44 protein-coding genes and 1 pseudogene (2 of these 45 only partly in view) are annotated in these 57,671 nt (G+C 64.4%); 26 read left to right on the top strand and 19 right to left on the bottom strand.

Annotated features, from left to right (window positions below):
* From GJV37_RS12245 to GJV37_RS12265, 5 genes are all read left to right on the top strand, one after another.
* A protein-coding gene (locus GJV37_RS12245; RefSeq protein WP_193452566.1) for an acyl-CoA dehydrogenase family protein crosses the window boundary here: on the top strand, positions 1-691 show its 3' portion. It extends 470 nt beyond the left edge of the window; only the last 691 of its 1,161 coding nucleotides appear in the window; its start codon lies beyond the left edge, outside the window; its stop codon occupies positions 689-691.
* A gap of 19 nt (positions 692-710) precedes the next feature.
* Positions 711-2,060 carry an MmgE/PrpD family protein gene (locus tag GJV37_RS12250; RefSeq protein WP_193452567.1) on the top strand — a complete coding sequence of 450 codons (1,350 nt, stop codon included), beginning with the start codon at positions 711-713 and terminating at the stop codon, positions 2,058-2,060.
* Positions 2,061-2,139: 79 nt separating this feature from the next.
* Complete coding sequence (locus GJV37_RS12255; RefSeq protein WP_024762545.1) at positions 2,140-3,330, top strand: CaiB/BaiF CoA transferase family protein; 1,191 nt, start codon at positions 2,140-2,142, stop codon at positions 3,328-3,330.
* Positions 3,331-3,344: 14 nt separating this feature from the next.
* Positions 3,345-4,178 (top strand): HpcH/HpaI aldolase/citrate lyase family protein, encoded by an 834-nt coding sequence (locus GJV37_RS12260; RefSeq protein ID WP_193452568.1) that lies wholly within the window; start codon positions 3,345-3,347, stop codon positions 4,176-4,178.
* Positions 4,179-4,367: 189 nt separating this feature from the next.
* A complete protein-coding gene (locus tag GJV37_RS12265) occupies positions 4,368-6,095 on the top strand; it encodes a SulP family inorganic anion transporter (RefSeq protein ID WP_193452569.1) in 1,728 nt (575 codons plus the stop codon).
* A 72-nt stretch (positions 6,096-6,167) separates the two neighbouring features.
* Here the strand turns inward: GJV37_RS12265 and GJV37_RS12270 are convergent, their stop codons facing one another.
* Positions 6,168-6,908, bottom strand: coding sequence for a hypothetical protein (locus GJV37_RS12270; protein ID WP_193452570.1), 741 nt, complete (start codon positions 6,906-6,908; stop codon positions 6,168-6,170).
* A gap of 140 nt (positions 6,909-7,048) precedes the next feature.
* On the opposite strand from GJV37_RS12270, the gene katE reads away from it, so the two are divergent.
* The 3 genes from katE to ligD all read left to right on the top strand — a co-directional run bounded on the left by katE (position 7,049) and on the right by ligD (position 12,355).
* Positions 7,049-9,271, top strand: coding sequence for a catalase HPII (gene katE / locus GJV37_RS12275; RefSeq protein ID WP_193452637.1), 2,223 nt, complete (start codon positions 7,049-7,051; stop codon positions 9,269-9,271).
* A 120-nt stretch (positions 9,272-9,391) separates the two neighbouring features.
* Entirely contained in the window at positions 9,392-9,823 is a 432-nt protein-coding gene (locus GJV37_RS12280) for a phosphotransferase system, HPr-related protein (protein ID WP_193452571.1), read from the top strand.
* Between the two features lie 3 nt (positions 9,824-9,826).
* Positions 9,827-12,355 carry a DNA ligase D gene (gene ligD / locus GJV37_RS12285; protein WP_193452572.1) on the top strand — a complete coding sequence of 843 codons (2,529 nt, stop codon included), beginning with the start codon at positions 9,827-9,829 and terminating at the stop codon, positions 12,353-12,355.
* 25 nt (positions 12,356-12,380) lie between these two features.
* Here ligD and GJV37_RS12290 read toward each other — a convergent pair whose 3' ends face one another.
* Complete coding sequence (locus GJV37_RS12290; RefSeq protein WP_054910690.1) at positions 12,381-12,758, bottom strand: Rho termination factor N-terminal domain-containing protein; 378 nt, start codon at positions 12,756-12,758, stop codon at positions 12,381-12,383.
* 204 nt (positions 12,759-12,962) lie between these two features.
* Between GJV37_RS12290 and GJV37_RS12295 the strand changes: the two genes are divergently transcribed.
* Complete coding sequence (locus GJV37_RS12295; protein ID WP_193452573.1) at positions 12,963-15,422, top strand: glycogen/starch/alpha-glucan phosphorylase; 2,460 nt, start codon at positions 12,963-12,965, stop codon at positions 15,420-15,422.
* A 4-nt stretch (positions 15,423-15,426) separates the two neighbouring features.
* On the opposite strand, the gene GJV37_RS12300 is transcribed toward GJV37_RS12295, so the two are convergent.
* Positions 15,427-15,831, bottom strand: coding sequence for a hypothetical protein (locus tag GJV37_RS12300; protein WP_193452574.1), 405 nt, complete (start codon positions 15,829-15,831; stop codon positions 15,427-15,429).
* 181 nt (positions 15,832-16,012) lie between these two features.
* Here GJV37_RS12300 and GJV37_RS12305 point away from each other — a divergent pair, with 181 nt between their 5' ends.
* From GJV37_RS12305 to glgB, 6 genes are all read left to right on the top strand, one after another.
* Positions 16,013-16,531, top strand: coding sequence for an MgtC/SapB family protein (locus GJV37_RS12305; protein ID WP_024762551.1), 519 nt, complete (start codon positions 16,013-16,015; stop codon positions 16,529-16,531).
* Positions 16,521-16,787, top strand: a complete 267-nt coding sequence (locus GJV37_RS12310) for a hypothetical protein (RefSeq protein WP_024762552.1) — start codon at positions 16,521-16,523, stop codon at positions 16,785-16,787. The genes GJV37_RS12305 and GJV37_RS12310 overlap by 11 nt, the downstream gene beginning before the upstream one ends.
* Positions 16,775-17,656, top strand: coding sequence for a non-homologous end joining protein Ku (gene ku, locus GJV37_RS12315; protein WP_024762553.1), 882 nt, complete (start codon positions 16,775-16,777; stop codon positions 17,654-17,656). The genes GJV37_RS12310 and ku overlap by 13 nt, the downstream gene beginning before the upstream one ends.
* Positions 17,657-17,775: 119 nt before the next feature.
* On the top strand, positions 17,776-19,758 hold the full coding sequence (locus tag GJV37_RS12320; RefSeq protein ID WP_193452575.1) for an alpha-1,4-glucan--maltose-1-phosphate maltosyltransferase: 1,983 nt from the start codon (positions 17,776-17,778) through the stop codon (positions 19,756-19,758).
* A 17-nt stretch (positions 19,759-19,775) separates the two neighbouring features.
* Positions 19,776-23,123, top strand: a complete 3,348-nt coding sequence (gene treS, locus GJV37_RS12325; protein WP_193452576.1) for a maltose alpha-D-glucosyltransferase — start codon at positions 19,776-19,778, stop codon at positions 23,121-23,123.
* Complete coding sequence (glgB, locus tag GJV37_RS12330) at positions 23,120-25,294, top strand: 1,4-alpha-glucan branching protein GlgB (protein WP_089285765.1); 2,175 nt, start codon at positions 23,120-23,122, stop codon at positions 25,292-25,294. The genes treS and glgB overlap by 4 nt, the downstream gene beginning before the upstream one ends.
* Positions 25,295-25,452: 158 nt before the next feature.
* Here the strand turns inward: glgB and GJV37_RS12335 are convergent, their stop codons facing one another.
* From GJV37_RS12335 to GJV37_RS12400, 14 genes are all read right to left on the bottom strand, one after another.
* Positions 25,453-26,418 carry a lysylphosphatidylglycerol synthase domain-containing protein gene (locus GJV37_RS12335; protein ID WP_024762556.1) on the bottom strand — a complete coding sequence of 322 codons (966 nt, stop codon included), beginning with the start codon at positions 26,416-26,418 and terminating at the stop codon, positions 25,453-25,455.
* A complete protein-coding gene (gene clsB / locus GJV37_RS12340; RefSeq protein WP_024762557.1) occupies positions 26,415-27,614 on the bottom strand; it encodes a cardiolipin synthase ClsB in 1,200 nt (399 codons plus the stop codon). The genes GJV37_RS12335 and clsB overlap by 4 nt, the downstream gene beginning before the upstream one ends.
* The gene (locus tag GJV37_RS12345; RefSeq protein WP_024762558.1) at positions 27,611-28,393 is read right to left on the bottom strand and encodes an endonuclease/exonuclease/phosphatase family protein; all 783 of its coding nucleotides are present in this window, start codon (positions 28,391-28,393) and stop codon (positions 27,611-27,613) included. Before GJV37_RS12345 ends, clsB begins: the two co-directional genes overlap by 4 nt.
* A complete protein-coding gene (locus tag GJV37_RS12350; protein ID WP_065085288.1) occupies positions 28,390-29,307 on the bottom strand; it encodes a DUF72 domain-containing protein in 918 nt (305 codons plus the stop codon). Before GJV37_RS12350 ends, GJV37_RS12345 begins: the two co-directional genes overlap by 4 nt.
* Positions 29,308-29,463: 156 nt before the next feature.
* On the bottom strand, positions 29,464-31,593 hold the full coding sequence (glgX, locus tag GJV37_RS12355; RefSeq protein ID WP_024762560.1) for a glycogen debranching protein GlgX: 2,130 nt from the start codon (positions 31,591-31,593) through the stop codon (positions 29,464-29,466).
* A 15-nt stretch (positions 31,594-31,608) separates the two neighbouring features.
* The gene (locus GJV37_RS12360; RefSeq protein ID WP_089285766.1) at positions 31,609-32,061 is read right to left on the bottom strand and encodes a DUF2934 domain-containing protein; all 453 of its coding nucleotides are present in this window, start codon (positions 32,059-32,061) and stop codon (positions 31,609-31,611) included.
* Complete coding sequence (gene treY / locus GJV37_RS12365; protein ID WP_193452577.1) at positions 32,058-34,784, bottom strand: malto-oligosyltrehalose synthase; 2,727 nt, start codon at positions 34,782-34,784, stop codon at positions 32,058-32,060. The genes GJV37_RS12360 and treY overlap by 4 nt, the downstream gene beginning before the upstream one ends.
* Positions 34,777-36,819 (bottom strand): 4-alpha-glucanotransferase, encoded by a 2,043-nt coding sequence (gene malQ / locus GJV37_RS12370; protein ID WP_170858706.1) that lies wholly within the window; start codon positions 36,817-36,819, stop codon positions 34,777-34,779. The genes treY and malQ overlap by 8 nt, the downstream gene beginning before the upstream one ends.
* Positions 36,819-38,579, bottom strand: coding sequence for a malto-oligosyltrehalose trehalohydrolase (gene treZ / locus GJV37_RS12375; protein WP_193452578.1), 1,761 nt, complete (start codon positions 38,577-38,579; stop codon positions 36,819-36,821). The genes malQ and treZ overlap by 1 nt, the downstream gene beginning before the upstream one ends.
* Positions 38,576-40,102: a glycogen synthase GlgA gene (gene glgA, locus GJV37_RS12380; RefSeq protein WP_169887487.1), complete on the bottom strand. Its 1,527-nt coding sequence runs from the start codon at positions 40,100-40,102 to the stop codon at positions 38,576-38,578. The genes treZ and glgA overlap by 4 nt, the downstream gene beginning before the upstream one ends.
* A 491-nt stretch (positions 40,103-40,593) precedes the next feature.
* The gene (locus tag GJV37_RS12385) at positions 40,594-41,247 is read right to left on the bottom strand and encodes a glycosyltransferase family 2 protein (RefSeq protein ID WP_084357878.1); all 654 of its coding nucleotides are present in this window, start codon (positions 41,245-41,247) and stop codon (positions 40,594-40,596) included.
* Positions 41,244-41,834, bottom strand: a complete 591-nt coding sequence (locus GJV37_RS12390) for a methyltransferase domain-containing protein (protein ID WP_246228302.1) — start codon at positions 41,832-41,834, stop codon at positions 41,244-41,246. Before GJV37_RS12390 ends, GJV37_RS12385 begins: the two co-directional genes overlap by 4 nt.
* The gene (locus GJV37_RS12395) at positions 41,831-42,577 is read right to left on the bottom strand and encodes a PIG-L deacetylase family protein (RefSeq protein ID WP_193452579.1); all 747 of its coding nucleotides are present in this window, start codon (positions 42,575-42,577) and stop codon (positions 41,831-41,833) included. Before GJV37_RS12395 ends, GJV37_RS12390 begins: the two co-directional genes overlap by 4 nt.
* Positions 42,574-43,593 carry an acyl-CoA dehydrogenase family protein gene (locus GJV37_RS12400; protein WP_170858709.1) on the bottom strand — a complete coding sequence of 340 codons (1,020 nt, stop codon included), beginning with the start codon at positions 43,591-43,593 and terminating at the stop codon, positions 42,574-42,576. The genes GJV37_RS12395 and GJV37_RS12400 overlap by 4 nt, the downstream gene beginning before the upstream one ends.
* 441 nt (positions 43,594-44,034) lie before the next feature.
* Here GJV37_RS12400 and GJV37_RS12405 point away from each other — a divergent pair, with 441 nt between their 5' ends.
* Together GJV37_RS12405 and GJV37_RS12410 are read left to right on the top strand one after the other, a co-directional pair.
* Entirely contained in the window at positions 44,035-44,472 is a 438-nt protein-coding gene (locus GJV37_RS12405) for a PRC-barrel domain-containing protein (RefSeq protein WP_193452580.1), read from the top strand.
* A gap of 259 nt (positions 44,473-44,731) precedes the next feature.
* Positions 44,732-45,202 (top strand): low affinity iron permease family protein, encoded by a 471-nt coding sequence (locus tag GJV37_RS12410; RefSeq protein ID WP_246228332.1) that lies wholly within the window; start codon positions 44,732-44,734, stop codon positions 45,200-45,202.
* A gap of 323 nt (positions 45,203-45,525) precedes the next feature.
* Here GJV37_RS12410 and GJV37_RS12415 read toward each other — a convergent pair.
* Positions 45,526-46,125, bottom strand: a pseudogene (locus GJV37_RS12415) (IS5 family transposase); the annotation flags it as partial.
* A 269-nt stretch (positions 46,126-46,394) separates the two neighbouring features.
* Here GJV37_RS12415 and GJV37_RS12420 point away from each other — a divergent pair.
* From GJV37_RS12420 to GJV37_RS12430, 3 genes are all read left to right on the top strand, one after another.
* Positions 46,395-47,579, top strand: a complete 1,185-nt coding sequence (locus GJV37_RS12420) for a hypothetical protein (RefSeq protein WP_246228304.1) — start codon at positions 46,395-46,397, stop codon at positions 47,577-47,579.
* Positions 47,576-49,741: a hypothetical protein gene (locus tag GJV37_RS12425; RefSeq protein WP_193452582.1), complete on the top strand. Its 2,166-nt coding sequence runs from the start codon at positions 47,576-47,578 to the stop codon at positions 49,739-49,741. The genes GJV37_RS12420 and GJV37_RS12425 overlap by 4 nt, the downstream gene beginning before the upstream one ends.
* Positions 49,742-49,869: 128 nt before the next feature.
* A complete protein-coding gene (locus tag GJV37_RS12430; RefSeq protein ID WP_193452583.1) occupies positions 49,870-50,106 on the top strand; it encodes a transposase in 237 nt (78 codons plus the stop codon).
* 228 nt (positions 50,107-50,334) lie between these two features.
* Here GJV37_RS12430 and GJV37_RS12435 read toward each other — a convergent pair whose 3' ends face one another.
* Positions 50,335-50,760, bottom strand: a complete 426-nt coding sequence (locus GJV37_RS12435) for a hypothetical protein (RefSeq protein ID WP_193452584.1) — start codon at positions 50,758-50,760, stop codon at positions 50,335-50,337.
* A gap of 87 nt (positions 50,761-50,847) precedes the next feature.
* Between GJV37_RS12435 and GJV37_RS12440 the strand changes: the two genes are divergently transcribed.
* From GJV37_RS12440 to GJV37_RS12465, 6 genes are all read left to right on the top strand, one after another.
* On the top strand, positions 50,848-51,141 hold the full coding sequence (locus GJV37_RS12440) for a helix-turn-helix domain-containing protein (protein ID WP_193452585.1): 294 nt from the start codon (positions 50,848-50,850) through the stop codon (positions 51,139-51,141).
* Between the two features lie 549 nt (positions 51,142-51,690).
* Positions 51,691-52,926, top strand: a complete 1,236-nt coding sequence (locus tag GJV37_RS12445) for a Druantia anti-phage system protein DruA (RefSeq protein ID WP_193452586.1) — start codon at positions 51,691-51,693, stop codon at positions 52,924-52,926.
* Positions 52,927-52,944: 18 nt separating this feature from the next.
* On the top strand, positions 52,945-54,606 hold the full coding sequence (locus GJV37_RS12450; protein ID WP_193452587.1) for a competence protein CoiA family protein: 1,662 nt from the start codon (positions 52,945-52,947) through the stop codon (positions 54,604-54,606).
* Positions 54,603-56,495: a hypothetical protein gene (locus GJV37_RS12455; RefSeq protein WP_193452588.1), complete on the top strand. Its 1,893-nt coding sequence runs from the start codon at positions 54,603-54,605 to the stop codon at positions 56,493-56,495. Before GJV37_RS12450 ends, GJV37_RS12455 begins: the two co-directional genes overlap by 4 nt.
* 158 nt (positions 56,496-56,653) lie before the next feature.
* Positions 56,654-57,529, top strand: a complete 876-nt coding sequence (locus GJV37_RS12460) for a hypothetical protein (protein WP_193452589.1) — start codon at positions 56,654-56,656, stop codon at positions 57,527-57,529.
* Positions 57,530-57,543: 14 nt separating this feature from the next.
* A protein-coding gene (locus GJV37_RS12465; RefSeq protein ID WP_246228306.1) for a DEAD/DEAH box helicase crosses the window boundary here: on the top strand, positions 57,544-57,671 show its 5' end (the start). It continues 5,380 nt past the right edge of the window; only the first 128 of its 5,508 coding nucleotides appear in the window; its start codon is at positions 57,544-57,546; the stop codon falls past the right edge of the window.

Consider the following 57,671-nt stretch of genomic DNA (forward strand, 5'->3'; position numbering starts at 1 on the left):
CGTCCAGCATTCCGACCTGATGATCCTGCTGGCCCGCACCACGCCGCTGGCCGAGGTGAAGAAGAAGTCCGAAGGCATGTCGATCTTTATCGTCGACCTGCGCGAGGCGATCGGCAACGGTCTGACCGTGCAGCCGATCGCCAACATGGTCAACCACGAGACCAACGAGCTGTTCTTCGACAACCTGGAAATCCCCGCCGGCAACCTGATCGGCGAGGAGGGCAAGGGCTTCAAGTACATCCTCGACGGCCTCAATGCCGAGCGCACGCTGATTGCCGCCGAGTGCATCGGCGATGGCCGCTGGTTCACCGAGAAGTCCGCGCAGTACGCCCGTGACCGCGTGGTGTTCGGCCGCCCGATCGGGCAGAACCAGGGCGTGCAGTTCCCCATCGCCGAGGCGCACATCGAGATCGAGGCCGCCGACCTGATGCGCTGGCGCGCCTGCGAGGAGTACGACAACGGCAAGAACGCCGGCGCCGCCGCCAACATGGCCAAGTACCTGGCGGCCAAGGCCAGCTGGGAGGCCGCCAACGCCTGCCTGCAGACCCACGGCGGTTTCGGCTTCGCCAACGAGTACGACGTCGAGCGCAAGTTCCGCGAGACGCGCCTGTACCAGGTGGCGCCGATCTCCACCAACCTGATCCTGTCCTACGTGGCCGAGCACCTGCTCGAACTGCCGCGCTCCTTCTGACGAACCGGGACGACAAGCGATGAACAATACCCACGCCCTGGCCGAATTCCTTGCCGGCCTGCGTTACGAAGACCTGCCCGCGGCAGTGGTCGAGTACACCGAAGAACTGTTCCTCGACTGGCTCGGCTCGGCCCTGGCCAGCCAGAACCGCCATCCGATCCCGCTGTTCCAGCGCTATGCCCGGCGCATGGGCCCGGCGAGCGGGAAGAGCCGCGTACTGGCGGACGGCAGCTCGACTTCCGCCTACTTCGCCGCGCTGGTCAACGGCGCCAGTTCGCACCTGGTGGAACAGGACGACCTGCACAACAGCTCCGTGCTGCACCCGGCCACCGTGGTCTTCCCGGCGGCCCTGGCGGCCGCGCAGGAACTGGGCAAGTCCGGCCGCGAGCTGATCCTCGCCAGCGTCGCCGGCTACGAGGCGGGCATCCGCATCGGCGAGTTCCTCGGCCGCTCGCACTACCGCATCTTCCACACCACCGCCACGGTCGGCACCCTGGCCGCCGCGGTGGCGGTGGGCAAGCTGCTGGGGCTGGACAGTCGCCAGTTCGTCAACTGCCTGGGCAGCGCCGGTACCCAGGCCGCCGGCCTCTGGGAATTCCTGCGCGACGCTGCCGATTCCAAGCAGCTGCACACCGCGAAGGCGGCTGCCGACGGCCTGCTCGCCGCCTACCTGACGGCCGATGGCCTGACCGGCGCGCAGAACATCCTCGAAGGCGAGCAGGGCATGGCGGCCGGCATGTCCAGCGACGCCGACCCGAGCCGTCTGGTGGACGGCCTGGGCACCCGCTGGGCACTGTGCGAGACCTCCTACAAGTTCCACGCCTCCTGCCGCCATACCCATCCGGCCGCCGACGCGCTGCTCGGCCTGATGCAGCGCGAAGGGCTGGCGCACGGCGATATCGCCAAGGTCACCACCCGCGTGCACCAGGGCGCCATCGATGTGCTCGGCCGTGTGCTGGTGCCGCAGACGGTGCACCAGGCGAAGTTCTCCATGGGCACCGTGCTGGGCCTGATCGCCGTGCACGGCAAGGCCGGGCTGGTGGAGTTCGAGGAGTTTTCCCTGAAGGATCCAAACGTCGCGGCCTTCCGCGAGAAGGTCGCCATGCAGCTCGATGCGGAAGTGGACGGCGCCTACCCGCAACGCTGGCTGGGCCGCGTCGACGTGCTCACCACCGACGGTCGCCAGCTGCACGGCGCCATCGACGAGCCCAAGGGCGATCCGGGCAATGGCCTGAGCCGTGCCGAACTGGAAGACAAGTTCCGCCGCCTGCTGGCCTTCGCCGGCCAGCGCGGCAGCGCCGAAGCGGATCGGCTGGTGCAGGCCAGCTGGCGGCTGCACCAGCTGTCGAACCTCGACGACTTCCGCTGAAACAGACTCGCGGGCGCCTAGGCCGCCCGATCCCACCGAATCGTAGCGTCGGCCACCCGGCCGGCGTCTGGAGTTGCCCATGAGTTCGCGTCCCCTCGACGGGATTACCGTCGTCAGCCTGGAACACGCCATCGCCGCACCGTTCTGCACCCGCCAGTTGGCCGACCTCGGCGCCCGCGTGATCAAGATCGAGCGCCCCGGCGTCGGCGACTTCGCCCGCGGCTACGACGAGCGCGTGCGCGGCCTGGCCTCGCATTTCGTCTGGACCAACCGGTCCAAGGAAAGCCTGTCGCTGGACCTCAAGCAGGAGCCGGCGCAGGCCGTGCTGGAGCAGTTGCTGGAACAGGCCGACGTGCTGGTGCAGAACCTCGCTCCCGGCGCCGCTGCGCGCCTGGGCTTGTCGTTCGAAGCGCTGCACGAGCGCTTCCCGCGGCTGATCGTCTGCGATATTTCCGGTTACGGCGAAGGCGGCCCCTACGAGCAGAAGAAGGCCTATGACCTGCTGATCCAGAGTGAAAGTGGCTTCCTCTCGGTCACCGGCGGCCCCGGCGCCGACGAGATGGCCAAGGCCGGGTGCTCGATCGCCGATATCTCCGCCGGCATGTACGCCTACAGCGGCATCCTTTCGGCCCTGCTGCTGCGTGGCAGGACCGGCGAGGGCAGCCGCGTCGAGGTGTCGATGCTCGAAGGCATGGCCGAGTGGATGGGCTTCCCCATGTACTACGCCTTCGAAGGCCAGTCGCAGCCGCCGCGTGCCGGTGCCGCCCACGCCACCATCTACCCCTACGGGCCGTTCCCCACCGGCGATGGCGGCAGTGTGATGCTCGGCGTGCAGAACGAGCGCGAGTGGAAACTGTTCTGCGAGATCGTCCTGCAGCGCCCGGAGCTGGCAACCGATCCGCGTTTCACCGCGACCAGCCTGCGCGTGGCCAACCGCGATGCCCTGCGCGAATCGATAGTCGAGGCCTTCTCGGCCCTGGGCGCCGAACAGGTGGTCGAACGCCTGGAACAGGCGCAGATCGCCAATGCCCACGTCAACGACATGCGCGGCCTCTGGCAGCACCCGCAACTGGCGGCCCGTGACCGCTGGCGCGAGATCGACAGCCCGGCCGGCCGCCTGCCGGCGCTGTTGCCGCCGGTGAACAGCAACGCCTATGCCCCGCGCATGGACGCCGTGCCGGCGCTGGGCGAACAGACGGATGACCTGCTCCGGGAACTGGGGTATACCCCCGGTGATATCCAGCGCCTGCACGAGCAGGGCGCGGTATGACCCAGGAGAGCCCAATGATTCAGGACACCCCGGCGGATTCCATCGTACGGACCGCGCTGTTCGTTCCCGGCAGCCGCCCGGAGCGCTTCGCCAAGGCCTTGGCCAGCGGCGCCGACGCAGTGATCGTCGACTTCGAGGACGCCGTCGAGGCATCGCTCAAGGCCCGGGCGCGGGAAAACCTCGAAAGCTTCCTCGACGCCAACCCGGAGGCGCGCGTGCGAGTACGGGTGAACGCCGCCGGCGATCCGCAGCAGACGGCCGACCTCGAACTTTGCGGGCGCCTGCCGGGCGTCACCGGCATCCTGCTGCCCAAGGCCGAACGCGCCATGCAGGTGCGCATCGCCGCTGCCTCCGGCAAGCCGGTGTGGCCGCTGATCGAGAGCGCCCGCGGCCTGCTCGCGCTGGGGGAGATCGCCGCCTGCGAGGGCGTCGAGCGTCTGACCTTCGGCGGCCTCGACCTGGCGCTGGATATCGGCATGAGCAGCGGCACCCAGGCCGCCGCGGTGGCCTACGACCAGGTACGCCTGAGCCTGCTGCTGCATTCGCGGGTGAACGACCTGCAGCCGCCGCTGGATACCGTGTTCCCCGCCTTCGACGATGCCGAAGGGTTCGCCGCGACCATCCGGCATGGTCGCGACCTCGGCCTGCTCGGCGCCCTGTGCATCCATCCCCGACAGGTCGCTGTGGCCCATGCGGCGCTGGCCCCCGGCGCTGAGGAACTGGACTGGGCACGCCGGGTGGTGGAGGCCTCGCAAGGCGGCGCGGCGGCCTTCCAGGTCGACGGGCAGATGGTCGACGCGCCAGTGCTGGCCCGCGCCCGGCGACTCCTGGCCAGCGCCGGCGGTTGAACGACTGTCTGCAGGAGCGACCTTGCTCGCTCCTGCATGGTCGGCCGGTTTTCGCGAAACGCCTCGGCAACGCAAAACTGCGGTCTTGACCGAGAGCACCGTCAAGGGACAGGTGGCTGATCTAGGCTAGGGGACACAAGGCTCCCATGCGCGGGCCTTCGCAGCAGCGACCCGGAGCCTTTCGACCCCATGCCCGATACCTCACCACGGCAATCCTCCCGCTTCGACTGGCAGCGTTGGCTGCCAGGGCTGGCCACCCTGTGCAACTACCAGGCGAGCTGGCTGCCCAGGGACCTGGCCGCCGGCCTGGTGCTGACCACCATGCTGGTGCCGGTGGGCATCGCCTACGCCGAGGCTTCCGGCGTACCGGGCATCTACGGGCTGTACGCGACCATCATTCCCTTGCTGGCCTATGCGCTGTTCGGCCCGAGCCGTATCCTCATGCTTGGCCCGGACTCCGCGCTGGCCGCGCCGATTCTTGCGGTGGTGCTGGTGCAGGCGGCTGGCGATCCGCAGCGGGCCATCGCCATCGCCAGCCTGATGGCGCTGGTCTCCGGCGTGGTCTGCATGGTCGCCGGGCTGCTGCGCCTGGGCTTCATCACCGAACTGCTGTCCAAGCCGATCCGCTACGGCTACATGAACGGCATCGCCCTGACGGTGCTGATCAGCCAGTTGCCCAAGCTGTTCGATCTTTCCGTCGAGAGCCGGGGGCCGCTGCAGGACCTCTGGTCATTGGGCCGGGCGCTGCTGGGCGGGCAGGCCAACTGGCCGAGTTTCGCGGTGGGTGGAGGCTGCCTGGTGCTGATCCTCGCACTCAAGCGCTACCGGCGCCTTCCGGGCATTCTCATCGCGGTGGTGCTGGCGACCCTGTCGGTCAGCCTGTTCGACCTCGGCAGCCGCGGCGTCAAGGTGCTCGGCGAGTTGCCCCAGGGGCTGCCAGGGTTTTCGTTTCCCTGGGTGAGCGGCATCGATCTGGTGGAAGTGCTGCTGGGCGGTATCGCCGTGGCGCTGGTGTCATTCGCCGACACCAGTGTGCTGTCGCGCACCTACGCGGCGAGGCTGAAGACGCCGGTGAACCCCAACCAGGAAATGTTCGGCCTGGGCGTGGCGAACTTCGCTTCCGGGCTGTTCCAGGGCATTCCCATCAGCAGCAGCTCCTCGCGTACGCCGGTCGCCGAGGCCGCAGGGGCAAAGACCCAGCTCACCGGCATCGTCGGTGCCCTGGCGGTGACCCTGTTGCTGCTGGCGGCGCCCAACCTGATGCAGCACCTGCCCACCAGTGCCCTGGCTGCGGTGGTGATCGCCGCGGCACTGGGGTTGTTCGAGTTCACCGACCTCAAGCGCATCTTCCGCCTGCAACAATGGGAGTTCTGGCTGTCCATGGGCTGCTTTGCCGGCGTGGCGGTGTTCGGGGCCATTCCAGGCATCTGTATCGCCGTGGTGATCGCGGTGATCGAGTTCCTCTGGGATGGCTGGCGACCGCACCATGCCGTGCTGGGCAGGGTGGACGGCGTACGTGGTTATCACGACGTAACGCGTTACCCGAATGCGCGGCGCATTCCCGGCCTGGTGTTGCTGCGCTGGGATGCGCCGCTGTTCTTCGCCAATGCCGAGCAGTTCCAGAACCAGGTACTGGCGGCGCTGAACCAGTCCCCCACGCCCGTGCAGCGCCTGGTGATCGCGGCCAGCCCGGTGACCAGCATCGATATCACCTCCGCCGACATGCTCGCCGAGCTGGACAAGATCCTGGAGCAACGCGGGGTGGAGTTGCAGTTCGCCGAGATGAAGGACCCGGTGAAGGACAAGATGAAGCAGTTCGAGCTGTTCGAGGGCCTGGGTGAATCGGCATTCCACCCCACGGTGGGCGCCGCCGTGGATGCCTACCTGGCCGACTCCGGCGTGGACTGGGAGCCTTAGGCGCCTGTCGATCAGACGGCGCCCAGGGCTACGGCGGAGCAGGGCGCAAGGCTCAACATGACGGTGGCGAATCTAGAGCTTCCAGATGGGGCCGTAGGTGCCAAAACACGCGTTCGATAGCGCCTGCTTGCGAACGCCGTGAGTCTGGTAGCCGCCGAATTCGTTGATTTCCAGGGTCAATTGCGGGGTCAGCTCCTTGCCGCTCTTGAGGCGGACGCTGTCGAACACCCGCAGCTTCTTGCCGGAATTGACCACGCTGGTCTCCATCCAGGCCTCGGGCGTACTGGCTTCATCCAGGCGAGCAAGCAGTGCGTTATAGAGGGGCAGGTAGCGACCGTCCGGAGCCTTGCAGTCGATGTTGATCTTCTTCACCAGGGCCTCGGCCTCGGCGGAGCTGAAATACAACCGGCTGCCAAAATCGCGCTGAAGCCTGTCGACGTAGGAACCCTGGTCGCCACCCGTTGCGGTGGCAACCGTCGCAACATCGGCGGCCTGCCCGGCAAGCTCAGCCTGGCAGGCCTGCCGGCTCTTGTAGAAGGTGTGCGAAACCCTGACGCCAGACGGTTTGTAGATTGCAGAAGCGATCAGTACCTGGCCGTCGGTACTCACCAGGTCGCCATCCGGAATGTACTCACCGCCCTTGCCCCAAACGCCATCCGGGAGACCACCAGGCCACTCGACGCAGGAGGGCTGCTGGATATCGCGGCGCAACTCGTAAACGCGCCCCTGGAGAAAGGCCTGCGTATTTTCGGCAACGCTCGGAAAAGATGTCAGCGACAGGCTGGATGCGATGAATAGCCGAGTCCAATTCAAGAAGCGTCTCCTTGTCGCCCGTCGACCTGTCGGCGGGCATTTGTGACTCAGGATAGCTGCGTATCGCGTCGACACAGGGCGAAGAAATCATCCGGAACGATCAGGGCGTCGCCGGGCCTGCTTCGCCAAATATCTGAACTCTGCGCCAGAGGTCTGTCCCAACAGGTAGAACCCGGCGCCGACGTCCATCCCAACAGGGCGCCATTCTGCATCCTGATGAGGAGGACCCTACCGTGGCCAAGAAACCCACCATCAAGCGAAGCGATCTGGCTGGCACCGACACCACCGACCGCAGCAACCGCAACGAGAAGATCGAGCAACTGGAGCCCTACCGCGAGGACGCCACGGGGGAGGCGCTCACCACCAATACCAACGTGCGCATCGCCGATAACCAGAACAGCCTGCGCGCAGGGGAGCGCGGACCTTCGCTGCTGGAAGACTTCATCCTGCGGGAGAAGATCACCCACTTCGACCATGAGCGGATTCCCGAGCGCATCGTGCATGCGCGGGGCGCAGCGGCCCATGGCTATTTCGAATGCTACGAGGACTGGAGCCAGCTGACCAAGGCGGCGTTTCTCGGCAAGGCGGGCCTGCGTACGCCGGTGTTCGTGCGCTTCTCCACCGTGCAGGGGCCGCGCGGGTCGGCGGACACGGTGCGCGACGTTCGCGGCTTCGCGGTGAAGTTCTATACCGAGGAGGGCAACTACGACCTGGTTGGCAACAACATGCCGGTGTTCTTCATCCAGGATGCGATCAAGTTTCCCGACTTCGTCCACGCGGTGAAGCCCGAGCCGCACAACGAGATTCCTACCGGCGGTTCGGCCCATGACACCTTCTGGGACTTCGTCTCGCTGACGCCCGAGTCCGCGCACATGGTCATGTGGGCCATGTCGGACCGCGCCATTCCGATTTCCCTGCGGCATATCCAGGGCTTTGGCGTGCATACCTTCCGTCTGATCAATGCGGCGGGCGACAGTGTGTTCGTCAAGTTCCACTGGCGGCCGAAGTCCGGTGTCTGCTCGCTGGTCTGGGACGAAGCGCAGAAGCTGGCCGGCAAGGATGCGGACTTCCATCGCCGCACCCTATGGGACGACATCGAAAGCGGCGACTACCCCGAATGGGAGCTGGGCGTGCAGGTGATCGCCGAAGCCGACCAGGACAAGTTCGACTTCGATCTGCTCGATCCCACCAAACTGGTGCCCGAGGAGCTTGTTCCCGTGAAGCTGCTGGGCCGCATGGTGCTGAACCGCAACCCGGACAACTTCTTCGCCGAAACCGAGCAGGCGGCGTTCCACCCCGGCCATGTGGTGCCGGGCATCGATTTCAGCAATGACCCGCTGCTGCAGGGGCGGCTGTTCTCCTATACCGACACCCAGCTGTCGCGCCTTGGCGGGCCGAACTTCAACCAGATTCCGATCAACCAGCCGCTGTGCCCGTTCCACAACAACCAGCGCGACGGCCTGCACCAGCACATGCTGCACAAGGGCCGCGCCGCCTACGAACCCAATTCCATCGACAACGGCTGGCCCAAGGAAACCCCGCCCGCCGCGCGCCACGGCGGTTTCACCAGCTATCCGGAAACCATGACCGGCACCAAGGTCCGCGTACGGGCCGATTCCTTCGCCGACCATTTCACCCAGGCCGCGCTGTTCTACCACAGCCTCAGCGAGGCGGAGCAGGGCCATGTGGTTTCGGCCTATGCGTTCGAGCTGTCGAAGGTCGAGCGAATGGCGATTCGCGAGCGCGAGGTCAACCAGATTCTCGCCAATATCTGCCCGAAACTTGCCGAGCGCGTGGCCCAGCGTATCGGGGTGAAACTCACCAACAGGAAGGCCAAGGTTCCGCAGCCCAAGCCATCGCCGGCCTTGAGCCAGGCCAACCTGCTGGCCGGCGATATCCGCTCCCGCAAGGTGGCGATCCTGGTCGCCGATGGCGTCAAGGAAAGCGACGTCAAGGGCTTGCAGGATGCGCTGAAAAAGGCGGGGGCGAGCGCCAAGCTGATCGGCCCCAGTGCCGCCCCGGTGAAGTCCGAAACGGGTTCGGCGCTGGTGCCCGATGCCAGCTGGGACGGCCTGCCGTCGGTGGCTTTCGACGCGGTGTTCGTGCCCGGCGGCGCGAAATCCGTGCAGGCCATCGGTAGCGATGGCCGCGCGCTGCACTACCTGCTGGAGGCGTACAAGCACCTCAAGCCGCTGGCATTCGCCGGCGACGCCGGGAAGCTGCCGGCGCAGCTCGGCCTGCCCGCGGATGAAGGGGTGATCGACGGCAAGTCCGCCAGGGAAGTATTCGGCAAGTTGCAGGAGGCCTTGCTGCAGCACCGCATCTGGGGCCGCGAGGCCCATGCCGGGAAGATCCCTGCCTGAGCGGAGGGGCGGCGGCCGATGCTGCCGCCCCGTGCCCACCGGGCAGTCAACCTGAACTCCAGCCGCTGGTTCGGCTCAACCGGCCGACAGCCTTTGTCCGAGAACCGCAGGAGAGTCGCCATGACTGAACGACGCCAGCAACACATCGAGATCGACGATACCGAGGACCGCATGGGCAGCGTGCGCGAACTCGACTTCGAGAAACAGCCGGAAGGCCGCATTGGCGACGAGCGCTCGCCGCAGGAGGTGGAGCGCGAATTCCCGCCGCAGCGCCGTCGCGAGATGGGCATGACCGGCGGCGAGACGCTGGGCGACAGCGCCGTCGAGGATGGCGTCAGCATGGATGACCTGGCACCGGAAACCCTGATCGACGAGGACGAGTCCGAATCCCCGCTCGATCCGCCGTCCGGCAAGCCGGCAGACCGCGACCTGCGCATCGTCCGCGGCAACGAGATCGGCGCGGGCGGCGGGCTGGACGAGGCCGAGGAAGGCCGTGTGCACCCGCTGGACGGCAAACCCTGGGACGCCTCCGACCCCGACGAGGAACAGTGATCCATGGCCGGGGCCAAAGCCGTCAAGGACAGCACCCTGAAGGAATACGCGCGCAAACGCGACTTCAGCGGCACTCCCGAGCCACGGGGCGAAACGCCGGCGGACCGGGAAGGGGAGGCTGCCTTCGTCGTGCAGAAGCACGACGCGAGCCACCTGCATTACGACTTCCGCCTCGAACTCGATGGCGTGCTCAAGAGCTGGGCGGTGCCCAAGGGCCCCTGCCTCGATCCCAGCGTGAAGCGCCTGGCCATCGAGGTGGAGGATCATCCGCTGGACTACGCGGGCTTCGAAGGGCATATCCCGGAAGGTCATTACGGTGCCGGCGACGTGATCGTCTGGGACGAGGGCCGCTGGATGCCCATTGGCGATCCCCACGAAGGCCTCGGCAACGGCCATCTCAAGTTCCGCCTGGCGGGCAGCAAGCTGACCGGCAGCTGGAACCTGATCCGCACCCGCATGGCCGGGCGGCAGCCGCAGTGGTTCCTGATCAAGGGGCGGGATGACCAGGCACGGGACTACCCGCGTTACGACATCCTCGCCGAGCAGCCGCTGAGCGTCGTCACCGGAAAGGCATTGCCCGGCGAGGTTGCGCAGCGCAAGCAGGCTTCGGCAAAGCGCTCCAGGCCGGTGCAGCCTGCGAAGAAAAGAGCGGCGGGCAACGCCAGCCTGCCGGCGGCCATGTCTCCCGAACTCGCCACTCTGGTGGACGCGCCACCGGCAGGCGACTGGCGCTACGAGATCAAGCTCGATGGCTACCGCCTGCTTGCCCGGCTCGACGGCGGCCAGATCAAGTTGCTGACCCGCAACGGCCACGACTGGTCGAAGAAGCTGCCCGAACTGTGCGCGGCGCTGGCGGCACTGCCGGTGACGTCCGCCTGGCTGGACGGCGAGATACTGGTGATGGACGAGGAGGGCCGACCGGACTTCCAGCGCCTGCAGAATGCCTTCGATGCCGCGGTCTCGGCGCCCATCCACTACACCTTGTTCGACCTGCTCTGGCTGGATGGCGAGGATTACCGCAACAAGCCCCTGGAGCAGCGGCGCCAGGCGCTGGCACAGGTCCTGCGCGGCAATGGCGATGATCGCCTGCGCTATTCCGAGGACTTCACCGACGACCCGCGCAGCATCCTCGACAGCGCCTGCCGGCTCGGCCTGGAAGGGCTGATCGGCAAGCGTGTGGGCAGCCTCTATACGGGGAAACGCTCCTCCGACTGGATCAAGCTCAAATGCAAGCGCCGGCAGGAGTTCGTGATCGTCGGCTACAGCGCACCCAAGGGCTCGCGCTCGTCTTTCGGCGCCTTGCTGCTCGGGCTGCACGACGAGAATGGCGAGCTGCGCTACGCCGGCAAGGTGGGCACCGGTTTCAGCGCGGCCAGCCTGAAGAGACTGCATCGGCAGTTCCAGCCGCTACAGCGCAAGACCTGCCCGCTGCGGGAGCCGCCCAAGGGAGCCGAGGCCAAGGGCGTGACCTGGCTGCGTCCGGAGTTGCTGGGCGAAGTTGCCTTCGCCGAGATCACCCGTGAAGGCAGGGTGCGCCAGGCGGTGTTCCACGGTCTGCGCAGTGACAAGCCGGCTGAGGCGATAGTCGAGGAAAAACCGAAGAAGGCTGCCCGCGCCGTCGCTGCCAGACCGTCGCGCTCGAACAGCGGCAATGTCCTGGAGGGCGTGACCATCACCCATCCCGAGCGAGTGGTCGATCCCACCAGCAAGCTGCGCAAGATCGATGTGGTGCGCTACTACGACAAAGCCGCGGAATCCCTGCTGCCCTGGCTGGCCGACCGTCCGGTGTCCCTGGTGCGGGCGCCCGATGGTGTGGCGGGCGAGCAGTTCTTCCAGCGCCATGCCTCGCGTACCGGGATCCCCGGCGCCGAACAACTGGACCCGCAGCTTGACCCCGGTCACGCACCGCTGCTGCGCATCGCCTCGGCCAAGGCGCTGGTGGGCGCCGCGCAGATGGGTGCGCTGGAGCTGCATACCTGGAACGCCGCGCTCGATGACCTGGAGAAACCCGACCGCTTCGTCCTGGACCTTGACCCCGATCCGGCGCTGCCCTGGCAGCGGATGATCGAGGCGACCCAGTTGACCCTCACGCTGCTGGACGAACTCGGCCTGACAGCCTTCCTCAAGACCAGCGGCGGCAAGGGCATGCACATCCTCGTGCCGCTGCAGCGGCACCATGGCTGGGATGAAGTGAAGGACTTCGCCCATGCGATCAGCCGACACATGGCCCGGCTGATGCCGGACCGCTTCAGCGCCGTATCGGGGCCGAAGAATCGCGTCGGGAAGATTTTCATCGATTACCTGCGCAACAGCCGGGGCGCCAGCACGGTGTGCGTGTGGTCGGTACGTGCACGGGAGGGGCTGCCGGTCTCGGTGCCGATCAGTCGCCATGAGCTTGCCAGGCTCAAGTCGGCACACCAATGGACCCTCGCGAATGTCGACGAGCGTCTGGCAGGCGCCGACCCCTGGGCCGACTGGGCGAAGACCCGGCAACGGTTGAGCGCAAGGATGCGCGGCAAACTGGACGGCTGAGGACGCTAAAACGACACCTCCCGGCTCAGGTGGCTTTTCGCAAGGCGTCTATCAGTTGCTGCTTGCGCATGCTGGAGCGCCCGGCGATGTGCCGGGTGCGCGCACGATTGAGCAGCTCGGCCTTGGTCATGGATTCCAGCGGCTGGTCGGGGCGCGGCACGCCGTGTTTGCTGGCAACGGCGCGACGGGCCGAGCTCTTGCGCGCAGCGGCCTTGGCGGTGGCGCTTTTCTGCTGGCCCGAGCCGCCCTTGCGCTCGCCGCCGCCGGACTGCTTGTTCACGGTCGCCCAGGCTCGCGCCTCGGCTTCCGCCCTGGGCACGCCGCGCTCTTCGTAGCTTTCCTCGATGTGCTCGGCCTTGCGCTTCTGCTTCTCGGTGTACTTGCCTTTGTCGCCGCGGGGCATGGCGGTTCTCCTGTCTCTGATTACCTGGCAGCCCTTTGCCAAGGGCCACATGAGGGGAGAAACCGCTCGTCGCCGATGGTTCGGCGTTTCTGATGAACGGGCCGTGCCGGTCGGCGAAAAGGTCTGAACTCATGGATTTCACCGGGGACTGATGCACTGGGCACCTCGCGTACCCGCAGCCACCGGCAACCAGAGGAGACGGCAATGGCCCTGGACAGCATTCCCGATCAGTCGGAAGTCGAGACCTTCAAGCATGCGGTGCTCACCCGCCTGCGCTACGCAGTCGGCAAGGACCCGGCCGACGCTTTCGACCACGACTGGTTCGAGGCGGTGGCCCTGGCCGCACGCAAATACCAGGTCGACAACTGGGAGGAAACCACCCGCGCCATCGACCGCAGCGCCCGCAAGCACGTCTACTACCTGTCGCTGGAGTTCCTCATCGGCCGCCTGCTGATCGACAACCTGAGCAACCTGGGGTTGCTGGAGGTGGCGCGCCAGGCCCTTTCGGAGCTGGGCGTGGACCTCGACCGCGTACGCCTGCTGGAGCCCGACGCCGCGCTGGGCAACGGCGGCCTGGGGCGGCTCGCCGCCTGCTTCATGGAGAGCATGGCGACGCTGGACATCCCCGCCCACGGTTACGGCATCCGCTACGAGCACGGCCTGTTCAAGCAGGTGATCGGCGACGGCTGGCAGCAGGAGCACACCGAAACCTGGCTCGACTTCGGCAACCCCTGGGAATTCGAACGGCCCGAGTGCAGCTTCAGCGTCGGCTTCGGCGGCAGCGTCCACAGCGAGCGCGACGCCCGCGGCGTCGAGCGGCAACGCTGGGAGCCGGCCGAGCGCGTGCGCTCGGTGGCCTACGACATGCCGGTGGTGGGCTGGCGCACCGCCAGCGTGAACACCCTGCGCCTGTGGCGCGCCCGTGCCGAGGAAACCCTGCGGCTGGACCGTTTCAATGCCGGCGACCACCTGGGGGCGGTGGCGGATACGGTGCGTGCGGAAAGCATCTCGCGGGTGCTCTACCCGGCGGACAGCACCGAGGCGGGCCAGGAACTGCGCCTGCGCCAGGAATTCTTCTTCGTCAGCGCCTCGCTGCAGGACCTGATGCAACGGCACCTGGGGCAGGGCGAGGACGTCTTCGGCCTGCCCGAGCGGGTGGCCATCCAGCTCAACGACACCCACCCGGCCATCGCCGTCGCCGAACTGATGCGCCTGCTGCTGGACGAGCGCAGCCTGGACTGGGACGACGCCTGGGCGCTGACGGTAGCGACCCTGTCCTATACCAACCACACGCTGCTGCCCGAGGCCCTGGAATCCTGGCCGGTGAGCCTGATGGAGCGCCTGCTGCCGCGGCACATGCAGATCATCTACCTGATCAATGCCTTCCATATCGACGCGCTGCGTGCCAAGGACATCCACGATTTCGCCCTGCTGCGCTCGGTCTCGCTGATCGAGGAGGACCACGGCCGCCGCGTGCGCATGGGCAACCTGGCGTTCCTCGGCTCGCACAGCGTCAACGGCGTGTCGGCGCTGCACACCGACCTGATGCGCGAGACGGTGTTCCGCGACCTGCACCGGCTCTACCCGGAGCGCATCAGCAACAAGACCAACGGCGTGACCTTCCGCCGCTGGCTGTTCCAGACCAACCCGGAACTGACCCGGCTGCTGATGGAAAACCTCGGCGACGAGGTACTCGACGAGCCCGAGCAGTATCTGCCGGCGCTGGCCGAGCTGGTGGAGAAGTCCTCGGTGCGCCAGCGCTTCGCCCAGCAGCGGCGCAATGCCAAGGAACGCCTGGCGGCGCTGGTCGAGGAGCGCCTTGGCGTGCGCATCGACCCGGACGCGCTGTTCGACGTCCACGTCAAGCGCATCCACGAATACAAGCGCCAGTTGCTCAATCTGCTGCATACCGTGGCGCTCTACCAGGACATCCGCAACGACCCGACCACCGACCGCGTGCCACGGGTGAAGATCTTCGCCGGCAAGGCGGCGCCCAGCTACACCGTGGCCAAGCTGATCATCAAGCTGGCCAACGACATCAGCCGGATGGTCAACGGCGACCCCACGGTGCGCGGGCGGCTCAAGGTGGTATTCATCCCCAACTACAACGTCAGCCTGGCGGAATCGATCATCCCGGCGGCGGACCTGTCCGAGCAGATTTCCACGGCGGGGCTGGAGGCCTCCGGCACCAGCAACATGAAGTTCGCCCTCAACGGCGCGCTGACCATCGGCACGCTGGACGGCGCCAACGTCGAGATGTGCGAGCGCATCGGCGCGGAAAACATGTTCATCTTCGGCCTCAAGGCCAAGCAGGTGGAGGCACGCAAGCGCGCTGGCGACTTGTCGATGCATGCCGAGATCGCCGCCTCGCCGCGGCTGGAGGAGGCGCTGCGGGCGATCAGCTCCGGGGTGTTCTCACCGGACGATCCGCAGCGCTATACCGGCCTGGTCGATGCGCTGGTCAGCGACGACCGCTTCCTGGTCTGCGCCGATTTCGACGCCTACTGGGACGCCCAGGAAAAGGTCGAGGAGCTTTGGCGCAAACCGGCGCGCTGGTGGAAGGCCTCCATGCTCAATACCGCCAGGGTCGGCTGGTTCTCCTCGGACCGGACCATCCGCGAGTACGCCAGGGATATCTGGAAGGTGCAGGCCGCGGAGGACTGAGCCGTCACCAGAAACCGCCGGCATGCCGGCGGGAGGCGTAGTCCAAATGCAGCGCGAAAGCCTCCTGGAAGAATTCCAGCAGGCGGGTGTCGAGCACCCTCTCGTTGAGCGAAGCGATGGAGCCGACCACCCGCTGCACGTCGGCATCGGTCTCGCCGCAGCGGTTCTCATGGCACAGCCGCTGCGTGCTCGGGTCGGCGCTGATGCGACAGACGCAGTCGGCTGCCTGGCAGGCATCGCGCACGGACAACACCAGCTCGGGCAGGTGGCGCCGACCCTCTCGCAGCTCGACGCTGCACTCCAGGCCGTGGTCGCGGGCGAACTCGCCGGCTCGGGCGAAGGCCGGCAGGGCGACCTCCACGAGGGCCTTCTGGTATTCGTTGGCGAAACGCTTGGGATCGATGCTCATTCCGGTCTCCGGTGCTGAGGGTGCGTTGGCCGGCAGTGCTGCGCCGGGTATGAGCGATGGACCGCGCCGGTGGCGAGGTGCACGGATTTTCCGCCGGGCGGTGGAATCGCCGGCGAATTTTCAGCAAACCAATTGCACGGTCGGCGGGTCTGCACCCTTAAGAGGGACTGCGGAGCCTGTCATGGACACGTTGGATCGCATCTGGGTGACGCTGGTCGCCGAATTCTCCGACCTGAGTGAAGTCGAGCAGATCACCCGCGCCTCGCTGCGCCTGACGCTCGCCGTGGTGCTGGGCGGCGTGGTCGGCTACGAGCGGGAAAGCCAGGGCAAGGCCGCCGGCTTGCGCACCCACATGCTGGTCACCCTGGGCGCTGCGCTGTTCGTGATGGCGATCCATGAGGGCGGTGCGCAGGCCGATGCGGTCAGCCGGGTGATCCAGGGGATCGCCGCCGGTATCGGCTTCCTTTGCGCCGGCACCATCCTCAAGGGCAGCCAGGTGTCCGAGGTGAAGGGACTGACCACCGCCGCCGGGCTGTGGCTGAGCACGGCCATCGGGATCAGCGTCGGGCTCGGGCACTCCGCCACGGCAGTGCTGGGTACGCTGCTCGCGCTGCTGGTGCTGCATGTTCTGCCACGCTGGCTGGAACGCAACCGACCGCCTGCCGAGCAGGCGGCGAGAGAGGACCGCGATGTTCCGTGAATTCGCCCAGGCCTGTGCCTGGACCGATGCGATGCTGGAGAACGGCTGCTACACCGGCCTGATCGAGTACCAGGTGACCCGCCAGGGCGCGCCGGTCGAGGTGCTCTGGGTCTATGCACCCGGCAGCCGCAACGTGTCGGAGGCGGAGTGGCAGGCGCAGCGCATGCTCGAGCGGATCAGCGACATCGACAGCGCCGGCCGCGTGCATTTCGACGACGGCATCATCCTGCAGGAGAGTTACCCATGGCCCGTGTGATCTGGAAAGGCGCCATCAGCTTCGGCCTCGTGCACATCCCGGTGGCGCTCAACAGCGCCGCGCGTTCCAGCGCCACCGACTTCGACTGGCTGGACGAGCGCAGCCTGGAACCGGTGGGCTACAAACGGGTGAACAAGATCACCGGCAAGGAGGTGCCCAGGGAACACATCGTCAAGGGCGTGGAGCTGGAGAAGGGCCGCTACGTGGTGATCAGCGAAGAGGAGATTCGCGCCGCGCGGCCCGAGGCGACCCAGACCATCGACATCCTCGGCTTCATCGAGATCGCCGAGATTCCCGTGGCGTTCTACGACTCCCCGTATTACCTGACGCCCGAGAAGCGCGGCGAGAAGGTCTACGTGCTGCTGCGCGATACCCTGCGGAAGACCGGCAAGGCGGCGGTCTGCCAATTGGTGATGCACAGCCGTCAGCACCTGGCGATGCTGCGCGACGACGGCGATGCCATCCTGCTGATGACCCTGCGCTGGCCGGCGGACGTGCGCGAGGTGGACGAACTGGGCCTGGCGCTGGACAAGGTCAAGCTGGACAAGCGTGAAACCGAAATGGCCGAACGCCTGGTCAAGGACATGAGCGGCCGCTGGTCGCCCGCGGATTACCAGGACGAGTTCAGCGCCGAAATCCACCGCCTGGTGGAGCAGAAGGCCGCCAGGGGCCAGCTGGAGAACGTGCCGCAGGCCCAAGCGAAAGCCAGCGAAGGTGCCGACATCATCGACCTCACCGAATTGCTCAAGCGCAGCCTCAAGGGCGCAGCAAAACCGCGCAGCGCCGCCAGCGCCGCGAAGAAAACGACCGCTACGCCGGCGAAGAAGAGTGCCACGAGCAAGGCCGCGCCCAGGCGCAAGAGCTCCTGAAACGACCACTGGCGCAATTAGCCTGAACTTGCCGAAGCCCTGCCGTTCCCAATGCCTGTAGCGAGCAATCCACCCACGAGCGCGCATCCGGCGCGCACCGCAGCGAGGAGGGCGCCGCGATGGAACTGGAGAATCCGGCCGACCGGGCCGAGGTTGCCGCCAACGAGGCGCGCATCGTCATCGAAGAGGTAGCGCCGCGCCTGGAAGGGGGGCGCTTCGCCGCCAAGGCCATCGCCCACCGGGCCTCGCGCATCCATGCGCGGATCTTTGCCGATGGCCACGACAAGCTGGCCGCCGAGGTCGCCTGGCGCGAAGGCAAGGGCCAGCCCTGGCAGAAAACACCCCTGCAGCACCTGGGCAACGATCACTGGGAGGCCGATATCACGCCGACCCGAATTGGCCGCACGGAATTCATCGTCCTGGCCTGGATCGACAGCTACGCCAGCTTCCGCTACGAACTGGAGAAGAAATACGCCGCCGGCCAGCTGCTGGACCTGGAGTTCCGCGAGGGCCTCGACCTGTTCCAGGAGGCACTGCACCACGCGCCACAGGAGGGCGCGGCGGAGCTGGGCGAAATCCTCCGCAGCCTGCAGGACACCACCGAGCGGGAGGCGCGCTTCGGCCTATTCATGGCCCCGCGGACCCTGGAGCTGATGCAGCGCGCCGAACACCGTCCGCACCTGACCCGCAGCCTTACCTTCGAGCTGGACGTGGAGCGCCCGCTGGCCGGGTTCGCCAGCTGGTACGAGCTGTTCCCGCGCTCGGAAAGCCCGACACCCGGCCAGCACGGCACCTTTGCCGACGTTCACCGGCGGCTGCCGGAGATCGCCGCCATGGGCTTCGACGTGCTGTACTTCCCCCCGATCCACCCCATCGGCCGCACCCACCGCAAGGGCCGCAACAACAGCCTGCAGGCCGGCCCCGACGACCCTGGCAGCCCCTACGCCATCGGCAGCGAGGAGGGCGGCCATGACGCCGTGCACCCCGAGCTGGGCAGCCTGGACGACTTCCGCGCTCTGGTGGACGCCGCCCGCGGGCACGGCCTGGAGATCGCCCTGGATTTCGCCATCCAGTGCTCGCCGGACCACCCCTGGCTGCGCGAGCACCCCGGTTGGTTCAGCTGGCGCGCGGACGGCAGCATCCGCCACGCGGAGAATCCGCCGAAGAAGTACGAGGACATCGTCAACGTCGATTTCTACGCCGCCGACGCCATTCCCGATCTCTGGCTCGGCCTGCTGGGTGTGGTGCAGGGCTGGGTGGAGCAGGGCGTCAACCTGTTCCGCGTCGACAACCCGCACACCAAGCCGCTGCCGTTCTGGGAATGGCTGATCGCCGAAGTGCGCCGCGAGCACCCGCAGGTGATCTTCCTCGCCGAGGCCTTCACCCGGCCGGCGATGATGGCGCGCCTGGGCAAGGTCGGCTTCAGCCAGAGCTACACCTACTTCACCTGGCGCAACACCAAGGCGGAGCTGGAGGAGTACCTCACCGAACTGAATGAGCCGCCGCTGCGCGACTGCTACCGGCCGAACTTCTTCGTCAACACGCCGGATATCAACCCCTACTTCCTGCAACGCTCCGGCCGCGCGGGTTTCCTCATCCGCGCCGCCCTGGCGACCATGGGCTCGGGGCTGTGGGGGATGTATTCGGGCTACGAGCTGTGCGAGGCCGACCCGGTGCCGGGCAAGGAGGAGTACTTCGACTCCGAGAAGTACCAGCTGCGCCAGCGCGACTACCACGCGCCCGGCAACATCGTCGGCGAGATCACCCGGCTCAATCGCATCCGCCGCGAGAACCCGGCGCTGCACAGCCACCTGGGCTTCAAGGCCTACCCCGTCTTCAACGACAACATCCTGCTGTTCGGCAAGCGCAGCGCCGACCTGTCCAACTTCATCCTGGTGGCGGTCAGCCTCGATCCGGAGCACGCCCAGGAGGCGGACTTCGAGCTGCCGCTGTGGGAATTCGGCCTGCCCGATGACGCGCCCATGGGCGGCGAAGACCTGATGAATGGTCACCGCTGGACCTGGCACGGCAAGCGCCAGTGGATGCGCATCGAGCCCTGGCACCTGCCGTTCGGCATCTGGCGCCTGCATCCCGAGCAATGACTTCCAGGAGCGCGACCATGGCCAAGCGCAAGACCCGCCCCTTTCTCGATGACCCGCTCTGGTACAAGGACGCGGTCATCTACCAGTTGCACGTAAAGTCCTTCTTCGATGCCAACAACGACGGCATCGGCGATTTCCGCGGCCTGATGGAGAAGCTCGACTATATCGCCGAGCTGGGCGTGAACACCCTCTGGCTGTTGCCGTTCTACCCCTCGCCACGGCGTGACGATGGCTACGACATCGCCATGTACAAGGGCGTCCACCCGGACTACGGGACCCTGGCCGACGCCCGCCGCTTCATCGACGCGGCGCACCAGCGCGGCCTGCGGGTGATCACCGAACTGGTGATCAACCACACCTCCGACCAGCACCCCTGGTTCCAGCGCGCGCGGCGGGCGAAGAAGGGCTCGCAGGCGCGCAACTGGTACGTCTGGTCCGACGATGACAGCAAGTACGCGCAGACGCGGATCATCTTCATCGACAGCGAGCAGTCCAACTGGACCTGGGACCCGGTGGCCGAGCAGTACTTCTGGCACCGCTTCTACTCGCACCAGCCGGACCTCAATTTCGACAATCCCCAGGTGCTGCGCGCGGTACTCGGGGTCATGCGCTACTGGCTGGACATGGGCGTCGACGGGCTGCGCCTGGACGCCATCCCGTACCTGATCGAACGCGACGGCACCAACAACGAGAACCTTCCCGAGACCCACGTGGTGCTCAAGCGCATCCGCGCCGAGCTGGATGCGCACTACCCGGACCGCATGCTGCTGGCCGAGGCCAACCAGTGGCCGGAGGATACGAGGCCGTATTTCGGCGCAATGGACGGTGCCACCGAGGGCAGCACCGGCGATGAATGCCACATGGCCTTCCACTTCCCGCTGATGCCGCGCATGTACATGGCCATCGCCCAGGAAGACCGCTTCCCGATCACCGACATCCTGCGCCAGACGCCGTCGATTCCGGACAATTGCCAATGGGCGATCTTCCTGCGCAACCACGATGAGCTGACCCTGGAGATGGTCACCGACGACGAGCGCGACTACCTCTGGAACTACTACGCCGCCGACCGCCGCGCGCGCATCAACCTGGGTATTCGCCGCCGTCTCGCCCCGCTGGTGGAGCGCGATCGCCGACGCATCGAACTGCTCCACAGCCTGCTGCTGTCGATGCCCGGCACGCCGACCCTGTACTACGGCGACGAGATCGGCATGGGCGACAACATCTACCTGGGCGACCGCGACGGCGTGCGCACACCGATGCAGTGGTCGGTGGACCGCAATGGCGGCTTCTCGCGCGCGGACCCCGCCAGCCTCGTGCTGCCGCCGATCCTCGACTCGCTCTACGGTTACCAGAGCGTCAATGTCGAGGCCCAGGCGCGCGACCCGCACTCGCTGCTCAACTGGATGCGTCGCATGCTGGGTGTCCGCAAGCAGCAGAAGGCCTTCGGCCGTGGCAGCATCAGCATGCTGTCGCCGCCCAACCGGCGCATTCTTGCGTACCTGCGCCAGTACCGCCCGGAGGGCGAGGGTGCCAGCGAGGAGAGCATCCTCTGTGTCGCCAACCTGTCCAGTGCCGCCCAGGCGGTCGAGCTGGACCTGTCGGCCTTTGACGGCCGTGTCCCGGTGGAAATGCTCGGTGGCTCGTCCTTCCCGCCGATCGGGCGGATGACCTACCTGCTGACCCTGCCGCCCTATGGCTTCTACTGGTTCTACCTGGCCGACAGCCAACAGATGCCGGCGTGGCACGTGAAGCCGGTGGAGCGCATGCCCGAACTGCCGACCCTGGTACTGGCCCAGCGCCTGGCGGAGATCGCCAGCGGTGCGCCGCGCGAGCTGCTGGAGAGCGACTCGCTGCCACGCTACCTGCCCAAGCGCCGCTGGTTCGCCAGGGGGCGGCTGGAGGCCGGCAGCGCCCGTCTGCTCTACGCCATGCCGCTGGGCGAGGCCGATGCCGCACCAATGCTGGCGGAAGTGGAAGTCAATGGCGCGGACGGCGCCGAGCATTACCAATTGCCGCTGGCCGCCGTGTCGGAGAAGGGCGCCGCCGGCAACGATCTGCCCCAGCAACTGGCCCTGGCCCGGCTGCGCCGTGGGCGCAAGGTCGGCCTGCTCACCGATGCCTTCGCCTTGCCGGCGTTCAGCCGTCTGGTGCTGCGCCTGTTGCGCGAGACCTCGACGATGCAGGGCCCTGCGGGCGAGCTGCAGTTCCTGCCACAGCCGGGGCTGCTGCAGTACGGCGACATCGACGATGAAGCGGAAATCCGCGTGCTCGGCGTCGACCAGTCCAACAGCTCTGCGCTGATCGGCAACAAGCTGCTGCTCAAGCTGCTGCGCCGGGTGTTCCCCGGCGTGCACCCGGAAGCCGAGATGGGCGGTTACCTGAGCCGCCGCGGCTTTGCCAACATTGCACCGCTGCTGGGCGAGGTGCGCCGCATCGACGCCCTGGGCCAGCCGCATACCTTGTTGCTGCTGCAGGGTTACCTGAGCAACCAGGGCGATGCCTGGAGCTGGACCCTGAACCAGCTGGAGCGCGCCATGCGCGACGGCCTGTCGCCGGCAGTGGAAACACCCGGGCCGGAGTTCGATGTCATGGAGGAACTGCGCCTGTTCGCCGGACGGCTTGGCCAGCGCCTGGGTGAAATGCACCAGCTACTGGCCGAAGCCACCGACGAGCCGGAGTTCGGCCTGCACCGCAGCGGTGCTGTCGACAGCGGAGCCTGGAGCAACAGCATCGGCGCGCAGCTCGAACAGGCGCTGGAGACCCTGCGCCACGCCCGCGCGAGCCTGGACGAGCAGGGCGGCGCGATGGCCGACTGGCTGCTGGAACAGCGCGGGGAACTGCTGCAGGCCATCGGCAACCTGGCGCGGCTGGCGGAGGGCGGCGTGATGATCCGCGTCCATGGCGACCTGCACCTGGGCCAGGTCCTGGTGGTGCAGGGCGATGCCTTCCTGATCGATTTCGAGGGCGAGCCGAATCGCCCGCTGGTCGAACGCCGCCAGCGCCACAGCCCGTTGAAGGACGTTACCGGCGTACTGCGCTCCTTCGACTACGCCGCCGCCATGGCCCTGCGCAGCGCCCAGGGCACCGAGGCGCCGGCCGAGGTCCAGGCGGCCAGGGCGGAGCTGGCCCTGCGCTACCGTCGCGACGCCCGCGACGCCTTCCTCGAAGCCTACCGGGCGGCCGCCGCCGGCCTGCCCCATGAATGGCACGGCCGTGAGGGGGAGGGCGCCGCCCTGGCACTGTTCAGCCTGGAAAAGGCCACCTACGAAGTGCTCTACGAAGCCGGCCACCGCCCCGACTGGCTGGAAGTCCCCCTGCAAGGGCTGTTCGAACTGGCACGACACTTACTCGGAGGACGCACATGACCCTGCGCAGCGACCTGGACCACCTGCAGCGTGGCGATCACGCCGATCCCTTTGCCTTCCTCGGCCCGCACCGCGACGAAGGCGGCGAGCAGGTGCGCGCCTGGCTGCCGGGTGCGCTGGCAGTGGAATTGCTGTCGCCGCAGGACGAGATCCTCGCCGCCATGGACGCAGTGGACGCCAGCGGGCTGTTCGTCGCCCGCCTGCCGGCCAAGGCACCGTACCGCCTGCGGATCCACTGGCCGGAGCACGAGCAGGTGAATGAAGACCCTTACGCGTTCGGGCCATCGATCAGCGAACTGGATCTCTACCTGTTCGCCGAGGGCAACCACCGCCAACTGGGCAAATGCCTGGGCGCCCAGGCGATGCAGATCGACGGCGTGCCAGGCGTGCGCTTCGCCGTCTGGGCGCCGAATGCACGGCGGGTGTCGGTGGTCGGCGATTTCAATGGCTGGGACGGCCGCCGCCACCTGATGCGCCTGCGCTATCCCGCTGGCGTCTGGGAGCTGTTCATCCCGCGCCTGCAACCGGGCGAGGTCTACAAGTACGAACTGCTCGGTCCGGATGGCCTGCTGCCGCTCAAGGCCGACCCCGTGGCGCTGGCCACCGAAATGCCGCCTGCCACCGGCTCGCGCGTGCCGGACCCGACGCCTTTCCCCTGGCAGGACCAGTCGTGGATGCAGCAACGCCGCGAGCGCCAGGGCGTGGACCGGCCGCTGTCGATCTACGAACTGCACGCCGGCTCCTGGCAATGGGTGGAGAACCGCGCGCCGACCTGGGATGAGCTGGCCGACCGGCTGATCCCCTACATCAGCGACCTGGGCTTCACCCACATCGAACTCATGCCGATCATGGAGCACCCCTTCGGCGGCTCCTGGGGCTACCAGCCGCTTTCGCTGTTCGCGCCCACCGCACGCTACGGCAGCCCGGCGGACTTCGCGCGCTTCGTCGACCGCTGCCACCAGGCCGGAGTCGGCGTGATCCTCGACTGGGTACCGGCGCATTTCCCCACCGACGCCCACGGCCTGGCGCACTTCGACGGCACCGCGCTGTACGAATACGCACATCCCTTCGAGGGCTTCCACCAGGACTGGGATACCTACATCTACAACCTCGGCCGCAACGAGGTGCACGGCTTCATGCTGGCCTCGGCGCTGCATTGGCTGCGCGAGTACCACATCGACGGGCTGCGGGTGGATGCCGTGGCGTCGATGCTCTATCGCGATTACTCGCGCAAGGACGGCGAATGGATCCCCAACCAGCACGGTGGCCGCGAGAACCTCGAGGCCATCGAATTCCTCCGTCACCTCAACAGCGTGGTACAGGCCGAGGCGCCGGGCGCCCTGGTGATCGCCGAGGAATCCACCGCCTGGCCGGGCGTCAGCCGCTCCACCGAGGAGGGCGGCCTGGGCTTTGCCTACAAGTGGAACATGGGCTGGATGCACGACAGCCTGGCGTACATCCGCGAGGACCCGATCAACCGCGGCTACCACCACCAGAAGCTGACGTTCGGCCTGCACTACGCCTTCTCCGAGCACTTCATCCTGCCGATCTCCCATGACGAGGTGGTGCACGGCAAGGGTTCGCTGCTGGGCAAGATGCCAGGCGACCGCTGGCAACAGTTCGCCAACCTGCGCTTGTACCTGGCCTTGATGTGGACCCATCCGGGCAAGAAGTTGCTGTTCATGGGCTGCGAGTTCGGCCAGTGGCGCGAGTGGGACCACGACGGCCAACTGGACTGGTACCTGCTGCGCTACGCCGAGCACTTCGGCGCGCAGGCGCTGATCCGCGAGCTCAACCGGCTGCTGCGCGAAGAGCCCGCGCTGCACGCCTTCGACGACCGGGCCGAGGGCTTCCACTGGCTGATCGGCGACGACCAGCGCAACAGTGTCTACGCATGGCTGCGCCTGGCCGGCGACGGCGCGCCGGTACTGGTCGTGCACAACTTCACGCCGGTGCCGCGCCCGCACTATCTCGTTGGCGTGCCGCTGCCTGGGCGCTGGGAGGTGCTGCTCAACAGCGACGCCGACTCCTTCGGCGGCTCCGGCGCGGGCAGTCGCGGGATGGTGGAAAGCGATCCGCAGGAATCCCATGGGCAGGCACAGTCCCTGGCGCTGGACCTGCCGCCGCTGGGCTGCCTGATCCTCCGGCCCGAAGGGCATGGTCAGCCCTAGCGCGGCGTCAAAACGATCGCGGACAGCGTTCGCACACGAGCCCCTCTCCCGCAAGCGGGAGAGGGGCTCGTGTGGGGCAGGATGACTCTTCGGCGACAGCCGGCGGGGCCTGCTCCAACTCCCTTGGGGCGGCTGCGTATCGTCGAATCGCAACGGCGTCACGAAGCGCGCGCCGCCTCCCGTCGCTCATCCCGGCGCTTGAGCTTCTTCGCGTGGCGCTCCAGCCACAGGTAGACCGCGCAGGCCAGCAGCAGTGGTATGAGAAAATACAGCAGCCGATAGCCGATCAGTGCCGCCACCAGTTCGCCGCGGGAGAAGTGGTCGCGCAGCACGGTGATGAACACGGTCTCAATCACCCCCAGCCCGGCCGGCACGTGCAGGACGACGCCGGCGATGCTGCTGATCATCAGGGTCGCCAGCACCTCCGGGTAGCTCGCCGAAGCGGGCAGCAGGCTGTAGATCAGCAGCGCCATCATCGACCAGTTGCTCGCCCCGAAAAGGCCCTGCAGGGCGGCCAGCCGCCAGCTCGGCAGCTTGAGCCGGTAGCGTTTCCAGCCCCAGGCGCGGCGGCGGGCAAAGCGACAGGCCAGCAGGTAGGCCGCGCCCAGCACCAGCAGCAGAACGCCGATGGCCCGCAAGCCACCCTGGCCGAGGGACCAGCTCTGCGGCAGGTCGGGGAAGCCGCAGACGAACAGCCCGCCGGCCAGCAGCAGATAGCCGTACCAGTTGGTGATCAGGCTGAAGGTGAGGATGCGCGTGATGTCCCCGGTACTCATGCCCAGTCGCCCGTAGAGGCGGTAGCGCAGGGCGATGGCGCCGACCCAGGAGCTGAGGTTGAGGTTGAACGCATTGCAGACGAAGGCCACGGTGAACACCCGCCGCACCGGCAGCGGATGGCCGATATAGAAGCGGCTGAGCACGTCGAAGCTGCTGAAGATGGCGTAGCTGCAAAGGGCAATCAGCATGCCTAGCGCCAGGGTGCTCGGTCTGTACTCGCGCAGCAGGCGGAACACCTCGTCCCAGTCGGTGGCGCGCAGCAGCAGGAACAGCAGCACCGGCAGGGCGATCAGCAGGGCAATGTTGAAAACGCGGTTGGCGCGCTTCCAGAAGCGCTTGCGGTTCATGGCTGCACCTGCGACTGGCCGGGCTCTTCGTCGAGACTGGCGGGGCTGAGAATCTGCCGGTGCGCCGGCAATTGCCCGGCGATCGCCGGGAAGTGGCGCAGGAAGTGGAAGCTGGCGAATACCAGCGGCGCCCGCCACCAGTAGCCACGCCGCGCATACTGGCGGGTGACGCGGCGGCAACTCTGGTTGGCCAGTTGCTCCAGGTGGTCGTCCAGCCCGGCGCAGAAGTCGCCGTCCTCGATCATCAGGTTGCCTTCCAGGTTCAGCGACAGGCTCAGCGGGTCGAGGTTGCTCGAGCCCACCGTCGCCCAGCGCCGGTCCGCCACTGCGACCTTGCCGTGCAGCGGGCGGTCGCAGTATTCGTGGATTTCCACGCCATCGCGCAGCAGGGTGTCGTAGAGCAGCTTGCTGCACAGCCGCACCAGCGGCATGTCCGGTAGCCCCTGGAGGATCAGCCGCACCCTGACCCCGCGCCTGGCTGCATCGCGCAGGGCGCGCAGCAGGCGATAGCCGGGGAAGAAGTAGGCGTTGGCGATCAGCAGCCGCTCCTTCGCCTGGCCGATGGCGCGCAGGTAATGCTGCTCGATCTCGGTGCGGCGGTAGAGGTTGTCGCGGATTGCCAGGCAGGTTCGGCATGGGCCGGCCACGCCGCCGGGATGCACGGCGTCGGCGGCGGGAATGTCACCATACTGGCTGAGCAGTTCCAGGCAGGCGCGGCGGACGTCTCCCACGCCGGGGCCCTCGATCCGCACTGCGTAGTCCTGCTTGGCCATGGGGCCGAAGTCGGCCAGGTGGTCGGCGCTGAAATTGATCCCGCCGACGAAGGCCTGCGCGCCATCGACTACCACGTGCTTGCGATGCAGGCGGCGGAACAGGTTGGTACGCATGCCCAGCAGCGGCGGCTGCGGGTCGAACAGGTGCAGGCGTACGCCGGCGTCCAGCAGGCCGCCCAGGTAGCTCGCGTCCAGGTCCGGCGTGCCGTAACCGTCCGCGATCACTTCGACACGCACGCCGCGCCCGGCTGCATCGATCAGTACCTGGCGCAGACCACGGCCCACCTTGTCGTCGCGCAGGATGAAGGTTTCCAGCAGCACCTCGTGCCGCGCCTGCTCGATGGCGCGAAAGACGCTGGGGAAGAAATCCTCGCCATTGATCAGCAGTTCGACCCGGTTGCCGTCGCGCCATACCTCGTTCATAGCGAAACCTCGGCGAGCAGCGGCAGGTGATCGGACAGATGCGGCCAGGGCTTGCGGTTGAGCACCTCGCTCAGGGTGACCCGCAGGTGCCGCACATAGATGCGGTCCAGCCGCAGCAGGGGCCAGCGCGCCGGAAAGCTGCGCGGCTCGCCGCCACTGGCCGGGAATGCCGGCTGCAGGCCGCAGCCGGCCAGAACGCCGGTGGCGCGGCAGCGCCAGTCATTGAAGTCGCCCGCGACGATGACCGGGTCGTTGGCCGGCAGTTCGCCTATCAGGGCGCAGAGCAGCTGCAGTTGCCGTTGCCGCTGTGCTTCATGCAGGCCCAGGTGCACGCACACCGCGTGCAGGGCGCGCTCGCCGGGCAGGTCGATCTGTGCGTGGAGCAGGCCGCGCTCCTCGGTGCCGGCCTCGGAGACGTCGCGATTGTCCCAGCTGCGGATCGGCAGGCGCGAGAGCAGGGCGTTGCCGTGGTGGCCTTCGGGATAGACGGCGTTGCGTCCGTAGGCGAAGGCCGGCCACATGCTGTCGGCGAGGAACTCGTACTGTGGTCCGCTCGGCCAGTTCGGATGGCGTTCGGCGTGCAACTGGTGTTCGCCGTGGACTTCCTGGAGAAACACCAGGTCCGCCGAGGTGGCGCGCACCGCATCGCGCAGTTCGTGGAGGATGAAGCGGCGGTTGAAGGCGTTGAAACCCTTGTGGGTGTTCACCGTAAGCATCCGCAGCCGCGTATTGCCCTGCTCAGCGGCGGGCACCAGAGGGGCGCGTTCGGCCTGGCTCATGCCCAGTCTCCCGCCGGTTGGCCGGGTTCCTGTCGCCCCTTGAGCTGCAGATCGAGCAACCTCATCAGCTTGCTGGCGTCGTAGGGCGCGCGGACCTTGATGTCGTTGTCGAAATAGCAGAACACCTCGCGCTGCCGGCGATCGCCGCGGGTGGCGCCGTCGAACAGCTCCGCGTCGGCGGGTTGCAGCCCGCGCCGCCAGCGGGCTACGCGCTCGCTCCAGCGCTGGAGGGCGGCGTCGCCATAGCCGCTGGCGTAGAGTTCCTTGTCGCCGTGCAGGCGCAGGTAGACGAAGTCCCTGGCGGTGAGGTCCTCGCCGTAAGGCCACTTGCGCGGTGCGTCGGCGAAGACCAGGGCGACGCCGTGCTGACGCAACTGCCGGGCGAATTGTGCGCAGGCGAAGCTGGCATGGCGAACTTCCATGGCATGACGCAGCGGGCGCCGCTTCAGCGACCGGGGCCAGTGCGGCGGCCGACGGCTGGCGGAGGCCTTCGCCAGGTCCAGCGCGGCCTCGCTGGTGCGCGGCAGCAGCGCCAGAAAGCTTTCCACCACGTCCTCGTCGTACTGCAGGCTGGGCGGCAGTTGCCAGAGCAGCGGCCCGAGCTTCTCGCCCAGCTCCAGGGGGCCGGAGGCGAAGAAGTTGGCGAGTCCTTCCTCGGCATCGCGCAGGCGCCTGATGTGGGTGATGTAGCGCGGGCCCTTGAGGCTGAAGACGAAACCTTCGGGCGTGTCCTGCGCCCACCGGCGGTAATACTCGGGCTTCTGCAGCGAGTAGAAGGAGCCGTTCAACTCGATGCTGTTGAAGGCGCGGGAGGCGTAGCGCAGCTCGTCCTTCTGGCGCAGTCCCTGCGGGTAGAAGTCGCCGCGCCAGGGCGCATAGCGCCAGCCGGAAATGCCGATGTGCAGGGCCTTCATCGGCTCAGCCCGCCGGGTGGCGGAGGCTTGGGCGGGAGGCGGCTGGTGGCATCGGGTTCTCCTTCGGCGGTGGTTGTTTTTCCGGCTCGCTGACGCCCGGTTCCTGAACGTCCGACCGGGGTTCGCTGGGCAGCGTTCCGTGGGATAGCCCAGCGGTCAGTCCTCGCTGCGACGCAGGGTGAACAGCGCCAGGGCGCGCGCACCCAGCGGGTAGGCGGCACCGAACGCCCAGCTGTGCTCGTGTTCCCGCGGCAGCTCGGCGGTGTCCAGCAGGAACTGCCAGTCGCGGCCTTGTGCGGTTTTCGGGAGGATGAAATCCAGGCCTTCGTGCCCGGCATTGACCAGCAGCAGCAAGGTGGCGTCGCCACCGCTGCGGCGGATGCCGGTGGGCTGGGCGCGGCCATCCATGAGCATGCCCAGGCTGCGGCGCTGCGGGTCGTGCCAATGGTCCTCGGTCATTTCCTCGCCTTCGGGCGCAAGCCAGGTGACATCGCGTACACCCAGCTCCTCGTTGTATTCGCCGACCAGGAAGCGCCCGCGCCGCAGGATCGGATAGGCCTGGCGCAGGCGGATCAGGCGGTGGGTGAAGGCCAGCAGTTCGCGGCCTTCGTCGTCGAGGTTCCAGTCCACCCAGCCCAGTTCGTTGTCCTGGCAGTAGACGTTGTTGTTGCCCTGCTGGGTGCGGCTGAACTCATCGCCGGCCAGCAGCATCGGCGTGCCCTGGGAGAGCAGCAGGGTGGCCAGCAGATTCTTCATCTGCTGCACGCGCAGGCGGCGAATTCCGGCATCGTCGGTGGGGCCTTCGACACCGTGGTTCCAGGAGCGGTTGTCGTCGTGGCCGTCGCGGTTGTCCTCGCCGTTGGCCTGGTTGTGCTTGTGGTTGTAGCTGACTACGTCGCGCAGGGTGAAGCCGTCATGGGCGGTGATGAAGTTGACCGAGGCATAGGGACGCCGCCCGCGCTGGTCGTACAGGTCGCCGGAGGCGGTGAGCCGCCGGGCGAGGTCGGGCAATTGGCCCTCGTCGCCGCGCCAGAAGCTGCGCACGGTGTCGCGGAAACGGTCGTTCCATTCCACCCAGCCCGGCGGGAACCCGCCGACCTGATAGCCGCCGGGGCCGCAATCCCAGGGTTCGGCGATCAGCTTGCGATGGCTCAGTACCGGGTCCTGGCGGCAAGCGACGAGGAAGCTGTGGCGCTCTTCGAAACCGTCGGCGTAGCGGCCGAGGATCGAGGCGAGGTCGAAGCGGAAGCCGTCCACGCGCATTTCGGTGGCCCAGTAGCGCAGCGAGTCGGTGACCATCTGCAGCACGCAAGGGTGGCTCAGGTCGAGGGTGTTGCCGGTGCCGGAATCGTTGACGTAGTAACGGCGATTGTCGGCCTGCAGACGGTAGTAGGAAATGTTGTCGATGCCTCGCATGCACAGGGTCGGGCCGAGCTCGTTGCCCTCGGCGGTGTGGTTGTAGACCACGTCGAGGATCAGCTCGATGCCGGCGTCGTGCAGGTGCGCGACCATTTCCTTGAACTCGTTGATATGCCCGCTGGCGAGGTAGCGGGCCTGGGGCGCGAAGAAGGCGATGCTGTTGTAGCCCCAGTAGTTGCTCATGCCCTTTTCCAGCAGGTGCTTGTCGTCGAGAAAGCCATGCACCGGCAGCAGTTCGAGGCTGGTGACGCCCAGTTGCCGCAGGTGACCCAGCAGGCTGCTGTTCATCAGCCCGGCGCAGGTGCCGCGCAGGCGGTCGGGCACCTCAGGGTGGCGCATGCTCAGACCGCGCAGGTGGGCCTCGTAGATCACCGTTTCATCCCAGGGCACGCGCACCGGCTGCTGCTCGCCCCAGGTGAAGGCCGGGTCGATGACCTTGCACTTGGGCACGTAGGCGGCGCTGTCGCGCTCGTCGAAGCTCAGGTCCGCATCCGCCGAGCCGATGGTGTAGCCGAACAGCGCTTCGGACCAGTGCAGCTCGCCAACCAGTTGCCGCGTGTAGGGGTCGATCAGCAGCTTGTTGGGGTTGAAACGGTGGCCGGCGTCCGGCTCGTAGGGGCCATGCACGCGATAGCCGTAGATCTGCCCGGGATGGGCGTCAGGCAGGTAACCGTGCCAGATCTCGTCGCTGTATTCGGGCAGCTCGATGCGTTCCAGTTCGCGCTTGCCCTGCGCATCGAACAGGCACAGCTCGACCTTGGTGGCATGGGCGGAGAACAGCGCGAAATTGACGCCCAGGCCGTCCCAGGTGGCGCCCAGGGGGAAAGGGCGCCCTTCGGTAACGCGGGACTGTGCACGTCGTGTCATGGCGGGCTCCAGGGATCAGTCGGATGGGGATGGCTTCGATGTCGGCGGCCGCACGCCCGAGGGTTTGGACGTGGCTTTCGCGGCCGCGGAAGGCTTGCTCTTGCGCTGCTTGTCGGTCGGCGCGCTCCTGGCCGGCCTGGCTTTGGGCGGTGAGTTGCGCTCGGCGGGCGGCGGCGGTGCCACGACTTCACTGGAGGTTTGCGGTGCGTCGGGGGTTTCGGGGGTTGCCTTGGGCAGTCGGCCCTTGCGTCGTGGCGGCTCCTGCAGGATTGCCGGCTTTTCCGGCTCCTGCTCGCCCTCGAAGCGCGGCTGCACGGGCTCTTCGTTTTCGGGGACGGCCTCGCCCGCTTCGGCGGCGGCAAGGCTGAGGGCCATGCGCCAGTGGCGTTCGTGCTGGCCGTCGGGGCGTCCTTCGGACTCCCAGATCTGGTAGGCCAGCTCCCGGACTCTTCGCTCGTCGATTTTCATCCTTCACCTCCGGATATCAGCAGGTTGACCGGGACCTCGGCCAGCAGCTCGGCCAGCAGCGGCTCCCCGTCGTGCGGTTCGAGGGGGCCGGCCAGCCCGCTCCAGCGGATGGCGGCCAGGGAAGAAGGCAGGTGCAGGCGGGTGTCCCGCCAACCTTGCGGATCGACCAGGGGCAGGCGAGATTGGCCCAGCAACGCGGCGGCGCAGCGCGGTACCACCACCAGCAGATGCTGGCCGGCATGGCTGCGGACGAAGGCCAGCACCTGCGCGGCGAATTCGCCGCGCACCTCCAGCGGCAGGTAGTCGCCGGCAGCGAACAGCGTCGGCCAGCGTTGGCGCAGACCGAGGGCGCAGGCCAGCAGGGCCTGCTTGATCTGGCCATTGCGCCAGTCGCGCAACAGCGCGGGCCAGTCCGGCGGGCCATCCAGAGCCGCTTCGCGGGCCGGGAAGTCGGGGATGCGCCGGTTGTCCGGGTCGACCAGGCTGAAGTCCCAGAATTCGCAGCCCTGGTAGAGGTCGGGCACACCCGGCACGGTAGTGCGCAACACGCACTGCGCCAAGGCGTTCAGGGCGCCGGCGGGCATGAGGCTGGACGCCGCCCTGGCGATGGCCTGGCGCAGCGGGAAAGCGGGCGCACCGAGCAGCAGTGCTTCGAGGAATTCGCTGCAGCCCCGCTCGTAGGCTTCGTTGGGCGAGCTCCAGTCGCTGTCCAGCTTGGCCTCGCGAATGGCCTTGAGCTGCCACTGCTCGATGCGCTGGTGGTAATCGCGCAAGCCTGCTTCGTCATCGGCGGCCAGCTCCAGCGGCCAACTGCCGAGCAGGCACTGGTACAGAATCAGCTCGTCGCCGCCACTGGGCGCGGGGCCGCGGGCAGTCTGCCGGCGCAGTGGAGCGGCCAGTTTCCACCAGCTCCAGACTTGCTCGGCAAACCATTCGGCGCGCTCGCTGAGCACCGCCAGGCGGGCGCGGCAGTCTTCGCCGCGCTTGTGGTCGTGGGTGGCGGTGGCGAGCAGGGCGCCGGGGAAGTCGCGCAGGCGTTCCTGGCAGGCGCGGTGGAAAGCCTCGACATCGCCTCCCATCTGCTGCGGATCGAAGCCGACGTCGTTGCGCCCCAGCGCCGCCGCCGAGCGATAACAGGCGGTGTCTTCCAGGGACTTGGCGGCGATGGGCGGGGTGAGCTGCTGGAAACGGTCCAGAGCCCGCTTGCGCAGCTGCCGCAATGGCCCCGGCGGCAGGCTGCGCAGGGGCTCGCCGCCCAGGATGCGGTCGAGCCAGCCGAGGGTGCGCTGGTCCATCGGTTCAAGTTGCTGCCGGGCCTGTTCCAGGGCCTGGGTGAAGAAGCGCTGGTCCTGCGTCGAGCGACCCAGGGCATGGGTATAGGTGCGGTAGACCGGGAAGGCGACGAGCAGCTGGAACAGCGCGCGCCTGATCGAACCCAGCGGAATGTCGCGGCTGGCCAGCTCGAAGCGGGCGATCTGCCAGAGCTGCAGGGCGAGGCCTTCGACGTCGCCGGCGAACAGCGAGTTCAGCACGCGCTCGCGCGCCTGGCGGACTTCCTCGGCGAAGCCGTCCTGGCGGCCGCTGAATTCCAGCCACAGATGGCGAAGCACCGGCTCGCCGCGCGCTTCGTGCTGCAGCAGCGAAAGCTGATTCATGAAGTCATAGCCGGTGCTGCCCCGGACCTTCCAGTCCGCTGGGAGGGTCTCGCCGGGGGCGAGGATCTTCTCCACGAAGACCGGCGCGCCGTGGGTGGCGCGCCAAAGGCGCCGGCAATAGCCGCGCGGGTCGGCGAGGCCATCCACGTGGTCGATGCGCAGGCCATCGATCAGCCCTTCGGTCATCAGTTTCAGCAGGTAGGCGTGGCTGGCCTCGAAGACGTCGGGGCGTTCGGCGCGCAGGCCGACCAGTTCGTTGATGTCGAAGAAGCGCCGCCAGTTGATGTCGTCCGCCGCCACGCGCCAGTTGGCCAGGCGATAGTGCTGTTGTTCGATGAGCCGGTGCAGGCTGTGCCAGTCGGCGCGGTAGGAGTCCAGCAGGCGCTCCAGCCGGCCACTGTCGGCCAGCGCGACCGCGGCTTGGCGGCATAGGTCGTGGGCGAGGTGGCGGGCCATGGGGTGGTGGTGCAGCTCGACGAAACGTGGTGCCAGGGCCAGCAGCTCGAAGCTGTCGGTGTGGCAGAGGATCATGCCGTAGCTGGAGGGGCAGACCGGGAAACGCTGTTCGCCATAGCGCAGCAGGAAGCGCGCGCTGGCAGCGTCGTAATCCAGGCGGATGCCCCCGCCGCTGACTTCATCGACATAGTCCTCGCCAAGGCAGGGCAACAGCACCTGCTGGTCGAGCAGCGGGTCGTCGCTGTGCCAGCGGATGTCGAAGAACTGCGCGTAAGGGCTGTCCAGCCCCCATTCGAGCACGTCCTGCCACCAGGGATTGGCGTCGCCGATACGCATGTGGTTGGCCACGGTATCCACGATCAGGCCCATGCCGTGCTGCCGCAGCCCGTCCACCAGCCGCCGCAGCGCCGGCTCGCCGCCCAGTTCATCGCTGATGCGGCTCGGGTCCACGGCGTCGTAGCCATGCATCGAGCCCGGTTGCGCGGCCAGCAAGGGCGAGGCGTAGAGGTGGCTGATCCCCAGGCGGGCGAAGTAGCCCAGCCAGGGGAGGGCGTCGTCGAGGGTGAACTCGCGATTGAATTGCAGGCGCAGGGTGGCGCGGATTTCACTCATGCTCGCGGCCCTCGCTGCGGGCACGACGCAGGCGCTCCAGGCGGGCACGTACCGGTGGGGAATCAAGCAACCGGGCCGCGTTTTCCTCGAAGCGGCGCCGCCAGTTCGGGTGCCTGTCGCCCGGCCCGGGCAGGTTCGGCTGCTCGACGCAGGCCAGAGCATCTTCCAGCGGCAGCAGCACCAGGGGCGCGGGTGTGGCGCCGAGGAACTCGATGGCGCCGTCGAGCATCGCATCGGCCTGAATAGCGCTTTCTGCAAGAGCCTGTCGCAGGGCGAAGGTTTCGTACTGGCGGGTGTTGCGTTCTTCGGCGGCACTTTCGCGGCTGCGCTGGCCGAGCTTTTCGCGCCAGTCGATGTCACGTCCTCTCTGCCATCCCTCCAGGGTCGGCAGGTCGTGGGTGCTGCTGGTGGCCAGCGCACCCTCCGGCCAGTGTCGCGGGGCGATGAAGCGGCCATGCTGCTGCTCGAACAGCAGGACACGCATGCCCAGGATGCCACGTTCGGCCAGCGTCTCGCGCAGCCCCGGCGGTACCGTACCGAGGTCCTCGCCGATGATGATGACCCGAGCCCGCTCTGCTTCCAGGCAGACCAGCCGCAGCAGATCCTGGATGGGGAAGTCCAGGTAGGCGCCGTCCTGCGGCGCGGCTCCCGCCGGGATCACCCAGAGCCGGCGCAGGCCGAGGATATGGTCGATACGCAGACCACCGACGTAGCGCAGGTTGGCCCGCAACATCTCGATGAAGGCGCGGTAGCCGTTGCGCCGCAGGCCGTCCGGGGAAAAGGCGCAGATCCCCCAGTTCTGCCCGCTACGATTGAGGATGTCCGGCGGGCAGCCGACGCTGACGCCGGTGAGCAGCTCGTCCTGGCGCATCCAGGCCTGGCTGCCGGAAGGTTCGGCGCCTACCGCGAGGTCGGCGATCAGGCCGATGCCCATGCCGGCCTCACGCGCCTGTCGCTGCACCTGCTGCAGGCCGCGGGCGACCAGCCATTGGCCGAATGCCTGCTGGCTGATCGCCTGTTCCTCCACCACCATGAAGTGGCCGACCTCGGCGCTTGCCGCATTGCGATAGGGCTCAGGCCAGGAGCGCCAGTCGAGCCCATCGCCGGCCGCGACGCGACGCAACTGCAGGACCTGGAAGCAGCAGTGCTGAAGCAGCTCGGCGCCACCCTGGTTGCGGAAGGCGAGAAAGTCCTCCTGCAGGGCGCCGCTGTGGTGCTGGAACTGCCCATAGAGCTGTGCCAGCAAGCGATCGCGCAGGTGGGCGACGGCCTGCCAGTCGATCAGCGGCAAGTGTTCCAGGCGCTCCCGCTCGGCTTCCAGGCCGGCGGCAACGAATGCCTGACGCACCGGCTCGTCGCCCAGCACCAGGGCGGGAGCGGCATAGAGCTCGTTGAACAGCAGTCGGCTGGAGGGCGAGTAGGGGCTGTAGATTTCCCGCGCCGCAGGGAACATGGCATGCACCGGGCTGATCGCCACGGCGTCGGCGCCTTGCCCGGCGGCAGCGCGAACCAGTTGGGCGAGTGCGCGGAGGTCGCCGACGCCGCCGTCCGCCTCGCTGCGCAACGAGTACAGCTGTGCCGCCAGGCCCCATACGTGCCGCCGTCCGCCGCAAAACTGCGCAACCGAAGGGCAGCGCGGCGGCGCCACGGCGAGGATCAGTTCATGCGGGCCCAGGTGCAGCGGGTAGTAGCCGACGTGTTCGAGGGCTGGAATCTGCCCATGCTCGTCGACATGGCCTTCGCTGTGGCCGCTGTCGTCCTCGTTGAACAGCTTGTAACGGGTGCCTGGGGCGACCGGCACGCTGACCGGCCGACCGCAGTCGGCGGTCAGCAGCGGCGGTACCTGGGCGCGCCGCTGTTCCAGCTCGTTCAGGCTCTGGCGGATCTGCTCCGGGCTCTGCGCCGCGAAGCCCAGGGCCTGCAGCACACCGCGCTGCACGTCGGCGCTGAGTCGCTGGGGACGATTATCGGCGTCGACCCAATCGATCATCAGCCCGGCTTCAGCCGCCAGGCGCTCCAGCTGTGCATCGCTCATCAGCGCGCCTCCAGGCTGGCGACCAGCGACGCCGGGCCGAGCCAGCCATGACGGTAATGCGCCGCACTCTGCCCGCAGCAGAACAGCAGATGGGCGCTTTCGGCCGGCGGCTCGACGGCGACGTCGTCCGTTCCCAGGTTGAGGTCCAGGCGCCACTGGCTGCCGTCGCCCAGTTGCCAGCGCGCGCTCAGGGCGCGCCCGCCCAGTGGCTTCGCCTCCAGCGCGCGGCTGCCGGGCAGTTGTGGCACCAGCCAGCGCTGGCGTACTTGCAGCAATTGCCGGTAATGCTCGCGCCAGGCGTCATCGCCCTGGTCCGGGCGCGGACGCGAGGCGACGAAGGTCTGGTAGTCGTTGGGGTCGGGAATCCAGGCCGCGGCACCGGGCGAGGCGAACCGGCTGAAGCGTTTGAACTCCTCGCGGCGCCCCTCGGTGACGGCGCGGGCGAGGTCGCCCTGGTAGTCGGTGAAGAACAGGAAGGGCTGCCTCTCGCCCCATTCCTCGCCCATGAACAGCATCGGGATCATCGGGCTGAGCAGCACCAGCGCGGTGGCGGCGCGCAGCGCGTCGGTGTGCGCCAGGCTGCTCAGGCGCTCGCCCAGGGCGCGGTTGCCGACCTGGTCGTGGTTCTGGGTGAAGGCCACGAACGCCTGCGGCGGCAGCGCACCGCTGGGTTCGCCACGGGCGATGCCGCGGTAGTCGGTCTCGCCCTGGAAGGCGAAGCCTTGGCTCAGGCAGCGGCACAGGCGGCCGATGGGGTCGTGGGCAAAGTCGGCGTAGTAGCCTTCATCCTCGCCGGTGAGCAACACGTGCAGGCAATGATGCAGGTCGTCGTTCCATTGCGCGTCGAAGCCGTCGTTGTTTGCCTCAGTGCTGCGGCGCAGCAGGCTTGCCTCGTTGTGTTCGTTCTCCAGCACCAGGTGCAGTTGGCGGCCTTCGGCGGCGTGGCGGGCACGGGTGGCGAGATCGCGGAGGAAGTCCTTGTCGGCAATGGCGTGCACGGCATCCAGGCGCAGTCCGTCGACGCGGTATTCACGCACCCACATCTCGGCATTGCCGATGAAGAACTCGCGCACCGCCGGATGGCGGAAGTCGATGGCCGGGCCCCAGGGAGTCTGCTGGTCGCGGCGGAAGAAGGCGCTGGCGTAGCGCCCCAGATAATTACCCTGCGGGCCGAAGTGGTTGTAGACCACATCGACGAAGACCATGATCCCAAGGCCGTGCGCCTCGTCGATGAACTGGCGCAAACGGTCCGGATCGCCGTAGGCACAGGAGGGGGCGTAGGGCAGCACACCGTCGTAACCCCAGTTGCGCCGGCCGGGAAAGGCATTCAGCGGCATCAGCTCGATGGCGGTGACGCCCAGTTCTGCCAGCTCCGCCAGCCGTCCCTGGAGCGCGGCATAGCCGCCGAACAGGCCGACATGGGCCTCGTAAAGCACCGTTTCATGCCAGGACCGGCCACGCCATTGCGGGTAGCTCCAGCGGAATGCGGTGGGGTCGACCACGCGGCTTTCGCCCTCGACACCGCCGGCCTGGTGGCGGGAGGCCGGGTCCGCCACGCTCAGTTGGTGATCGATGCGGTACCGATAGGTCTGGCCGGCAACAGCTGCCAGTTCGGCGCTGAACCAGCCGTCCCGCGTCGCCTCCAGCGGATATCGGCGATCGCCGCCCAACTCGACCTCCACCCAGTGGGCATCCGGGGCCCACAGCGCGAACCTCACCTTGCCGCCGGGCAGGACCTGGGCTCCATGACGTGACGTCATCGTGCGGCCTGCGCGGGCGCCTGGAGCAGGCGCTGGTAAAGAGCGCTGTAGGGGCGAACGGCGTCGCCCCAGGTCAGCGGCGAGTCCATGGCCTTGCAGCGCATGGCGTGCATCAGCTCCGGATAGCGGTAGATATTCAGCGCCCGGCGCACAGCGTCGTAGTAGCTGGCCGGGGTCTCTTCGCGGAACAGCAGGCCGGTGACGCCATCGACGATGGTGTCGGCCAGGCCGCCGGTGTGCCGCGCGATCGGCAACGAGCCGAAACGCTGGGCATACATCTGGCTGAGGCCGCAGGGCTCGTAACGCGAGGGCATGAGCAGGAAATCGCTGGCGGCATAGATGCGCCGGGCGAGGGTTTCGTCGAAGGCGATCTGCACTCCGACCCGACCGGGATAGCGCTCAGCCAGCTCGCACATGGCCAGTTCCAGCTCCGGTTCGCCACAGCCGATGGACACCAGTCGTCCGCCGGCCGCGACCATCTCGTCGGCAATCGCCAGGGTCAGATCGATGCCTTTCTGGTGCACCAGTCGCGACACCACGGCGAATAACGGGCCGCGGCCTGGCAGCAGGCCGAAGTGCTTCTCCACGTATTCGGCGTTGCGTCGCTTGCCGGCCAGCCGGGTGACGTCGAAGCCCTCGATCAGATGCGGGTCACAGGACGGGTCCCAGCCCGCATCGATGCCATGGGTAATGCCGCTGAGCTGGCCACGGTCGCGGCGCTGGGAGAGTATGCCCTGCATGCCGCAACCGAATTCTTCTCCGGTGATCTCGCGTGCGTAGGTTTCGCTCACCGTTGTGATGTGGCTGGAGTGGCTGATACCGGCCTTGAGGAAGGACAGCTTGCCGTAGAATTCCATGCTTTCCGGCAAGCCGGCCGTTTCCGGCAGGCCCAGTTCGGCGCAGCAGCCCAGCGGGCAGGCGCCCTGATAACCGAGGTTATGGATGGTCAGTACGCTGGGCGTCGATTGTCCGCGCCAGGCCATATAGGCCGGAGCAAGAGCCGTGGGCCAGTCGTTCACGTGCAGCAGGTCCGGGCTCCAGGCGAGTTCGCTCATGCCGGCAGCCAGGTCTGCGGCGGCGAGGCTCAACCGTGCAAAACGGATGTGGTTGTCGGCCCATTCATGGCCGTTCTGGTCTACATACGGGGTGCCGGGGCGGTCGTAGAGTTCCGGGCAGATCACCGCGTACACCACCAGCCCGTCGGCGAGCCGCAGCTCGCCGATATCACAGGCGGGCAAGGCCGCGAGGCCGGGCAGGCGGCCAACCATCTTGCACGCCACGGCGCCCTTGAGTACCTGTGGGTAGCCGGGAATCAGCACGCGGATATCGTGGTCACCCAGCAGGGCACGGGGCAGGGCAGAGGAGACATCGCCCAGGCCGCCGGCCTTTACGAAATCTGAAAACTCCGAAGAGACGAAGAGAATCCGTTTGCGTCGCTGCGGCGGCGCACCATCGGCCGAGGGTACCGCACTGAGGTTGATTGTGGCGTCTTCCAGACGCACATCGGCCAGCTGGTTGCGCATCGTTCGTTCCTCTCTGTGTCAGCCGGGCCGTGGCTTTATCTGCCGGCCCTGCGGGTCTCCGTGGGTGGGTGCCGTCCTTCGGGTGACAGGGGGGCGGAGGGCGAAGTTTCGTCTTTCCGCCAGCAGGCCCGGTGGTCGGCCGCGGCCGGTTGCTCCTTCTGTACAGACAGGCGCCAGCTACCGAAATGTCTGGGGTGGCTCCGGAACTGCTGTTGCTGCGGTCACTCAGGCAGGGGAAAAGGCCCCGCCGGTCAAGAAGCCCAATGGAAAGCCCCCGATGGTCACTTAAAGCCGTAAGCAGGGTCCGTACCAGTCGCCGGCTTGAAGCCAAGTAACTGAAAGAAAAGAGAAAAATTAAATGCGGCTGGCTATGTGCAACCAGCAGAATGCACGACCCGGCTTTCAGCCGGTTGCAATACGCCTTGCCGCTGCGCTTCGCGGGGTGGGTTGTGTTGGCTCTGATCGACGGATCATCGGGTGAACTCGTCCGTTCAGCGCGCCGAGAGATTCGCGAGGAACTCGCCGAAGCCGCCGGAGGCCCGATAATCGGCGCGCGCGCTGGTAGTGACGCAGGTCTGATGGGTCCAGACGATCCGCGCGCCGCTTCGCTCCAGGTCACGAACCAGGCAGACATCCTCGTTGCAGGGCAGGGGACGGAATCCCCCGGCCCGCTGATAAGCCCGGGCGCAGATGCCGAGGTTGGCTCCGTGGATGTGGCGATGGTCCTCGCGGCACTGGTAATGCTCTTCATGGCGAAGGCGCACCTGTTCGTCGTGGCCCGACCAATCCGATACCTGCACCGTGCCGCAGACGGCCTCGGCGCCGAAGGCCAGCTGGCGAACCAGCCAGTCATCGCTGACGCAGGTGTCGGCATCGGTGCAGGCGAGCCAGCGTGCTCCCTGGGCGAGCAGCCACGCGGCGCCGGCCCTGCGCGCATGACCGACATTGCGCTCGTGGACTTGCAGCACGGCGACGCCCAGCGAGGCGGCGACGGATTCGCTATCGTCGGAACAGGCGTCCAGCACCGCGAGGATGCACACCGGCTCGCCCTCCAGGCCGGGATGCAAGGCTGCCTGCTGCAGGGAGCGCAGGCAGGTTCCCAGCAGCGCGGCCTCGTTGTGCGCCGGTACTAGAATGCCAATCATCCGGGGGCCTCGTTGGCCCAGAGTTCCAGGCGGAAGTCGGCCTCCAGATGCTGCACGCTGGGCGCAAACCCCATCGCCAGGGTGATCGCCTCATGGACCTCGTCGCCGGTCAGCGTGCAGCCTTCGATCGGGTGCCGCCAGTGACAGGCCAGCAGTACGCCGCCCTGCGCCAGGCTCGCCGCCGCTTTCCGGCAAGTCCGCTGCCAGGCTTGCGCTCCCAGGTAGTAGCCCAGCTCACCCAGCACGATGAGTTCGAACCTCGCCTGCGGCCATTGCTCGGGCAGTGCCTGCCGCACCACGCGCACATTGCCTAGTCCAGCAAGGCGCTGGCGAGCCAGCGCGACAGCCTCCCCGCTGTAATCGGCGCACAGCAGATGGTCGACCCGCCGGGCCAGCTCGACACTGGTTTCGCCGTTGGCACAGGCCGGTTCGTAGCCGCTGCGAAATCGCATGCGGGGGAGACAGGCGAGCAGCAGGTCGCGCTTGCGCTTCTCGTACCAGGAGGTTCGGAATGACCAGGGGTCCGGGTCATCGCGGTACAGCCGGTCGAAATGCTCGGGCGGCAGGGGTCGTTTCTCGGCGTTCACAGGAAATACACCTCGAAGGGCTGCAGCAGGGTCTCCAGCAACCGGGCGCTGAGGATCGGCGTGCTGCCTTGCAGTTGGCTGGCGTGGGCTTCGAGAGCCTGGCGCTTGCGTCGCAGCGCTTCGTCGTCAAGGTCCAGGCGCCGTGCGCGGCTCCAGGGCAGGCGCGGGTCACCGGGAAAGGCCCAGTGCCACGCCCAGATCGGAGTCTCGAAATGCCGGGCGCCGCACTCTGCCGCCAATTGCGCACAGGCGAGCCCGACCTGTTCGTGATCGCAATGGCCGTCCTCTCGCCAGGTACTGACCAGTCGATCGCCCGGGCGCAGCAGGGCGCGCAATGGGTCGCGAAGCGCTGCTGCGGTGACGCCGCCATCGGGCAATCGCAAGCGTCGCCACTGCCATTGGCCGAGATCGATGCCGAGGCGGGTGAGGGCGCTGCGGCTTTCGACGATTCGTGTCTGCCGCAGCGTGTCTGCTGTCCAGTGTGAGGAACCGGGATGGCTGGCTTCGCCATCCGTCACGGAAACCAGCAGGCCCGCGCAGTCCTGTGCCGCCAGGCTGGCAAGAAGCCCTCCGCAGCCCAGTACTTCATCGTCAGGATGCGGGGCGACGACGACCAACCGGCGCCCCGGCGGCACCAGTTCTTCGCGGCGGAGGCGCGGCAGTCGTTCGAGCTGGATGCATGAGCGCCACAGCGAAGGTGGCGTGCCCTGGGTTCCGGCTATGAGGTTCTGCGCCTGACTCATAGTGCCCAGGACTCGATTTCGAGACGCTTCAGGTGCCTGCCCAGGTGGGCCAGGTCGCGCTCTCCGTGGCTCTGCCGGAGGAAGACCGGCAGGTCTGCGGCCAACCGAGCGAAGCGTCGGTCGCGGCAGAACGGCGTTGCCCCGAGTGCCCGGCCGACATGCCATTGCACGGCTTCGACAGCGCCTTCGACCTGGGCGCGAACCCGGCGGGCGGCCAGCTCCGAGGGAGCGGCGGGGTTCTCGTCGATCCAGCCGGCGCATTCGCGAAGTGCCCCGGCGGCCCCGGCCAGGGCTGCATCGACCGCTCCCAGGTGCGCCATGGCATGGGGATCCTCGCTACGGCCCTGGCGAAGATAATCCGCCAGGCGACCCGCGGCGCCATACCAGCAAGCGGCGATGCCTGCGCCGCCATGCCAGAAGCCTGGACGTTCCAGGTACTCCTGCGGGCCGCCGACGCAACGGGCCAGCGCCTGGTCGAAGGTCACCGCCACACTGCCCGTGGCTGCCATTCCCACGGCGTTCCAACCGCTGCTTCCGACGCTTACGCCAGGCTGGGCGAGGGGGACGGCGACCAGCTGGGTACGCTGCCGCTCATCTTTCACCGTGACCAATGCGTGCTCCGCCACGGCTGCGCCGGAACACCAGGGTTTGCTCCCGCTGATGCGTACATGGCCCGCCTCGCGAGCCACCACCTCGACACAGGGACTGGGCGGATCTGCCGCCCAGACGGCCCAGATTCCGCACTGGGGCTCGCCATCCAGCTCTGCCAGAATGGCCAGGGCGTCGGTGTGTCCCTCGTAGAGCTTGAGCAGGGATAGATCGCTGCCCGCCACAGCCGCCAGGGCTTGCCACCGCTCGAGGGTTGCGCCACTGGCGGGCAAGGGCAAACGATCAAGTCCGTCGTCGATCAACTGGCGCAGCGCGGCGCCGACAAAGGGCACCTGCTGAGAAGCGTCCTGCGGCAGTTCGAAGTCGCGCAGCAGACGAGACAGGGCGTGCGAGCGGTCGTGTTTCATGGCATTCCCCCTTTCGGAGCCTCTATGCCATGCCGACCTCGCGTTGCGGTTTGCGGTTCCAACCGATTTGTCCTGTGCCTTGCGGCCAATTCGGCGGCGCGCGGCCGGTATAGCGATGGCTGCCAAAACGCGCCCAGCAATCCGTACCGCTCGGGTGTTTTGCACAGACCGCAAGGGCGGATCGGGCGCTCTGCTGATTGCACCGTGCGATCAATTACTGGCCCAGCCGCTCTACCGCGTCCTCCTACGCTCAGGGACGAACCGGGCGTGGAACTTGCTGAATCAGTCTGGCACTTCACCCGAAGCTGCCGGAACCGGGCCACCCCCGGTCCCGCGCTGGATGCGCACGGCCCAAATCGTTCCGTGCGCACCTGGAGCAGAGTCGACCACCCCGGTGCGAAGCTGCTCCAGCCTTCCGTGGCCAATGGCCAGGAGCACTCCATGAACTACGAAGATCGCGATACCTATGGCATGTACAAGAATCGCCCCGTCGCCGTCGAGGCCGACTCCAGTCGTGGGCCGGGCCCGCGCCTGATGGGCGCCGACACCCTGATCGGCAACGATGTCTACAACACCCGCGACGAAGACCTGGGCGACATCAAGGAGATCATGCTGGATACGCAGAGTGGCCGTGTCGCCTATGCGGTGCTGTCCTACGGCGGGTTCCTCGGCATGGGCGAGAAACTCTTTGCGGTGCCCTGGAGCGCGCTGCGCCTGGACACCGTCAACAAGCGCTTCGTCCTGGACGTCGACAAGGAACGCCTGTCCAGTGCGCCAGGGTTCGATAAACACGACTGGCCGGACATGCAGGACCCGACCTGGAGCCAGCAGATCCACGACTATTACGGCACCAAACCCACCGACGCCCCGCGTTTCTGACGTTGGTCGCCTGGCCGATGCGCGGTGTTTCGCATCGGCCGGGAACAAGGGCAACGCAGAGCTTCAATACCGATCGCTACACCACTGGCAGTGCGGGCTCAGAGCAGATTTCTGAACTCCCCAGGCTGCCACGTCTCTACCGGTCAGGCCCCACTTCAGCGGAGTGCATGCCATGATCGGACCAGGATCGCGCGGTGATTTGCCTGCCCACTCTCAGCCCCAGCGGGGCGCCCCCTCAGCGGCGGGTCAACGGAAAGCAATTCCCCCTTCGCACGACCCCACGCAACCAGCAGCAGGGAAGAAGGGCGGGGCGGGCTTTTCACGCTTTGCCCAAGCCCTTTCGCAATGGGCCGGCCGCCCACTGACCTTCGCCCTGGCCTGCGTGCTGCTGGTGGCCTGGGCACTCAGCGGGCCGTTCTTTCACTTCAACGATACGTGGCAGCTGGTCATCAATACCTCGACCACCATCATCACCTTCCTCATGGTCTTCCTTATCCAGAGCACCCAGAACCGAGACACCGACGCGCTGCACATCAAGATCGACGAGTTGCTGCGTACCACCCACCACGCCCACCGCGTGCTGATGGGGCTGGACGACATGGGCAGCGAGGAATTGCAGAAGCTGCGCAAGACCTACGAGGAGATCGGTGAGGAGAATGTGCAGGACGGTTCGCCACAGAGGGTGGCCGAGCGTGAGGAAGAGGATCAGCGTGGGCCGGCCACTCCTTGAAGCTGGTGAGTCGCCTTGTCGTCGTCATTTGCTGAGTGAGTCAATAGATGGCGGAGCGGCGCTTCGGCAGATCACCCGATACCGTGGTCAGCCTAAGAGTGGGGTTGGCGTTCTGAGAGCAGACAGAGAGAACGCCTGGAGTACTGCGAGTAACCACATATCAAATTTAACTTATGGGCGATGTCAGATGTTCATAAGCTGCTCATGGGACTGAGATTACTGAATCAGTGATCTCGAAATTAACGCGATTGTTCATCTGTTGATGTTCATAGACCTAGTTTTTCCCGCCATCCTTAGGAATGTCGCCATGTGATGGTTCATCTGTAGCCGGCATCGGCGCAGACGACGTTCTCGTCGCCATGCAACTGCTTATCGACCTGGGTGACATCCGCCACGTTGGCTGCCGTGCCCACCACGATGTGTACCAGCCCCGATTCATCATCAAAGCCAATGTGCGCCTTCATGCCAAAGTAATACTGGTTCCCCTTCTTGGTCTGGAGCATTTCCGGGTCGCGCTTGCCGTCCTGGTTCTTGGTAGAACTGGGCGCGTGGATCAGCGTGGCATCGACGATAGTGCCCTGGCGCAGCGACAGACCGCGATCCCCCAGGTAGCCATTGATCACGCCGAGGATGCCGGCTGCCAGCTCATGTTTCTCCAGCAGACGACGGAAGTTGAGGATGGTGGTTTCGTCAGGAATACGCTCCAGGATCAGCCCGGCGAACTGACGCAGGATGGTCGTCTCGTACAACCCTTCTTCCATGGCCGGATCGCTGTAGCCGAACCAGTTCTGCATCACATGAACCCGCAGCATCGTCATCAAGGGATAGGCCGGACAACCACCTTCACCCTTTGGGTAATGCGGATCGATCAAGGCAATCAAACCCTTCTACGGCACCACCTGATCCATCTCGATCAGGAACAATTCCTTGCGGGTCTGCTTGCGCTTGCTGGAGTACTCTGATGAGCCTCCTCGATCCCCCCTACGAAGTTTAGCGGATCAACATCTATTCGCGGTCTGCTTGGCCTCTACTAGCTTGAATGGTGTATTTTTACGATCCCTTTGCAGCCCGATGAGGCTAACAGGAGCTAGCCCGGGTTATGAAAAAACTCCAGGCGGTAAGTTTTACATTTGATGATGCGTTGCATATTTTTTGTACGAAAGGCTATCCAATAAATGTAAAGGATTAGATAGTGATCAATTTTCCTACGGATCTTACGATTGATAGTTGTGAGGAGTTTGTAAATGGCTTGGAGGAAGCCAGTCCCAGTGAGGCGCTCTATCTTCCCTCCGAGTTTAATAATGCCCTGTTTGGTGGGGTCGCCGCTGCAATTCAAGCGATTAATACGTGGGGGCGGTTGTCTAGTTCCCGAGAAATAGTTCTCGGAGGGAATTCCGAAGAGGTTCAAGAGTATACGGATGAAGTAGTGAATCGCCCTCACAAGTTTAATGCGGCGATGCTGGCGAAGAAGATAGTGCTCTCGAGTACAGGGGCTGACATCCGCAAGGATGTGAATATTGCTGCGAGAGGTGCTATTGAGAGTCAAGCAGGAAACAAACATGGCCAGCAAAGAGGTGCACTATGTTGGTTTTCTTTTGTCGACCATAGCTCGAAAGGTTTTGATAAGAATTTTTACACACAATCTTCCGAAGGGGGAGCTATTCCCAGGCAGATTTCTCAGATAGAAAACATAATAAAATCAATGGTGGAGAAATCTATTGGTATTCTTGGTGCTGCGCAGAAGCTATCAAGTAATGACATGCAGCATCTTGGTCGTATATTTTTCGAGCTATTTTTGAATACGCATGAGCATGGTTCAAGAAGTCATAGTCGGGACGTATGGCTGAGGCCTGGGCAGCGCGTAATTTATAGCAATGGGATAAGTCTTTTTGATAAGGCACTTGAAAAGCGCACTCAGCGAGAACGCGGACTTTCAACCTATTTGCAAACGCATCGAGTAGATGAGGTTGAAAAAACTAGATTCATCGAAATAAGCATTATTGATTCTGGGCTTGGTTTTTTTGAGCGCTGGTGCGCTGACAAGAACGAGTCAGCCCCTGAGGATGATCTCGGTTACGAGTATTCGATCATCAAGAAATGTTTCAGCGCGCGTCAGACGTCATCCGGTAAGGATAACAAGGGTCTTGGCCTTCCCGTCGTCATGGATCGCTTAACTAAACTCAACGGCTTCATGAAGGTTAGAAGTGGGCGTCTCTCTCTCTATAGGAATTTTATTGCACAACCTTATGCTCTAGGCGATTCATGTGACTTTTCCGATTGGGTTACCGGGCTTCCTGCCAATGAATCCCTAAGTCAATTAGGGTGGGTTTCTGGGGTAGCAATAACATTCTTAATTCCTCTGGAGCCTAAGCGATGAGTGCCGGCTTTGCGTTTCGTTTCCAACATGAGTCCGTAAGGCCTGCTCTCGTAATTTGCTGTAATACGACTGTATCTTCAGATGAGATCGTCAAATCAATAAAAGCAGATGTCGAAAATAATTTGCTTCCGGATCGTGTTTATTTAATAGGGCCGGCCGGCCATAGAGAGGATTTTGTAAGCCTCTTCAGTAATGATTCATTTAAAGAGGAATTTGAATCATTCATAGGGGATGTGGATGAACGACTTGCTCCTCTATTGTACGACAGTTGTGGAGTAATAACATGTGCCAAAAACGGTTCGGGAATCGAAAAAGGCCTTCGCGATGCGATGATCCGTCAGGGTATGCTTGATATTTTCGAGCGCAGACAAGGGCTTATCACATCTTCATCAAGCTTCCACTTCTCGAAACCTTCAGGTGATCACTGCAGCGGCTTCATACGAGCCTCGAATTTGTTGGTGGCTGGTGAAGAGGTGGCATTCCTTGCTATATCATTACTTCCTTACTTTTCTAAGGCTCCTGATCGAATCTATGTTGATACGTCGTCGATTTCTTATTTGGTGAGTGTTGCCGCATTGATGTCCGGTCGCTACAGCAAACGGCTGCCATTAATTGAGAGTTTCGAATCTTACACTGCGCTTAAGAAAAGCTTCGACTTCGTGGAGGCAGATAGCAGTTTAGTGATTATCTCTGCAACCACAAGCGGCGGGCTTGCCGCAGAGATCCTTAAGAAAAATAACTTCACCGCTGAGCAGGTTGTCACACTTTTCTATAGTAAGCTAAAGCCCGCTCAATACGGCATCTTTGATGTGGCTTGCTTGGTCTCTGAAAGCATAAAATCTTTTGCTCCCGAAGACTGTCATGATTGCTTGAAGGGAAGTAAGGTCATCAAGATCGCGGGAGATCAATTTTTGCCCGAGACTCCAAGTCATGGTCAAGTAATAATCAAGAAGACAGATTTTACAGCGGATCGACGGAAGTTCTTTGAGGAGTTTGCTGCAAAAAATCTTTTGCAATGGCGTGTAGCTTCCGACCTGGGCGCAGAATCAAGGGAGCACTTTTTTATTGATGTTGAGAATTACTTAAAAGGAATGCCTAAGGGGTTTTCGGAAAAGCTCCATCGATCAGTTAAAAAATATATCTCTAGAGATGCTGAAAAGATAATTGCGCTTGATGATCCTGGCTCAATTTCTTTGATGGAAGAAGTTAAGAAAATTGTGGGTGAGCCTGGAGTTATCTGGCAGAGCATGTCTGAAGTTGACGATGATCTGCTTAAAGGTTCTTCGTCAGTGGTAGTAATTGCTGGGGCTATCACATCTGGTAGAAAGTTGCTCGACGCTTCTAGGAAGCTGCGCTGCATCAGTGATCAATCTTCTATCCTTTACTTGGTTGGATTCTCAAAAATTCCCAGCAAGGATGCATACGAGCAACTCCGTAAAGACTTAGAGTTAGGCGGGCGTACTCTGATCGTGCTGAGCGAGTGCCATATGCCTCGTGTAATCGGAAGTACGAGAACGCCGTGGGACGCGGAGTGTGATTTTCTTAGGGAAATTAGCGATGATTTATCCGAAGATCCAGTTGAATTATCCCGCGCTCTTAAAGTGCGCCTTGAAAAATTCGAGCAGAACGAATTTGATTCAGATGATCTATTCTTGCCGTCGCCTTCAGGTGAAGTTCTTAAGTTGAGGGATACGTTTGCCTTCTGGTCAGGCTTGGAAATAGATCATACGGCATCTACTCAGGCTGATGTGTATTGGACGATTCAGGCGATTTTGCATGATATGAGGATAAGGCCTAATGGTGCAGGCTTGGCTAGTATCTATCATTCAACGGTTATAAGCCCGGCGTGCTTCGATAGATACAATGATGGAGTAATTCAAGCATGTCTTCTTAGGGCGGCTACGGCATCGGAGTTGAACTACTCAGTTAGTGATGATTTTAGCCTGAAGATGATGGACTTTCTGATTTCGGTAATTGAAGGATCAACTGAAGCGCAAGGTGAGGGGGCGCTTGAGTTCCTGATGGCTATGTGTCTTGGTCACCTCCGTATCAATACCGAACACTTAAGAGAGTTACTTGCAAGAGCTGAATCTCTTACAGTGAATGGCGACATGAGGCTGCTTTTGAACCACTTGTCAAAACAGCTGCCTTGTAAGGATTGATTTTAGTTGGTCGGTCCTGGGCTGAGTGGACACTGACTTAAGGTGAATAATGCCCATCGCAAGGAGTGTTCATGACCCAGGCCCGACGACGTTTTCCCGAATCCTTTAAACGCGAGGCGGTAGACTAGGTGCTTGCCGGTACGCCGCTTCGTCATGTCGCCGAGACGCTGGGCATCGCTGAAAGCCTGTTGGGCAAATGGAAGCGCCAATACGAGCAGCAAGATGACGATGCCGTTCCGGGCAACGGCAAGCAGCGGGGCGAGAGCGCGGAGCTGCGTCGCCTACGCCAGCAACTGGCGCAGGTCACCATGGAGCGCGATGTTTTAAAAAAGGCGCTCGCCATCTTCTCGCAGCCCACGAAGTGAAGTTCCGCGCCATCGAGGCGTTGGCCGGTCACTATCCCGTAGCGCCGATGTGCCGGTATCCCGCAGCGGCTTCTATGCCTGGCAGCAGCGGCCACCTTCGGCGAGAGAGATGGCTAGCACCTGAGTCGATGTTTCACCAATTTCTTCGGCTTAAAGGCTAGGCATACCGGGACTTTCAGGGAAAGTGTTTCCGCGAGGGGGGCATTATAAAAATGCCCAAGGTTGGCGTCAGCATTGAAAGATGACGCGTCTGCTAGTCCATTGATTGCTCGGTTGCATGGCGACATCGCCATCGACGTATCGATGCCCACTCTCAACGAGGAATTGGTAGCAAAGCGAGTCAGCACTGCGGAGTTGCACAAGCTCAGACAGCACCTCCATGCGCCAACTGTTGGTGTTGTTTAAGTAGCTCGGGGTGACGAGTTGTACATTCTCAATCTTCATCGTCTCGCTTTGCTGGGCAAGCAAGGCCTCTAATACGGGCACTTCTTGCACCATTAGCATGGTGCATAGCGTCTGACCCGGGTGTCCTTCGAGCACCGAAACGTAGAACCAGGGGCCGTGGAGACTCTGCTCGACGACGCTCCATAGCTGGGCGTCCCCGCCATACAGCTCATCCGACGAGATTTCCGCCTGCTTGTGGGTTCTGAACATCTGGCCTGTTCCGCTAAAATGAACACTATAGATTGTAGTCCTAAAGTGTTCCGAAGGGCTTCATCGTTCCCTTTGCGAGGCGCGCAAATGGAACCGAAGCAGGCCTTTGGCCAAGCTCTCAAGGCGTTGAGGACGAGCAAGCATCTGACGCAGGAAGACTTCTCCCAAGTCAGCAGTCGTACCTACCTCAGCACTCTCGAGCGAGGACTCAAAAGCCCAACGCTCGAGAAAGTAGGAAGCTTGGCGGCGGTGTTGGATGTGCATCCAATGACGCTTTTGGCGTACACGTACCTGCAGCTCGAGCGCGAGGTGGACCTAGAAGGCCTGATAGCGAGGATTCGAAGGGATCTCGCTGATGTAGGCCTTGCATCAGGCCCCTGAGGAACGGCATCACTGAGCACATTGCAGCGTTCTGAACCACCTCAGAGCGCATGCCCACAGGGGGTTCGCTATGGGCAAGTCGCGACTTGAAGAGATAGACCTCGATAAAGTGGAAGAAATCATGGCAAAGGCGCAACCGCCGAAGCAGCTAAGCGAGCAGACGAGCTTAACCTGCCACATGCCATCGAGGTGGGCGGGCGGTGATGTGGCAGTATCCCGATGGCCGACTTGTGGCATTCGACAGCAACCGTGAAGTACCTAGAGAGGGGCCAGCCTAGTCCCCCGATTGCGCCTACTTAGGAAACCGGGGCAATTCATCAGTCGCTCCATCAGGCATGCTTGGCTGCGTTGATGTCATTTTGGTGGCGCACCTCTTCATAAATTGGTGGGGGCGGCGTAGGATCGGACTCAATACGGCAGCTACGTGCATTTCCCCTCGACGCGCAGTGTTGACGCCTGTGCGAACTACTTCTGGGCGCCGGAAGCGAAACAACTCGACCTTTATTCGCCCACCTCGTTGAGATGAACTCCAAGCAAGGATGCAGCAACATGCCAACTGGCAGAGCGATTATTATTGGAGTCAATCCGAGAGAAGCAAATCTCAAGCGAAAAGTGCGAGAGCATTTGCATCAACTAGGTTTCACGAGGACACAGGAGGGGGCCCTGTGTCCACCTGGAAATGGTAAGGAAGCCATCCGTGCTTTACACGGCGCCCAACGCGAAGAACGGCTCAGCGCCAGCGAGCGCTTTATTGCGCGGAGCAGCTCCAAACTGATGCCGTATTTTGCGAATGGCTGCGAGGTGGTGCCGGAAAAGATTTCCCCAGTGCTTGAACGCGTGTCGTCCGGCACGTGGCAAAGTGACCTTTTTCGGCTGGCGTCACTGTCTTGGTCTGTCCCTGTGTCTAACGGTTTTGGCAGACGCCTGCGTTACCTTGTCTGGGATCAGACAAATGGCAAACTGATGGGGTTGATTGCCATAGGTGATCCGGTTTTCAACCTTGGCGTTAGAGACAAATTCATCGGCTGGGATACTGCGGACAGGGCTGCCCGGCTGGTCAACTTGATGGATGCCTATGTCCTTGGAGCGGTCCCACCTTACAACGCCTTATTGGGCGGTAAGTTAGTCGCTTGCCTGCTTCGCAGTCGGGACATTTATGATGATTTTGCCAGTGTCTACGGAGGCTCTACGGGCATCATCTCGCAGGCCGAAAAAAATGCGCGTCTGTTGGCGGTCGTGACGACCTCGTCGATGGGGCGTTCCGCGGTCTATAACCGATTGAAGCTGGATGGCACGGAGTACCTCAAGTCCATCGGCTTTACCGGTGGCTGGGGACATTTCCATATACCCGATTGGTTGTTTATTGAGCTTCGAGACTATCTTCGTGAACTCGACCATCATTATGCCGACCAACACGCCTTCGGCCAGGGCCCTAATTGGCGGTTGCGCACCACGCGCGCGGCACTGAAGGCACTGGGCTTCAAGGACGATCTGATGCGCCACGGCATCCAGCGTGAAGTCTTCATCTGTCAATTGGCCGGCAACGCCGCGAAGCTCCTGCATTGCGGCAGCGGAAAACCAGACACCCAATCGCTGTTGTCGGTAGGTGAAATCGGTGAATTAGCGCTGAATCGCTGGATGATTCCACGCTCAAGGAACAGGCCCGAGTTTCGCGATTGGAAGCCGACGGATCTCATTCACCTGTACGGCAGCCAAGCGTGCCATTTTTCAGCACCCAGCCACTTAGCCACCGAGTCGCGTTGCGTTGTAGGTTTACGCAGTTAAATGTGAAGGATATGAGCGATGGATTGCGCCATAGACCCGGTCAAGAATAAATCGGTTACCGCCGATATAGCGTCACGCACCGGCTATTATATTTGTTCCTACTGCCGCAAGCGGGTCGGACTTCGTTCGGGGCCATCGCGAAAAAACTACTTCGCCCATTGGCGTGGCGTGTCCTCTAGTTCCTGCCCCTATTTCATGTCGGGCTCATTGAACCACGTCAGTCATGACAAGGTTCAACCACTGCCAACGCGGCAGATGGACCTGCGCCTGCTGATAAAAAAAGGTGAGAACGCCGGGGCGTGGTGGATTGAATTAATCCTGCCCCCCTGTCGAGCATGTCATGCCTTCGTCAAACTCGATGTCGGCGGCAGGGTACAAAAGCTCGATATGCGGGGGATGGGCTCAGGCTTCAGGGTCATGGCCGAGCCCACGGCGAACGATTACAGGATCATGTCCTTCGAAGGCAAGCCGGACCCTTCGTTCGTAGTGGAAGTTGCGCGGACGTGCCCAGGTCTACCTGCATTGGGTGCGGCCGCATTCACCGCTATTGGCCGAGGCGCCGAAAGGGGGTTTCCCCGCGCTCAAGGGCTAAATCGCTGCGAAACCTACGCCCTGCTATGGTCGGTACCGGTGACCCCGGAGTTCCCTGAAGAACTGCTGGTGGACAGACTCAAGTCGCGGCAAGGCTGGAATTTGGCCCTGGTCACCGTACCGGAAGCCCCCTCAGACGCCTGTATCAGTTGGCTGGAAGCCTTTACTCAACTAAGCGTGATGCCGGCGGCGCCTGCGATCACGACCATTTGGCCGTTCCTGAGCCGCAACGCGAGCATCAATACCGTTGAATATATCGAGTCCGACGCGGTCATCCTGGCCGCCCATAGGATGCCGGGTAGCCCCCACGACGGCGGACCAACCTTACAAGCCGTCAATCAGCATGATTGCATTTCCGCAACAGCCCCCGATCGATCACCCGCGCTATTCACAGTGATACGCGCTGGAAGCGATGAATTCAGGGTCGGCAAGAGCGGTCACCCAGATGCCGACAAGTATTTTTTCAAGAGCACATCGCTGGGACGAAGCTTTAAACACCCTACGGTGGACCTGGTCTTCATTGACGAGTGTGGCGAACGTCTTGTTGCCTCATTGCACCGTAGGCAAAGCCAATCGTATGTGATGGCCACGCGAGCGGGGGAACTGCATTTTGACTCCCTCACAATGCCGAGAGGGGCCCAAGGTAGGCTGGAGGTTGTCTCACACAGTGGGCATAAGGACTACCGCCGACTGGCGTCTAGCGAAGTGTCGGCTGACCACGCACCACAGGCATGCCAGTTGCCACCGGCAATGAATAGCTTGCTCAAACAATATCTCACTGACCCGCAATACCACCTCTATTTGGATTTTGGCGGGTTGGGCCGGTTGGCCATCGGGGCTATACAACTGCCGGCCACACCCGCTTTGCTGACGCTCGGGCGATCCTTACGCTTGCGTCTGCAGAGCTTTCTATCCCAGCTACACGTCGGTGGGGTAACCGCAATCTCTGGCAGTGATCAGGCATTGGTCAGCGCGCTTGGTGCATCAGTGCCTAGGCCGGAATTGCTCCCTCACTACCGTCAACTGGTGGCTGCTGTGCGCGCCTGTGGATTTGATATTCGTTTTTCAGGAGATGGAGTCTCGCGATGAGCTACCTGTACAGCCAAGAGGCACGAGAGCGGATCTCGGCGCTCGGAGTCACGATGATTACCGAGTTCATCGAAGAGGTACCCCATGCCTTTCGCAAGTCGTTCTTCGACCGTCAAGCCTCGATCCCCGGTTTTAGGCGCGGATCCCCGCTAGAAGTCAAGGAGAAACAACGGCGGTTGATCGGGCACCTGGTGCATCCCCAGCCGGGTCAGAAAGGGGAGGCAGACTGGAACGCTTTCGCTAGCCTGTGGGTGGCGTGGGCAAAGAGCCGCTTGGACAACGCGTTTCCCGCTGCAGACAAGTCACCCCAATCGGCAGACACAGGCGCTGAGTTCTTCAAACGATTAGCCGAGTTGTGCCCGGACGCTCCTCGGGAAACGGTCGAGCGACTGGCCGCGTACAGCGGTTTCGCCGAAGACCCGGCGATGCAGGCAGCCCTGAACAGCTTTCATCCGGCGTCCACCCTGGCCAGGGATCGCATGATCGATGGCTTGCCGGGGCGTTTGGATAAAATTGAGGGTTATTTTGAACTGGCCGAAACGGCGGCTGAGGAGACCGCTGAGCGCGTCGACCAACTGGAAGTGAATGTCACTGCAACGACTGAAGCGGTTAAGCAACTGACAGGCAGTTTCGCTGGTGTTGACCATGATGTCGAAGCATTGCGTACTGCGCTGCACTGTGTCACTGACCGCTTGCAACAACTGAGCGAACTGGCTCAGTCAACGGCCGGGGCGCAGCAAGAGGTATCGCATGCGGTAGCGCACGCAGACCTCCGCGGCGAGCACATGTCGACTGCGCTGGACTCCCTCTCTGTTCAGGTCGCAGACCTGGTGGCTGAGCGCGCACAGGTCCTAGCTTTCGAGGAAGCACTGACCAACCTTGGTGCACGCATTCCCGACTGGGAAGTCACGGCGGCCACCATCGCGGCGTTGCGCGAACGCCTCGACGAGCATGATATTCGGGTTGCCAAACCGCGTGACGAGACCGGTGGCCAGACACGCGTCCGCTTGACCGAGAACGAAGCAACCGGCCCGTTCGTTGAAGTCAGCTCTGTGGACGCCGCCTGGAAGGTCATAGCCAACAACCTGCAGGCATGCGGTGTGGTGAAGAACGATGCCAATCGTTGCGCACGGCACATCCTGGCAGCAGTTATTTCCGGCCAGTTGATTCAGTTCAAAGGGTCAACGGCTGACTTAATTGCAGATGCCGTGGCAGCAGCTGTAGGAGGGACGATTTTCCATGAGTGGCGGGTTCCCGTTGGTCTTCTGTCGGAGGATGCCGCGACCGACTGCCTCGAAGTGGTGAGCGACTCGTCTGGATGCCTGCTGCTCAAGGGGGCCAACCGGTCTGCGTTTGAAGTATATGGTAGTGCCATCCGCGATCTTGTGGCGCGTCGTCAGTTCACCCTGACGGTCGATACGCGTCTGGTTCTGATTGCGTCTTGGACTCACGGCCCTGCGGCATTTCCAGACGGCGGTACGTTGTCTGAACTCGGACCTGTGTTTGATACGGATGAATTTGCTATGCGGGGGTTATCCGCCCAGGTGCCGCTGATGCAGTTTGGCCACCTGGCTGTGGAGGATTGGAAAGCCCTGCACGGCCCTGCCGAGAGCACGCTGTTGGCTCTACCGAGCACGTTGAGGGAGCGCCTTGCACAGGTAGATTTTATTCCTGGGAATCTGTGGCTACGAGTCGCTGACCGGGCATACGCCCAACTGCGACTCCTATCACCAGGCCCTTCGGAGCGAGCGCTTCATGTGGTACTGAAGCAATGGGCACTGCCGTGGGCGCAATCACTTGGGGGGCCGGTCGACGCACTTACGCGTAGCACCACCGAGCTTCTGAATGAAATCAACGCGCAGGCGGTCCACGCGGAGCGTGTTGAGTGAAGTGGCTAGGAAGCGATCGTGATGCCGCTCGGAAAACCCTGGCAGCCGGTTTGGGCTATAGAGGTGACGGTGAGGGATTGAGGATCGCGGCGGTAGCTGAGTGCCTTCGGGTCGCATCCTATCTGTGTTCTGCGCCCAACACGGATCGGGAAACTTGGGTGCCTGCGTCCACGCTCAGCTTGACGAGCCTGGTTCGCCGGCGTTTGCTCCCCCTGTGGCCGACGCTCGACGACGAGCAGGCCGCTGAACCGGGTATCAAAGCGATTTTGGAGAGTCTGGGTAAGCTAGGGGATCTGGTGCGACTCGACGGCGGACGTTGGCTAACCCCTCCACCACAGGCGATCAGAACCGGGGGCCCGCTGGCGGTGATCACCGGCGGAGGGCCTGCACAAACCTTTCCTTGGTCAATCACGATGCGTGGGGCAGGCAGGCTCAGGCTGATCGACGTCGATGCTTGTGCAGGACGCATCGACCTCTGGGAGCCACAGGAATGGATTGGCGCACCGCTCGAAGGATTGCAGGAGTGGTCGATCCAATTATTGACGAAGGCCAAGGCGCAGTTGAAACCTGCGCTGAATGAGCTTGCGGACGTTTCAATCCGCACCAGTGGAAATTGGGCGGCACTGCCTGCCTGCGCGACCGCCGAAGGTCTCTTCCTAGCCAAATGTCGGACAGGTCCACGGTTTGAATACTGTGTGGCCCAGGTGTCGCGAGGCCATCTGCGGCAGATGACCGGACTGCGACGGGATGAGGCGAGTCGCTTGCAGTTTTACCTCGACGCGCAAGCCGGTTTTCCCATGAAAGTTCAAGCGCATGTTTGGCAATCACAGGTTCGACTGCGCCTGAGTCGTCATTTGCCGCGGGAAGAGGCTCGAGCGCTGCTGCTGGGCTGGAAATTACCGCCGCATAGCAGTGGCGGCGCAACCGCGACCAACTATGTAATACCGCGTGAGATGTTTCCGCTCGTGCGCCAAGCGCTGACAGGGCTAAGCGTGGACCTGACTGAGCGTGAGTTTGCAGAGGGAAGACCATAATGGGAGGGATTTCGATGAATGAAGCGTCGGGTGTTCACGAGACAGCGAAAAGTTTGGCCGAGAGCCTTCGGCAATACATCGAAGCGCAATACCATATTCGTGATGAAGGGCTTGTCAGAGAACGTCATGCTCTGCTGCTGCG

It is taken from the genome of Pseudomonas nitroreducens (assembly GCF_010994165.1).
GTDB lineage: Bacteria > Pseudomonadota > Gammaproteobacteria > Pseudomonadales > Pseudomonadaceae > Pseudomonas > Pseudomonas nitroreducens.

Excerpts from the sequence above, each read along its gene's own strand:
- GJV37_RS12250 (WP_193452567.1), top strand. The coding sequence starts at position 711 with ATGAACAATACCCACGCCCTGGCCGAATTCCTTGCCGGCCTGCGTTAC.
- GJV37_RS12255 (WP_024762545.1), top strand. The coding sequence starts at position 2,140 with ATGAGTTCGCGTCCCCTCGACGGGATTACCGTCGTCAGCCTGGAACAC.
- GJV37_RS12260 (WP_193452568.1), top strand. The coding sequence starts at position 3,345 with ATGATTCAGGACACCCCGGCGGATTCCATCGTACGGACCGCGCTGTTC.
- GJV37_RS12265 (WP_193452569.1), top strand. The coding sequence starts at position 4,368 with ATGCCCGATACCTCACCACGGCAATCCTCCCGCTTCGACTGGCAGCGT.
- GJV37_RS12280 (WP_193452571.1), top strand. The coding sequence starts at position 9,392 with ATGACTGAACGACGCCAGCAACACATCGAGATCGACGATACCGAGGAC.
- ligD (WP_193452572.1), top strand. The coding sequence starts at position 9,827 with ATGGCCGGGGCCAAAGCCGTCAAGGACAGCACCCTGAAGGAATACGCG.
- GJV37_RS12290 (WP_054910690.1), bottom strand. The coding sequence starts at position 12,758 with ATGCCCCGCGGCGACAAAGGCAAGTACACCGAGAAGCAGAAGCGCAAG.
- GJV37_RS12295 (WP_193452573.1), top strand. The coding sequence starts at position 12,963 with ATGGCCCTGGACAGCATTCCCGATCAGTCGGAAGTCGAGACCTTCAAG.
- GJV37_RS12300 (WP_193452574.1), bottom strand. The coding sequence starts at position 15,831 with ATGAGCATCGATCCCAAGCGTTTCGCCAACGAATACCAGAAGGCCCTC.
- GJV37_RS12305 (WP_024762551.1), top strand. The coding sequence starts at position 16,013 with ATGGACACGTTGGATCGCATCTGGGTGACGCTGGTCGCCGAATTCTCC.
- GJV37_RS12310 (WP_024762552.1), top strand. The coding sequence starts at position 16,521 with ATGTTCCGTGAATTCGCCCAGGCCTGTGCCTGGACCGATGCGATGCTG.
- ku (WP_024762553.1), top strand. The coding sequence starts at position 16,775 with ATGGCCCGTGTGATCTGGAAAGGCGCCATCAGCTTCGGCCTCGTGCAC.
- GJV37_RS12320 (WP_193452575.1), top strand. The coding sequence starts at position 17,776 with ATGGAACTGGAGAATCCGGCCGACCGGGCCGAGGTTGCCGCCAACGAG.
- treS (WP_193452576.1), top strand. The coding sequence starts at position 19,776 with ATGGCCAAGCGCAAGACCCGCCCCTTTCTCGATGACCCGCTCTGGTAC.
- glgB (WP_089285765.1), top strand. The coding sequence starts at position 23,120 with ATGACCCTGCGCAGCGACCTGGACCACCTGCAGCGTGGCGATCACGCC.
- GJV37_RS12335 (WP_024762556.1), bottom strand. The coding sequence starts at position 26,418 with ATGAACCGCAAGCGCTTCTGGAAGCGCGCCAACCGCGTTTTCAACATT.
- clsB (WP_024762557.1), bottom strand. The coding sequence starts at position 27,614 with ATGAACGAGGTATGGCGCGACGGCAACCGGGTCGAACTGCTGATCAAT.
- GJV37_RS12345 (WP_024762558.1), bottom strand. The coding sequence starts at position 28,393 with ATGAGCCAGGCCGAACGCGCCCCTCTGGTGCCCGCCGCTGAGCAGGGC.
- GJV37_RS12350 (WP_065085288.1), bottom strand. The coding sequence starts at position 29,307 with ATGAAGGCCCTGCACATCGGCATTTCCGGCTGGCGCTATGCGCCCTGG.
- glgX (WP_024762560.1), bottom strand. The coding sequence starts at position 31,593 with ATGACACGACGTGCACAGTCCCGCGTTACCGAAGGGCGCCCTTTCCCC.
- GJV37_RS12360 (WP_089285766.1), bottom strand. The coding sequence starts at position 32,061 with ATGAAAATCGACGAGCGAAGAGTCCGGGAGCTGGCCTACCAGATCTGG.
- treY (WP_193452577.1), bottom strand. The coding sequence starts at position 34,784 with ATGAGTGAAATCCGCGCCACCCTGCGCCTGCAATTCAATCGCGAGTTC.
- malQ (WP_170858706.1), bottom strand. The coding sequence starts at position 36,819 with ATGAGCGATGCACAGCTGGAGCGCCTGGCGGCTGAAGCCGGGCTGATG.
- treZ (WP_193452578.1), bottom strand. The coding sequence starts at position 38,579 with ATGACGTCACGTCATGGAGCCCAGGTCCTGCCCGGCGGCAAGGTGAGG.
- glgA (WP_169887487.1), bottom strand. The coding sequence starts at position 40,102 with ATGCGCAACCAGCTGGCCGATGTGCGTCTGGAAGACGCCACAATCAAC.
- GJV37_RS12385 (WP_084357878.1), bottom strand. The coding sequence starts at position 41,247 with ATGATTGGCATTCTAGTACCGGCGCACAACGAGGCCGCGCTGCTGGGA.
- GJV37_RS12395 (WP_193452579.1), bottom strand. The coding sequence starts at position 42,577 with ATGAGTCAGGCGCAGAACCTCATAGCCGGAACCCAGGGCACGCCACCT.
- GJV37_RS12400 (WP_170858709.1), bottom strand. The coding sequence starts at position 43,593 with ATGAAACACGACCGCTCGCACGCCCTGTCTCGTCTGCTGCGCGACTTC.
- GJV37_RS12405 (WP_193452580.1), top strand. The coding sequence starts at position 44,035 with ATGAACTACGAAGATCGCGATACCTATGGCATGTACAAGAATCGCCCC.
- GJV37_RS12425 (WP_193452582.1), top strand. The coding sequence starts at position 47,576 with ATGAGTGCCGGCTTTGCGTTTCGTTTCCAACATGAGTCCGTAAGGCCT.
- GJV37_RS12435 (WP_193452584.1), bottom strand. The coding sequence starts at position 50,760 with ATGTTCAGAACCCACAAGCAGGCGGAAATCTCGTCGGATGAGCTGTAT.
- GJV37_RS12440 (WP_193452585.1), top strand. The coding sequence starts at position 50,848 with ATGGAACCGAAGCAGGCCTTTGGCCAAGCTCTCAAGGCGTTGAGGACG.
- GJV37_RS12445 (WP_193452586.1), top strand. The coding sequence starts at position 51,691 with ATGCCAACTGGCAGAGCGATTATTATTGGAGTCAATCCGAGAGAAGCA.
- GJV37_RS12450 (WP_193452587.1), top strand. The coding sequence starts at position 52,945 with ATGGATTGCGCCATAGACCCGGTCAAGAATAAATCGGTTACCGCCGAT.
- GJV37_RS12455 (WP_193452588.1), top strand. The coding sequence starts at position 54,603 with ATGAGCTACCTGTACAGCCAAGAGGCACGAGAGCGGATCTCGGCGCTC.